This is a genomic window from Pseudomonas sp. Nvir (assembly GCF_963778085.1).
Classification (GTDB): Bacteria; Pseudomonadota; Gammaproteobacteria; order Pseudomonadales; family Pseudomonadaceae; genus Aquipseudomonas; species Aquipseudomonas juntendi.
The window spans coordinates 1,146,979-1,202,796 of record NZ_OY970405.1; the positions used below are offsets into that span (position 1 = coordinate 1,146,979).

Genomic DNA, 55,818 nt, shown 5'->3' on the forward strand with positions numbered 1-55,818 from the left:
CACTGTTCAGGGTGTGGAAGCAGGACCGCGGGGCGTGTCAGTGGGGCGGACTGGCCGTGAAACGCCGGGTGCGGGTAGCAGGCGTGGCGGCGGGGCTGGGTAAGCGTGGGGCGAGTATAGCTAGCGCGCCAGGGTCCACACCAGTACCTTGCTGGCACAATTGTCCTCGGTTTCGAGGATCTCCAGGCGATAGCGGCCGATCTTCAGGCAAACGGCACTTTCGGGAATGCTTTCCAGTGCTTCGGTCACCAGGCCGTTCAGGGTTTTCGGCCCGCCGTCGCAGGGCAGGTGCCAGCCCAGGCTGCGGTTGATTTCACGCAGGGAGGCAGTGCCATCGATGACGAATGTGCCATCGGGCTGCGGATGCACGTGCGGGTTTTCCAGGCTCTGTTCGTCTTCGAACTCGCCGACGATTTCTTCGAGAATGTCTTCCAGGGTAACGATACCCAGCACTTCGCCATACTCGTCCACCACCACACCCAGGCGCCGTTGCTGTTTGTGGAAGTTCAGCAGTTGCATTTGCAGCGGTGTGCTTTCGGGCACGAAATACGGCTCGTAGCAGGCCCCGTGCAGCGCCTCCAGGGTCAACTCGGCCTTGGGCAGCAAATGGCTGATCAGCTTGGTGTTGAGGATCGCCTCCACCTGGTTGATGTCGTTGTGGTACACCGGCAGGCGGGTGTGGCGGCTGACAATCAGCTGTTCGATGATGCGCTCGATCGGCTCGTCGAGGTTGATGCCGTCCACTTCGCTGCGCGGCACCAGGATGTCGTTGACGGTGACCTTGTCCAGCGCCTGCAGGCCGTCGAGCAGGCCGTGGCGGGGCGCTTCGTGGCGCTCGTCTTCATCCGGGTCGTCATCTTCCTGCGGGTGCAGGGGCACTGCCGCTGGTTGCGCGCGGAACGGGCGCAAGATCAGTTTGGCGCAACCGTCGAGCAGGCAGGCGAACGGCTGCAGCAGCGTGAGCGGCGCTTTCAGCAGGCTTACGCCCAGGCTGGCCAGTGCTTGCGGGTTGCGCCGCGCCAGGCGCCGCGGCAGGAACTCGGCAAACACCAACAAGGCCGCGGCAGCGGCCAGCCCGGCCAGCCAGAAGCCGTGTTCGCCGTCGTAGCGCTGCCCGACCAGGCACGCCAGGCCCAGGACCAGCAGTTTGCCGAGGCTGGCGCACAGCACCAGTGCCTGGGCGGGCAACGCTGGCTGGCCATCATCGCCACTGCGTAGCGCGCCAGCCAGTTGCAGGCGCGCAACGTCCACAGCAGTGAACAGCGCTGCCCAGAGCAGCGCCAATGCCAGCGTGACCAGTAGCGGTGCGTACGGCAGGGTGTCCATGGGTGGCCGTCAGATATGCAGAATGAATTCGCGAACCAGCTTGCTGCCGAAATAGGCCAGCATCAGCAGGCAGAAACCGGCCAGCGTCCAGCGAATGGCCTTGTGGCCGCGCCAACCCAGGCGGGTTCGCCCCCACAGCAGCACGCTGAATACGACCCAGGCAACGCAGGCCAGCAAGGTTTTGTGCACCAGGTGCTGGGCGAACAGGTTTTCGAGGAACAGCCAGCCGGAGATCAGCGACAGCGACAGCAGGCACCAGCCGGCCCAGAGGAAGCCGAACAACAGACTTTCCATGGTTTGCAGCGGCGGGAAGTTGCGGATCAGCCCGGACGGGTGCTTGTTCTTCAGCTGGCGGTCCTGCAGCAGCAGCAGCAGCGACTGGAACACGGCAATGGTGAACAGCCCATAGGCCAGGATCGACAACAGGATGTGCGCAAGAATGCCCGGCTCCTCGTCGATCAGTGGCACCGTGCCGGGTGGCGCGAACTGCGCCAGCAAGGCCGTTACCGCGCCCAGCGGGAACAGCAGCACCAGCAGGTTTTCCACCGGTATGCGCAGGCAGGCGAGCAGGGTCAGGGCAATCACTGCCACGGCGATCAGGCTGGCTGCGCTGAAGAAGTCCAGGCTCAGGCCCAGTGGGGTGATCAGTTGGAAGAACAGTGCGCCGGCCTGGGCCAGCACCGCAACGGCACCGAGCAGGCCGAGCAGGCGCTTGTCGGCCTTGCGGCCCTGGGCGAGGTAGGAGCCCTGGTAGATGGCCGCTGCTATATAAAGGCCGGCGGCGATCAGGTTGGGGATGAGGCTGGGTGAGGAGAACATAAGTCCTGATTGGCGAGCCTTAAAGAGACGGAGTTTGGCATAGTGAGCTGCAAGCTGGAAGCTGCAAGCCTGAAGCGGGGGGCTTTAAGCGGCAAGCTTCAAGCTTCAAGCGGCAAGCTTCAAGAAAAAGCAGCCATCCCGCGCATCGGCTCTTGCTTGTAGCTTGTAGCTTGTAGCTTGCCGCTCGGAAGCTAAGGTGGGCGCCGCCGCCGCACTTCGCTATAATCGCCGCCTTGCTGTGCCTGGCGGGTATGTTTTTCCCTGCAGGCGCCTGACAAACCTCGGCTTTTACTGGGCCTGAAAGGATCACCATGTTCGAAAACCTGACCGACCGCCTGTCACAGACGCTGCGCCACGTCACCGGCAAGGCCAAGCTGACTGAAGACAACATCAAGGACACGCTGCGCGAAGTGCGCATGGCCCTGCTCGAGGCCGACGTCGCCCTGCCGGTGGTCAAGGATTTCGTCAACAGCGTCAAGGACCGTGCGGTCGGCACCGAAGTGTCGCGCAGCCTCACCCCGGGCCAGGCGTTCGTCAAGATCGTGCAGGCCGAGCTGGAAAGCCTCATGGGCGCGGCCAACGAAGACCTGGCGCTCAATGCCGCCCCGCCTGCCGTGGTACTGATGGCCGGCTTGCAGGGCGCCGGCAAGACCACCACCGCTGGCAAGCTGGCGCGCTTCCTCAAGGAGCGCAAGAAAAAGAGCGTGATGGTGGTGTCCGCCGACGTCTATCGCCCGGCGGCGATCAAGCAGCTGGAAACCCTGGCCAACGACATCGGTGTCACCTTCTTCCCGTCCGACATCAGCCAGAAGCCGGTGGCCATTGCCGAAGCGGCCATCCGCGAAGCCAAGCTCAAGTTCATCGACGTGGTCATCGTCGACACCGCCGGCCGCCTGCACATCGATGCCGACATGATGGCCGAGATCAAGGCGCTGCACGCTGCGGTCAAGCCGATCGAAACCCTGTTCGTGGTCGACGCCATGACCGGCCAGGACGCCGCCAACACCGCCAAGGCCTTTGGCGAGGCGCTGCCGCTGACCGGCGTGGTATTGACCAAGGTCGACGGTGACGCCCGTGGCGGTGCTGCGCTGTCGGTGCGTGCCATTACCGGCAAGCCGATCAAGTTCATCGGTATGGGTGAAAAAACCGAGGCTCTCGAGCCGTTCCACCCCGACCGTGTGGCCTCGCGCATCCTGGGCATGGGCGATGTACTCAGCCTGATCGAGCAGGCCGAGCAGACCATCGACAAGGCCAAGGCCGACAAGCTCGCCAAGAAGCTGAAGAAGGGCAAGGGCTTCGACCTCGAAGACTTCCGCGACCAGCTGCAGCAAATGAAGAACATGGGCGGCCTGGGTGGCCTGATGGACAAGCTGCCGAGCATCGGCGGGGTCAACCTGTCGCAGATGGGCAACGCCCAGGGCGCGGCCGAGAAGCAGTTCAAGCAGATGGAAGCGATCATCAACTCCATGACCCCGGCCGAGCGCCGCGACCCTGACCTGATCAGCGGTTCGCGCAAGCGCCGTATCGCCCTGGGTTCCGGCACCCAGGTGCAAGACATCGGCCGGCTGATCAAGCAGCACAAGCAGATGCAGAAGATGATGAAGAAGTTCTCTGCCAAGGGCGGCATGGCCAAGATGATGCGCGGCCTGGGCGGTATGCTCCCGGGCGGCGGCATGCCCAAGCTGTAACACGTATTCCGGGTGCCTGCCTTTCGTCGGGCAGGCGCCCAGAACCCCCGCCATGGCGGGGCAACGGCCGCGAATTTCGCGGCGCAACCGGCAAATCTGGACGGCGGGGCGGTGCCTTGCCGAAAAAGTCATTTGCAAATGTCCGTGTATTCCCCGAGAATATGCGGCCTTTTGGGCACCCGTGTGCCTATTTGGCATTCAGATTTGCAGTAAAAACTGCAACACCGACTATAGGAACGATGTTCACATGGTAACCATTCGTCTGGCCCGTGGCGGCTCGAAAAAGCGCCCATTCTACCACCTGACCGTGACCAACTCGCGTAACGCCCGTGACGGCCGTTTCGTTGAGCGCGTTGGCTTCTTCAACCCGATCGCATCGGGCGCCGAAGTCAAGCTGTCGGTCAACCAAGAGCGCGTCACCTACTGGCTGAGCCAGGGCGCACAGCCGTCTGAGCGCGTTGCTCAGCTGCTGAAGGACGCTGCCAAGGCCGCTGCCTGAAACGTATGAACGCGACGCCAGAAAAGGCTGACGACCTCATCGTCGTTGGCAAGATTTTTTCGGTTCACGGCGTTCGCGGCGAGGTGAAGGTGTATTCCTTTACCGATCCGATTGAAAACCTGTTGGATTATCCGCGCTGGACGCTTCGGCACGAAGGCAAGGTAAAGCAGGTCGAGCTGGTCAGCGGTCGTGGCTCCCAAAAGGGCCTGGTCGTGAAACTGAAAGGCCTCGATGATCGTGATGAAGCCCGGCTTCTGAGCGGTTACGAAATCTGCATTGCGCGGAGCCTTTTGCCCAACCTGGCTGCCGACGAGTACTACTGGTACCAATTGGTGGGTCTGAAGGTCATCAACCAGGACGAACACCTGTTCGGCAAGGTCGATCACCTGTTGGAGACTGGCGCGAACGATGTAATGGTGGTCAAGCCCTGTGCGGGCAGCCTGGATGATCGCGAGCGGCTGTTGCCCTATACGGAGCAATGCGTGCTGGCAATCGACCTGGAAGCAGGCACGATGCGGGTTGAGTGGGACGCGGATTTCTAAACGATGGGTAACCTTCGCGTAGATGTGATCACGTTGTTCCCCGAGATGTTCTCGGCCATCACGGAGTACGGCATTACCAGCCGCGCGGTGAAACAAGGGTTGCTTCAGGTGACTTGCTGGAACCCGCGGGACTACACCACAGATCGTCACCACACGGTAGATGATCGGCCGTTTGGCGGTGGTCCGGGCATGGTGATGAAAATAAAGCCTCTGGAAGATGCACTGGTTAGCGCCAGGCAGGCAACCGGAGCTGCGGCGAAGGTGATCTACCTTTCGCCACAAGGCCGCAAGCTGACTCAGCAAGCGGTCAAAGGCCTGGCCGAACAGGAGTCGTTGATCCTGATCGCCGGTCGTTATGAGGGCATCGACGAGCGCTTTATCGAGGCTCATGTCGATGAGGAGTGGTCGATTGGTGACTATGTGCTTTCCGGTGGCGAGCTGCCGGCCATGGTACTGATCGATGCGGTTACGCGGCTGCTGCCCGGAGCTTTAGGGCATGTGGACTCGGCGGAAGAGGATTCCTTTACCGACGGTCTGCTTGATTGCCCGCACTACACCCGGCCTGAGGTGTATGCGGATCAGCGTGTTCCCGACGTGTTGCTAAGTGGCAACCATGCACACATCCGGCGTTGGAGGATGAAGCAGTCCCTTGGTAGGACCTTCGAACGACGCGCCGATCTTCTGGAAAGTCGCTCGCTTTCTGGAGAAGAGAAGAAGCTGCTCGAGGAATATCTCCGCGAGCGGGACGATAGTTAAACGTATCGATGGTGGATCGCGTATCCATCTTAGGAGCACAGCATGACCAACAAGATCATCCAGCAGCTCGAAGCCGAGCAGATGAGCAAGGAAATCCCGACCTTCGCACCAGGCGACACCATTGTCGTTCAGGTTAAAGTGAAGGAAGGTGAGCGTTCCCGTCTGCAGGCGTTCGAAGGCGTCGTTATCGCCAAGCGTAACCGCGGTCTGAACAGCGCCTTCACCGTGCGCAAGATCTCCAGCGGCGTTGGCGTAGAGCGTACCTTCCAGACCTACAGCCCGCAAATCGACAGCCTGGCCGTGAAACGTCGTGGTGACGTGCGTAAAGCCAAGCTGTACTACCTGCGCGACCTGTCCGGCAAAGCCGCTCGCATCAAGGAAAAACTGTCCTGAGTACAGTTTGCCCGGTGGCCGAGGCCGCCTAGCGAGAGAAAAGCAGCCTTCGGGCTGCTTTTTTGCTTTTTCAACCTTCAGAAGATCGAATTGCGATGACTACCCGAGACCAGGAAATTCAGCGCCGCACCGAACTGTCGGTTACCCGCGTGACCAAGGCGGTGTTCCCCAACACCACCAACCACCACAACACCCTGTTCGGCGGTACTGCGCTGGCCTGGATGGACGAGGTGTCGTTCATCGCTGCCACGCGCTTCTGCCGCCTGCCGCTGGTGACCGTGTCCACCGACCGCATCGACTTCAAGCACCCGATCCCGGCGGGCTCGATCGTCGAGTTGGTGGGCACGGTGATCAAGGTCGGCAACACCAGTTTGCAGGTGCAAGTGGATGTGTTCGTAGAAAACATGTACCTGGACGGCCGTGAGCGTGCGATCCACGGGGTGTTCAGCTTTGTCGCCATCGACGAGGACAAGCGCCCGGTGCCGGTTTTGCCCCAGGCCTGAGTTCTTCTGCACTGGCCCTTTCGCCGGCGCGCCCGCTTCTACAGCCATGCAAAGCATTCAAAGCCTGTGCAGGCCCTGTGGGAGCGGGCGTGCCCGCGAAGAGGCCGGTACAGACAACCCCCAGGCTGCTGTGAAACACTAGCCCCATCTCCAACACCCAGCAGCCCTGAATGCCCGCCCTAGACCACCCCCTGATCGACCAGTTCCTCGACGCCCTGTGGCTTGAGAAAGGTCTGTCCGACAACACCCGCGTGTCCTACCGCAGTGACCTGGCCCTGTTCAACGGCTGGCTGCATGAGCGCTCCGTGGCGCTGCCCGACGCTGGCCGCGACCTGATCCTCGACCACCTGGCCTGGCGCCTGGAGCAGGGCTACAAGCCGCGTTCCACGGCACGTTTCATCTCCGGCCTGCGCGGCTTCTTCCGTTACCTGTTGCGGGAAAAGCTGGTGGCCATCGACCCGACCTTGCAGGTCGACATGCCGCAACTGGGCAAGCCTTTACCCAAGTCGCTGTCCGAAGCGGACGTCGAGGCCCTGCTGCAGGCCCCGGACCTGGGCGAGGCCATCGGCCAGCGTGATCGCGCCATGCTCGAAGTGCTGTACGCCTGTGGTCTGCGCGTCACCGAACTGGTCAGCCTGGCCCTCGACCAGGTCAACCTGCGCCAGGGCGTGCTGCGGGTCATGGGCAAAGGCAGCAAAGAGCGCCTGGTTCCCATGGGCGAAGAAGCCGTGGTATGGCTGGAGCGCTACCTGCGCAGTGGCCGTGCCGAACTGCTCAATGGCCGCCCCAGTGATGTACTGTTCCCCAGCCTTCGCGGCGAGCAGATGACCCGCCAGACCTTCTGGCACCGCATCAAGCACCATGCCCGCGTGGCCGGTATCGACAAGCCGCTGTCCCCGCATACGCTGCGCCATGCCTTTGCCACCCATTTGCTCAACCATGGCGCCGACCTGCGCGTGGTGCAGATGCTGCTGGGCCACAGCGACCTGTCGACCACGCAGATCTACACCCATGTGGCCAAGGCTCGCCTGCAACAGTTGCACGCCCAGCACCACCCGCGTGGATGAATGTTTTTCATGTTCCGCCGACCGGTCCTTGCCAGGCCCTTCACCAGCAGCGTGATGTGGTAGGCTTGGGCGGTTTGCACCAAGGGCCGCACGCTCACCGCTCTTTTTCGCCGGTGGCGCCCTCCGGTCCCTGTCCGCCTTCAGGAGTTCCCATGCGCGTGACCCAGTTTTTCGCCGCCGCCGCGTTGGCGCTGGCCAGTACCTTTGCGTTTGCCGCGGCAACCGACAGCAATGCCGGTGCCGAGCAGGCCATCCGTAAATCACTGCAAAACCTCGAGCTGGAAGTACCCGTGGAAAGCGTGGCCAGCAGCCCGCTGAACGGCCTGTACGAAGTCAAGCTGCAGGGCGGCCGGGTGCTCTACGCCAGCGCCGATGGCCAGTTCGTGATGCAGGGGTATCTGTTCCAGATCCAGAACGGCAAGCCGGTCAACCTTACCGAAAAAACCGAACGCCAAGGCGTGGCCAAGCTCATCAACGGCATTCCAGCCGCCGAGATGGTGGTTTATCCTGCCAAGGGCGAAACCAAGTCGCATATCACCGTCTTTACCGACACCACCTGCCCGTACTGCCACAAGCTGCACGCCGAAGTGCCTGAACTGAACCGCCGCGGTATCGAAGTGCGCTATGTCGCCTTCCCGCGCCAGGGCCTCGGTTCGCCGGGTGACCAGCAATTGCAGGCGGTGTGGTGCTCCAGCGACCGCCGCGCGGCGATGGACAAAATGGTCGAAGGCGAGGAAATCAAGGCGGCCAAGTGCGCCAACCCGGTCGGCAAGCAGTTCCAGCTGGGCCAGTCGATCGGTGTCAACGGCACGCCGGCCATCGTGCTGGAAAGCGGCCAGGTCATTCCGGGCTACCAGCCGGCGCCACAGGTCGCCAAGCTGGCACTGGCCAAGTAATCCAATTCAGTACGCCGTCGTCATGGGGTGACGGCATGTTTCACGGTCGGCAAGGTGCCGGCCGTTCAATGGGGAGTTCACAGTGAAACCGGTCAAAGTAGGCATCTGTGGGTTGGGGACCGTCGGTGGCGGAACCTTCAATGTACTTCAGCGCAACGCCGAGGAGATTGCCCGTCGTGCCGGGCGCGGTATTGAAGTGGCACAGATCGCCATGCGCTCGCAGAACCCGAACTGCCAGATTACCGGTACCCCCATTACCGCTGATGTGTTCGACGTTGCGAGCAACCCCGAGATCGACATCGTCATCGAGCTGATCGGCGGCTACACCATCGCCCGCGACCTGGTGCTCAAGGCCATCGAGAACGGCAAGCACGTGGTCACCGCCAACAAGGCGCTGATCGCCGTGCACGGCAACGAAATCTTTGCCAAGGCCCGCGAAAAAGGCGTGATCGTCGCCTTCGAAGCGGCCGTGGCCGGCGGCATCCCGGTGATCAAGGCCATCCGTGAAGGCCTGTCAGCCAACCGCATCAACTGGCTGGCCGGCATCATCAACGGTACCGGCAACTTCATCCTCACCGAAATGCGCGAGAAGGGCCGGGCCTTCCCCGATGTGCTGGCCGAAGCCCAGGCGCTGGGCTACGCCGAAGCCGACCCTACCTTCGACGTCGAAGGCATCGATGCTGCGCACAAGCTGACCATCCTCGCCTCCATCGCGTTCGGCATTCCGCTGCAGTTCGACAAGGCCTACACCGAAGGCATCACCCAGCTGACCACCGCTGACGTGAACTACGCCGAGGCCCTCGGCTACCGCATCAAGCACCTGGGCGTGGCCCGGCGCACCGCTGAAGGCATCGAGTTGCGCGTGCACCCGACCTTGATCCCTGCCGACCGCCTGATCGCCAACGTCAACGGCGTGATGAACGCCGTGATGGTCAACGGTGACGCCGCCGGTTCGACCCTGTACTACGGTGCCGGTGCCGGCATGGAGCCAACCGCCTCGTCGGTGGTTGGCGACCTGGTCGACGTGGTCCGTGCCATGACCTCCGACCCGGAAAACCGCGTACCGCACCTGGCCTTCCAGCCCGATTCGCTGTCGGCCCACCCGATCCTGCCGATCGAAGCCTGCGAGAGCGCCTACTACCTGCGTATCCAGGCCAAGGATCACCCAGGCGTGCTGGCCCAGGTCGCCAGCATCCTTTCCGAGCGTGGTATCAACATCGAGTCGATCATGCAGAAGGAAGCCGAGGAACAGGACGGCCTGGTACCGATGATCCTGGTCACCCACGGCGTGGTCGAGCAGTGCATCAATGATGCCATCGTCGCCCTGGAAGCCCTGCAGGACGTGGTCGGCAAGGTTGTGCGCATTCGCGTCGAGCAGCTCAATTAAGCGGCAAGCCTCAAGCTGCAAGGTGCAAGTGAAGGCAGTGCAGTTTTGAGGCTTCGAACAGAGTAAATTCGCGGGAACAGCGAGATGCAGAGCACAAGAGCAAGGCCAGTCGGCTTTTCTTGTAGCTTGCCGCTCGCAGCTTGCCGCTCAAATCAAAGGTTTGCACCCATGCGCTATATCAGTACCCGCGGCCAGGCACCGGCCCTGAATTTCGAAGACGTGCTGCTGGCTGGCCTGGCCAGTGACGGCGGCCTGTATGTGCCGGAAAACCTGCCACGTTTCACCCAGGAAGAAATCGCTTCGTGGGCCGGCCTGCCGTACCACGAACTGGCCTTCCGGGTCATGCGCCCGTTCGTTGAAGGCAGCATCGCCGACGCCGACTTCAAGAAGATCCTCGAAGAAACCTACGGCGAGTTCGCCCACGCAGCGGTGGCCCCGCTGCGCCAGCTGAACAGCAACGAATGGGTACTCGAGCTGTTCCACGGCCCAACCCTGGCGTTCAAGGACTTTGCCTTGCAACTGCTCGGGCGCCTGCTCGACCACGTGCTGGCCAAGCGCAACGAGCGCGTGGTGATCATCGGCGCCACCAGTGGTGACACCGGCTCCGCGGCCATCGAAGGCTGCCGCCGTTGCGACAACGTCGACATCTTCATCCTGCACCCGCACCAGCGCGTGTCGGAGGTACAGCGCCGGCAGATGACCACCATTTTCGGTGACAACATCCACAACATCGCCATCGAAGGCAACTTCGACGATTGCCAGGAAATGGTCAAGGCCAGCTTCGCCGACCAGTCGTTCCTCAAGGGCACCCGCCTGGTGGCCGTGAACTCGATCAACTGGGCGCGCATCATGGCCCAGATCGTCTACTACTTCCATGCCGCCCTGCAGTTGGGTGGGCCGTCGCGTTCCGTGGCGTTCTCGGTGCCGACCGGCAACTTTGGCGACATTTTTGCCGGCTACCTGGCGCGCAACATGGGCCTGCCGGTCAGCCAGCTGATCGTGGCCACCAACCGCAACGACATCCTGCACCGCTTCATGAGCGGCAACCAGTACGTCAAGGAAACCCTGCACGCCACCTTGTCGCCGTCGATGGACATCATGGTGTCGTCCAACTTCGAGCGCCTGCTGTTCGACCTGCACGGCCGCAACGGTGGCGCAATTGCCGAACTGATGGCCAACTTCAAGCAGGGTGGCGGCTTCAGCGTGGAGCAGGACCGCTGGACCGAAGCCCGCAAGCTGTTCGATTCGTTGGCCGTCAGCGACGAGCAGACCTGCGAGACCATCGCCGAGGTGTTCGCTGCCACTGGCGAGGTCCTCGACCCGCACACCGCGATCGGCGTCAAGGCCGCCCGTGAGTGCCGTCGCAACCTGGACACGCCGATGGTGGTGCTGGGTACCGCGCACCCGGTCAAGTTCCCTGAAGCGGTAGAAAAGGCCGGTGTGGGCAAGGCACTCGAGCTGCCGGCGCACCTCAGCGACCTGTTCAGCCGTGAGGAGCGTTGCACGGTGCTGGCCAATGACCTGAAAGCGGTACAGGGCTTTGTCAGCCAGCATGGCAACCGCGGCAAGCCATTGTAACGGGTGTGCCTGGGGCTGCTGCGCAGCCCCGTCGCGATACAAGGCCGCTCCTGCAGGCAACCGCGTTGGCTTCAGCTGACGCGGTATAGCCAGTTCCCGCAGCTTAATCAGAATCATCCTATTCAGGCGGCATTCACCAGCGCCTAAATTAGCCGGTCCTCCCATCAGGAGCGGCTCATGCACCAGACCGTCGTGTTGATTCATCAGGCACGCCCATCGCACCAGATCCTGCTGCACCAGGCCCTCAACGCGCAAGGCGTGTTCGCTGTGCGCATCAGCGCGACCACCGCTGAACTGGATGCCCGCCTTGGCGCCGAACGCCGCCCAGACCTGCTGATTCTCGACCATGCCATGCCAACCAGGGCCGGCCGTGCCCTGCTCGCACGGCTGGCCCAGGCCCGTGCCCTGTTGTTCGTTGGCCAGCCTGCGCCGCAGCGTTTCGACCTGGCCCAAGAGGCGCGCAAGCAAGGCCTGTGGGTACTCGCCGAGCTGCCCTGGCCGTTGTCGATGCCGCGCCTGCAGCGCGCACTGCAGACGCTGCAGGCGCGGCATCGACAACGGCCATAGCAAGGCGAACTTTCCGCTGTGCCCGCGGGTCAGTTGCTCTATATCCCACCATGCAGCGAGTGAACCGGATGGAAAGAATCTGCAGCCTGCTCAACGATGCACTGAGCCCTTATCAGACCCACCTCGGCGTTGCCGATGCCAGCGGTAATCGCCAGCTCACGGTTCAAGGCGGCCTCACGGGGGTGACCTTGCAGCGCACTGTCAGTGAGCGCCAGTTACAGGAACACCGCCTGTTGATCGACCTGGTGGATGGTTTGCACCGTGACCTGCAGATAGCCGAGGGGCGGCTGCAGCCTTGCGTGATCGCTGCGCTGCAACAACGCCAGCAACCGCAGGGAACCTTTGCCTAAAGGATTCATCTGACACAGTAGGGGCAGCCAGCCAGCGCTTTGCTCCGGCGCTGGCAAAACTGCCACGGGAAGTCCTCAAGGGCTTTCGCTTGACCCCGGGCGTCCTTCCCCAGCGCCCGGGGTTTCTTTTTTCTGGGTTCTCTACCGGCCCTGTCGCGCCGCTGACTCAATTCGTAAGCGCGACGCGGCCTGTGTGGGAGCGGGCGTGCCCGCGAACACCGGCGTAGCCGGTGCCAGCCACCGCGCTGGATTTTTCGCGGGCATGCCCGCTCCCACACAGTCCCCGCTAAATCAATAAGTTATGCATTTTTCTCTGGGAGCTGGCTCGCCGGCGATAGCCGGTGTAGGCGTTTAATGGGCTTCGAAGAAACGCTGGCTTTCTTCCAGGTAGTTTCTGCGCGAGACCGGATCCAGCCAGTGGGCATACAGCGCAGGCAGCACGTCCCGTCGCAACGCAGGCAGCAACTGGTCGATATGCGCCACTGCAGCGCGCCCCAGTTCGCTGTCCGAGCACCCCACGTGCAGAAACTGGTAGCGCTCCACCCCCTGCACTGGATAAAACTGATAATCGGCCAGCGCGGCGCCTTGCTGCTGGATCAGGTAACGCACCTCAGGCCAGTAGCCGAGCACCAGGCGCAGGCGCCCCAACTGCTGCATCTGCAGCAGGTTGGCGGTGGCTTCGTTACCGTAATGGCGGCTGAGCACAGTGTCTGGCAGCTGGCGCAAAATGCTGTCGATCTGCAGGCCATAACTGCGTTCGGCAACCACCCCGAGTTTCAGTGCGGTTTTGCTCAGCAGGCCATGCAGGTCTACCTGCTGGCCCTGCAGATAGGGGGCCACCAGTGCCTGGCTTTCCTTGCGGCCCACCAGGCCGCCACTGAGCACGCCCAGGTAGGGCAGGGAGAACTGCACATATTCCTCACGTTGGGGTGTCCACAGCAGCGTCGGGTCGCAGGTGAAGGTGTTGCGGTCCTGCAGCATCTGGATTCCGCGGGCACGGTTGACGCGCTGGATGGTGTGGTCGTATTCGGGCATCTGCGCAATCAACAGGGGCAGCAGTTGGTCGATTACCCCTCGGCCTTGCTCCGGGCCGTCGAAAATGGTGAATGGCGGCAGGTCACGCACCAGCCAGAACAGGCGTTCCTTGGCACTGGCAGGGTGCAGCAGCAATGCGGCCATCAGCCCGCAAAGCAGGACCAGCGGGCGTAGGCGGCGGGCGGCGCGCATGCGGCCGGGCTGCGCCTGGTTCAGACCGTGCCTGCGGCGCGCAGGCTGGCGATCGCCGCCGCGTCATAGCCAAGGCTGGCCAGCAGTGCCTCGGTGTGCTCGCCAAGGGCCGGGCCCACCCATTCGCTGGAACCTGGGGTTTCCGACAGCTTGGGCACGATGCCAGGCATCTTGAATGGCTTGCCGTCGGGCAGCTTGGCCTGCAGGAACATTTCCCGAGCCAGGTACTGCGGGTCGCTGAACATGTCCTCGGCGGAGTAGATCCGGCTGGCCGGGACCTCGGCGGCGGTCAGCACCTGCATCAGCGTTTCCAGCGGCAGGCTGTTGGCCCAGCGGTCGATCACCCCGTACAGCTCATCCCGGCGAAGGTCGCGGCCATCGTTGCTGGCCAGGCTTGGGTCGTCAGCCAGGTCGGCACGCCCGATGGCCTGCATGAAGCGCTTGAAGATTGCATCGCCGTTGGCGCCGATCTGTACATGCTTGCCGTCGGCGCTGGTGTGGATGGAGGAGGGGGTAATGCCGGGCATGATGTTGCCGGTGCGTTCACGGATAAAACCGAATACATCGAATTCCGGGACCATGCTTTCCATCATGGCGAAGATAGCTTCGTACAGCGCTACGTCCACCACCTGGCCCTGGCCGCCGTTGACCTCCCTGTGGCGCAGCGCCATCAGCGCACCGATAACGCCCCACAAGGCGGCGATCGAGTCGCCGATCGAAATGCCGGTGCGCACCGGTGGCCGGTCGTCGAAGCCGGTGATGTAGCGCAGGCCGCCCATCGACTCGCCTACGGCACCAAAACCTGGTTGGTCCTTCATTGGCCCGGTCTGGCCAAAGCCCGACAGGCGCACCATGACCAGCCCAGGGTTGAGCGCATGCAGCACATCCCAGCCCAGGCCAAGCTTTTCGAGCACGCCCGGGCGGAAGTTCTCGATCAGGATGTCGGCGTCGGCCAGCAGCCTTTGCAATACCTCGCGGCCTTCGGGGTGCTTCAGGTTGAGGGTCAGCGACTGCTTGTTGCGCGCCTGCACGAACCACCACAGGGAGGTGCCTTCGTACAGCTTGCGCCACTTGCGCAGCGGGTCGCCGCCATCGGGCGACTCGACCTTGACCACCTCGGCACCGAATTCGGCGCAGATGCGCGAGGCGAATGGCCCGGCGATCAGTGTGCCGAGTTCGACAACCTTGAGGCCGGCGAGGGGTTTGCTGGGCGTCGACATGGGGCATCCGTGGCAGTTGGGCAGAGCGGTGGTTTTATCACACGGCGGTTGCGCCGGGTACTGCTGCGGCGCATGGCGAGTGCGGATGGGTTAGACTGTGCGACTTTTCTTTTGCACGAAGCCCGTCGACCATGGCCCAGCCGTCCACCACCTACAAGTTCGAACTGAATCTCACCGATCTTGACCGTAACGTCTACCAAAGCGTCAAGCAGACCATCGCGCGCCACCCTTCGGAAACCGAAGAGCGCATGGCGGTGCGGTTGTTGGCCTACGCGCTCTGGTACAACGAGAACCTGTCGTTCGGCCGTGGCCTGTCGGATGTAGATGAGCCGGCACTGTGGGAAAAGAGCCTGGACGACCGCGTGCTGCACTGGATCGAAGTGGGCCAACCCGATGCCGAGCGCCTGACCTGGTGCTCGCGGCGCACCGAACGCACCAGCCTGCTGGCCTATGGCAGCCTGCGCGTGTGGGAAGGCAAGGTGGTCAGCGCGGTCAAGAACCTCAAGAACCTGAACATCGCCGCAGTGCCGCAGGAGGTGCTGGAAACCCTGGCCGCCGACATGCCGCGCGCCATCAAGTGGGATGTGATGATCAGCGAAGGTACGGTCTTCGTTACCGACGACCGTGGCCAGCACGAAGTGCAACTGCAGTGGCTACTGGGTGAGCGTGGCTGAAGCAACCCATGCGTATCGAACCTCGCCCCCTGCCTGCGACCCTGCCTTTTCTGGGTAACCTGCCACCCTTGCTCACCCGTTTGTATGCCGCACGCGGCGTGCAAAGCGAGGCCGAACTGGACAAAAGCCTTGCGCGGCTGTTGCCCTACCAGCAGCTCAAGGGCATCGAGGCCGGCGTCGACCTGCTGGTCGCTGCCATAGACCAGCGCCAGCGCATTCTCATTGTCGGCGACTTCGACGCCGACGGTGCCACCGCAAGTACGGTTGGGGTGCTGGGCTTGCGTTTGTTGGGGGCAGCCCATGTCGATTACCTGGTGCCCAACCGTTTTGAATACGGTTACGGCCTGACCCCGGAAATCGTCGAAGTTGCCCTGCAGCGCCAGCCGCAGTTGCTGATTACCGTAGACAACGGCATTTCCAGCGTCGACGGGGTGGCCGCTGCCAAGGCCGCTGGGCTGAAAGTGCTGGTGACCGACCATCACTTGCCAGGCGAACAACTGCCCGATGCCGACGCCATCATCAACCCCAACCAGCCGGGTTGCAGCTTCCCGAGCAAGGCGCTGGCCGGGGTCGGTGTCATCTTCTATGTGCTGATGGCCCTGCGCGCGCGGTTGCGCAGCCTGGGCCGCTACGCGACACAACCCCAGCCGAACATCGGTGAACTGCTCGACCTGGTCGCCCTGGGCAGCGTGGCCGATGTGGTGCCGCTGGATGCCAACAACCGCATCCTGGTGCACCAGGGCCTGGAGCGCATCCGTGCCGGCCGTGCCCGCCCGGGCTTGAAGGCCATTCTTGAGGTGGCCCGCCGCGATCACCGGCGCATCACCTCCACCGACCTGGGTTTCATTCTTGGCCCACGCCTGAATGCAGCCGGGCGCCTGGACGACATGAGCCTGGGCATCGAATGCCTGCTGTGCGAAGACCCGGCGCTGGCCCAGGACATGGCGCAGCAGCTGGATGACCTGAACCAGGACCGCAAGTCCATCGAGCAGGGCATGCAGCGCGAGGCACTTGCGCAGCTCAAGGACCTGCCGGTCGAGTCGATGCCTTACGGCTTGTGCCTGTTCGATGCCGACTGGCACCAGGGCGTGATCGGTATTCTGGCGTCGCGGCTGAAGGAGCGTTACCACCGGCCGACCATTGCCTTCGCCGATGCAGGCGCTGGCATGCTGAAGGGCTCGGCGCGTTCTGTGCCAGGGTTCCATATTCGCGATGCGCTGGATGCCGTGGCGGCGCGCCACCCGCAATTGATCAGCAAGTTCGGCGGCCACGCCATGGCCGCTGGCTTGTCGTTGCCAGAGGCAAATTTCCCGGCCTTTGCCGAGGCCTTCGACGAAGAGGTACGGCGCCAGCTGCGTGAAGACGACCTGACCGGGCGCCTGCTGTCCGACGGCAGCCTGGCGGTGGAAGAATTCCACCTCGATCTGGCCAAGGCGCTACGCAATGCCGGGCCATGGGGCCAGCATTTCCCTGAGCCGCTGTTTCATGGCGTGTTCCAGTTGGTGGAGCAGCGCGTGGTGGGCGAACGGCACTTGAAAGTGGTGCTGAAGAGCGAGTGTGGCTCGGTGCGGCTGGATGGCATTGCCTTCGGCATCGACCGCGACGTATGGCCGAACCCGACGGTGCGCTGGGTCGAGTTGGCGTACAAGCTGGATGTGAACGAGTTTCGGGGCAATGAAAGTGTGCAGTTGATGATTGCCCACATGGAGCCGCGTTGACTGCAACCCTGTAGGAGCGGCCTTGTGTCGCGATGGGCTGCAAAGCAGCCCCAGGTTGTCGGCACATATGCACAAGTCCAGGCTTTCAGCACAGCTGCACAAATTGCCGGGGCTGCCTTGCAGCCCTTCGCGACACAAGGCCGCTCCTACAAGGCCCAAGCGGCCAGCCACAGGCGTCTGTAAACAACTTGCCCAAAATCCCATGGAACCTTCCCCCCAGGCATTCTGGTCTAGTCTGAAGTATGACCGGACCCAGGCCAGGGACGTGCTATTGAGTGTCCGGGCCGGATCACCATTGGAGTTCTTGGGAGGTGCCCTCATGAGCCTGCTGCTCGAGCCTTACACCCTGCGTCAACTGACGTTGCCCAACCGCATCGCCGTTTCGCCGATGTGCCAGTATTCTGCAGCCGATGGCCTGGCCAACGACTGGCACCTCGTTCACCTGGGCAGCCGCGCAGTGGGTGGCGCGGGCCTGGTGATCACCGAGGCCGTGGCGGTTACCGCCGATGGCCGCATCACCGCCGAAGACCTTGGGTTGTGGGAGGACGCACAGATCGCCCCGCTGCAACGCATCACCCGCTTTATCACCGCCCAGGGCGCCGTGCCCGGCATCCAGCTGGCGCACGCCGGGCGCAAGGCCAGTACCTACCGCCCCTGGCTGGGCAAGCACGGTAGCGTCAAACCCGAGGAGGGTGGCTGGCAGCCGTTGGGGCCCTCGAAGATTGCCTTCGACCCGCAACATACAACGCCACGCGAGCTGACCTTGGGCGACATCCAGGAGGTGGTCGGTGCCTTCGTTGCCTCGGCCCAGCGCGCGTTGCAGGCCGGCTTCAAAGTGCTCGAGGTTCACGCCGCCCATGGCTACCTGCTGCACCAGTTCCTGTCACCGCTGAGCAACCAGCGGCGTGACGAATACGGCAGTTGCTTCGAAAACCGCATCCGCCTGACCCTGCAGGTGGTGGAAGCGGTGCGCAAGGTATGGCCTGCCGAATTGCCCCTGTTCGTGCGGGTATCGGCAACCGATTGGGTAGAAGACGGCTGGAACCCGGATGAAACCGTCGAACTGGCCCGGCGCCTGCGTAACCTGGGCGTCGATTTGATCGACGTGTCCTCTGGCGGCACTTCGGTCAACGCCGAAATACCCACCGGCCCCGGCTACCAGACCCGTTTCGCCGAGCGCGTGCGCAAAGAGTCTGAAATTGCCACCGGCACCGTGGGCATGATCACCGAACCTGCGCAGGCCGAGCATATCCTGCGTACCGGCCAGGCCGACCTCATCTTCCTTGCCCGCGAACTGCTGCGCGACCCTTACTGGCCGCTGCATGCCGACGACGACCTGGGCGGTAACAAGGCCACCTGGCCGGCGCAGTACCAGCGCGCTACCAGCCGGGCCAACCCGATTCATGAGTCGGATCTGCGCGACTGATTCTGAAGGCGCGGCCTTGTGTGGCCACAGGGCCGCAGTCTAACCACGAAAATACCTGGGGCACTGCGCGACCCATCGCGACACAAGGCCGCTTGTGTCTTGAGAGAGGATTAGAATCTGGAGCACGAGTAGCAGCAGAAGCTGTCATTCACCGTTTCACTTGTGGGAGCGGGCGTGCCCGCGAACACCGGCGCAGCCGGTGCCAGACACCGCGTCGCCTGCTTGCGAGCAAGCCCGCTCCCACAATGAATCGCGCAGGCTTTTCAAATTTTGGGAAAGACAGTTGCTCCTACCTTGAACGCGGTTGAGCGGACCCAGCGTGACCGAGCATGATAATCAATGCTTGATCATCACATGCCGCACACAGGTGTAGTCCTCCAGCCCATACATCGACATGTCCTTGCCATACCCCGAGTGTTTCTGCCCGCCATGGGGCATTTCACTGACCAGCATGAAATGGGTATTCACCCAGGTGCAGCCATATTGCAGGCGTGCGGCCAGGCGGTGGGCGCGGCCGGTGTCGCGGGTCCAGACCGAGGAGGCCAGGCCGTAGTTGGAGTCGTTGGCCCATTCCAGCGCCTGCGCTTCGTCGCTGAAACGGGTTACCGACACCACCGGGCCGAACACTTCGTTGCGCACGATCTCATCATCCTGCAGGGCGTCGGCCAGCACCGTCGGCTCGAAAAAGTACCCATCGCCCTCGATTGCCTTGCCACCGGTCACCAGGCGAATGTGCGGCTGGGCGACGGCACGCTGTACCAGGCCGGCGACCTTGTCGCGGTGCTGGGCGCTGATCAGCGGCCCCAGCTCGGTGCCCTCGGCCTCCTGCAGGCCGGGCTTGATGCTGGCTACCGCTTCCCCCAGGCGCTCGACGAAGCGCTCATAGATACCGGCCTGCACATACAGGCGGCAAGCCGCCGTGCAGTCCTGGCCGGCGTTGTAGAAACCGAAGGTGCGAATACCCTCGATCGCGGCATCGATGTCGGCATCATCGAACACCAGGACTGGCGCCTTGCCGCCCAGCTCCATGTGCATGCGCTTCACGCTGTCGGCGGTGGCGCTGATGATATGGGCGCCGGTGGGGATCGAGCCTGTCAGCGACACCATGCGGACCTTGGGGTGCGTAACCAGTGGGTTGCCGACCGTCTGGCCACGGCCAAACAAAATGTTGAGCACCCCGGCCGGCAGCAGGTCCTTGGCCAGTTCCCCCAGGCGCAAGGCGGTCAACGGGGTCAGCTCGGAGGGTTTGATCACCACCGTGTTGCCGGCCGCCAGGGCCGGGGCGATCTTCCAGGCCAGCATCATCAGCGGGTAGTTCCACGGTGCAATCGAGGCCACCACGCCCAAGGGGTCGCGACGGATCATCGACGTGTGGCCCGGCAGGTATTCACCTGCCGCCGAGCCGCCCAGGCAGCGCGCCGCACCGGCGAAAAAACGAAACACGTCGGCAATCGCCGGAATTTCGTCGTTGCGCGCGGCACTCAAGGGTTTGCCGCAGTTCTGCGATTCCAGCCGAGCCAGTTCATCGCCATGCGCCTCAATGGCGTCTGCCAGGTTCAACAACGCCTGGGCGCGGTCCTTGGGGCTGGTTTGCGACCAGCTGTCGAACGCATGGTCAGCGGCACGCACGGCGCTGTCCACCTGGGCTTCGCTGGCTTCGTTGATCTGCGCCAGGGCGGTGCCCAGCGCCGGGTCGAGCACGGTCCAGGTCGGGCCTTGGCCGGCGACCAGTTGGCCATTGATCAGCATCTGCGTTTGCATCGGGTACTCCTCCAGGGTCATTTGCCACTGCCCGCAACGCTGTCGCCGCCACGGGTCAGGTAATAGGCGCCAAGGATCGGCAGCATGGTCACCAACATCACCAGCATGGCTACCACATTGGTCACCGGCACGTCGCGCGGCCGGCTGAGCTGGTTGAGCAGCCAGATCGGCAGGGTGCGTTCGTGGCCGGCGGTGAAGGTCGTGACAATGATCTCATCGAACGACAGGGCAAAGGCCAGCATACCGCCGGCCAGCAGTGCCGAGCCGAGGTTGGGCAGGATGATGTAGCGAAAGGTCTGCCAGCCATCGGCACCCAGGTCCATGGAGGCCTCGATCAGGCTGTGCGAGGTGCGCCGCAGGCGGGCGATCACATTGTTGTAGACGATCACCACGCAGAATGTGGCATGGCCGACCACGATGGTGAACACCCCGGGCTCCACGCCCAAGGTCTTGAACGCCGAGAGCAGGGCGATGCCGGTGATGATGCCGGGCAGGGCGATGGGCAGGATCAGCATCAGCGATATGGCCTCTTTGCCGAAAAAGCTGCGCCGGTACAGTGCGGCCGATGCCAGTGTGCCTAGCACCAGGGCGATCAGGGTCGCCAGGCAGGCGACCTGCAACGACAGCTTGATCGCGTCCAGCACGTCGGTGCGGGCGAAGGCCACGGCAAACCACTTCAGGGTAAACCCCGTGGGCGGGAAACTGAATGCTGCGTCTTCGGTGTTGAAGGCGTACAGGAAGATGATCAGGATCGGGAAATGCAGGAACAACAGCCCGCCCCAGGCCGCCAGGCGCAACCCTACAGAGGCTTGTTCAGAGTGCATCGAAGGCCCCCAGGCGCTTGACGATCGACAGGTACAGCGCAATCAGAACGATCGGCACCAAGGTAAATGCCGCCGCCATCGGCATGTTGCCGATCGCCCCTTGCTGGGCATAGACCATGCTGCCGATGAAGTAGCCGGGTGGGCCCACCAGCTGCGGCACGATGAAGTCGCCGAGGGTAAGCGAGAAGGTGAAGATCGAGCCAGCGGCGATACCGGGAATCGACAGCGGCAGTATCACCTGCATGAAGGTTTGCCCGGGGCGTGCGCCAAGGTCTGCCGAGGCCTGCAACAGCGACGGCGGCAAGCGCTCCAGCGAGGCCTGGATCGGCAGGATCATGAATGGCAGCCAGATGTACACGAACACCATGAAGCGCCCCAGGTGCGAGGTCGACAGCGTGCTGCCGCCCACGCCCGGGACCGTCAGCACGGCTTGCAGCAGGGCGTCCAGGTGCAGCTGGTGGACGAACCACTGGGCCACCCCACCCTTGGCCAGCAGCAGGGTCCAGGCGTAGGTCTTGACGATGTAGCTGGCCCACATGGGCATCATCACGGCGATATAGAAAAATGCCTTGGTCTTGCCGCGTGTGTAGCGCGCCATGTAGTAGGCGATGGGAAACGCCAGTACCGCGCTGGCCAGTGACACCGCCACCGCCATGCCCAAGGTCCGCAGGATGATGTCGAAGTTCGACGGGTTGAACAGCGCGGCGAAGTTGCCCAGGGTCAGGTCCGGGGTGACCGCCATGGTGAAGTCGTCGAAGGTGTAGAAACCCTGCCACAACAGGTTCAGCAACGAGCCCAGGTAGATGGCGCCGAACCAGGTCAGTGGCGGGATCAGCAGCAGGGCCAGGTACAGGTTGGGGCGCCGGTACAGCACATCGGCCAGGCCTCGGAGCGCGCTCATGGCAATGGCCCAGCGCTTTCCTGCAGCACGGTCATCGCCTCGCGCGGCCAGTGCGCCTGCACCCGCTGCCCGGGCTGCCAGGCCTGGGGCTGTGCCTGCCAGCGGTCGTTGGCCTGGGTTACCGCCAACAGTTGGCCATTGTCCAGTTGCAACTCGTAACGGGTGGCGCTGCCCTGGTACTGCACATCGCGCAGCAGGCCGCTGACCTGGACCTCGTGGCTGGTGACCACCGGGTCGCCCAGGCGGATGTGCTCAGGGCGGATGGAAAACGGCGCCGGGTGGCCGTTGAGCGCCCTCGCCAATTCGCCACGCACCACGTTGGACGTGCCGACGAATTCGGCGACGAAGGTGGTGGCGGGTTTCATGTAGAGGTTGCGCGGGGTGTCGACCTGTTCGATGCGGCCGCGGTTGAACACCGCGACCCGGTCCGACATCGACAGCGCCTCGGTCTGGTCATGGGTGACGAAGATGAAGGTGATGCCTAGCTGGCGTTGCAGCTTCTTCAGCTCGCCCTGCATCTGTTCGCGCAGCTTGAGGTCCAACGCGCCCAGCGGCTCGTCCAGCAGCAGCACGCGGGGCCGGTTGACCAGTGCCCGCGCCAGGGCCACACGCTGGCGCTGGCCACCCGAAAGCTGCGCCGGCTTGCGCGCGCCGTAGCCGGCCAGGGCCACCATGGCCAGGGCTTGTTCGGCACGGCTGTGGCGCTCGGCCTTGGCCACGCCTTTCACTTTCAAGCCATAGGCGATGTTGTCGAGCACGTTCATGTGCGGGAACAACGCGTAGTCCTGGAACACGGTATTGACGTCACGCTGGTAGGGCGGCACGCCGGCAGCTTCCAGGCCGTGGATACGGATCGAGCCGCTGCTTGGCTGCTCGAAGCCGGCGATCAGGCGCAGGCAGGTGGTCTTGCCGGAGCCGGACGGGCCGAGCATGGAGAAGAACTCCCCATCGCTGATGTCGATGCTGACCTGGTCTACGGCCTTGACCTCGCCGAAGCTACGGGAAACCTGGGTGAACTGGACGGCTAGGGGCATACGCGGTTCTCTGTTGTTCTTGTCTTGCCTGTATCGGCCCTGTCCCCGGCAAGCCGGCCCCACAGGGATCACACCACAGGGCCGGAACAGGCGGAGAAACCCTCAGCGCCCACCCATGATGGCAATGTAATCTTGAGTCCAGCGGCTGTAGGGCACGAACTTGCCACCCTGGGCCTGCGGGGTTTTCCAGAAGGCGATCTTGTCGAAGTTGTCGAAGCCGTTGGTCTTGCAACCCTCGGCGCCGAGCAACTCGCTGCCACTGCAGGCTGCCGGCACCGCCGGCAACGAGCCGAACCAGGCGGCCACGTCACCCTGCACTTTTGGCTGCAGCGACCAGTCCATCCATTGGTAGGCGCAGTTGGGGTGCTTGGCATCGGTGTGCAGCATGGTGGTATCGGCCCAGCCGGTAGCGCCCTCCTTGGGGATGGTCGACGCCACGGGCTGGTGCTCGGCCTTCAGGCCATTGACCATGTAGCCCCACGAACTGGAGGCGACCACGCCTTCGTTCTTCACGTCGCTCATCTGCACTGTGGCGTCGTGCCAGTAGCGATGGATCAGCGGTTGCTGCTGGCGCAGCAGTTCGAGCACCGCCTGGTATTGCGTTTCGGTCAGTTCATACGGGTCCTGGATGCCCAATTCGGGCTTGGCCGACTTCAGGTACAGCGCCGCGTCCGCGATGTAGATCGGCCCGTCATACGCCTGTACGCGGCCTTTGTTCGGCTTGCCATCGGGCAGGTCCTGCGGCACGAACACCACGCCCCAGCTGGTCGGTGCCTGCTTGAACGTGTTGGTGTTGTACAGCAGCACGTTCGGCCCCCACTGGTACGGGGTGCCATAGACCTGTTTATCGACCACATACCAGCCACCGTTCTGCAGGCGCGGGTCGATGTTTTTCCAGTTGGGGATCAAGGCGGTGTTGATCGGTTGCACCCGTTTGCCGGCGATCAGCCGTAACGAGGCATCGCCCGAGGCGGTAACCAGGTCGTAGCCCCCCTTGGCCATCAGGCTGACCATTTCGTCCGAGGTGGCAGCGGTTTTCACGCTGACCTTGCAGCCGGTTTGCTGTTCGAAGCCGGTCACCCAGTCATACGCCTTGTCGCTTTCACCGCGCTCGATGTAGCCAGGCCAGGCGACGATGTCCAGGCGCCCTTCGCCAGGCCCCAGGGCCTTGGGCGGTTCGGCGGCCAGCAGGCCGGTACTGGCCAGCACGGCACAGGTGGTGGCGCCGAGCAATGCGGTCTTGTGCACGGGCATGGGTGTTCCCTCTTGTTGGAGATTGTGGTCGCGGCAGTGGTCGAGTCTAGTTGGCTTTTTGCCAGTCAATGCAACATCCAGAAGCAAATCCGCGCATGGTCCTTTACCGGGCAGGCCTTAATCTGGCGGATGACTTCCCATGCCTGGAGACTTGCACATGAACACCCGTGGCTTGCTGGACCAACTGCTCAAATCTGGCCAGGAGTTGCTGAACAAATCGTCTGATTCCGGCAAACCCGGCGCTGGCGCCAGCGGGCTTGGCGGCCTGTTGTCCGGGGCCGGTGGTGGCTTGCTGGGCGGTGGCGCACTGGGCGTGCTGCTGGGCAACAAGAAGGCGCGCAAATATGGGGGCAAGGCCCTGACCTATGGTGGCCTCGCGGCACTCGGGGTGCTGGCCTACAAGGCCTACGGCAACTGGCAGGCGCGCCAGCAGGTGGCTGCCAGCGAGCCGCAGACGGTCGACCGCTTGCCGCCGGCCCAGGTCGAGCAGCACAGCCAGGCGGTGTTGCGGGCGCTGGTGGCTGCGGCCAAGTCCGACGGCCATATCGACGAACGCGAACGGGCGCTGATCGAAGGTGAGTTCACCCGCCTGGACAGCGACCGCGAGTTGCAGCATTGGCTGCACGCCGAACTGAACAAGCCGCTGGACCCGGCTGAAGTCGCCCGCGCCGCACAGACGCCCGAGATGGCTGCCGAGATGTACTTGGCCAGCACGATGATGGTCGACCAGGAAAACTTCATGGAGCGCGCCTACCTCGATGAGCTGGCCCGCCAGTTGCGTCTGGACCCGGGTTTGCGCCAGGAGTTGGAGAGCCAGGTGCGGTTAGCCGCAGGCCAGTAAGCGACGCGGTCCTTGTGGGAGCGGCCTTGTGTCGCGAAAGGGCTGCGCAGCAGCCCCAAAGATTTTAGCTTCGCCGCATGAAATGCCGGGGCCGCTGCGCGGCCCTTTCGCGACACAAGGCCGCTCCCACAAACGAAGCGACTTTTCCATGATGGGCTCCGTCCATTAGCGGGGATGCCAGGTTACCCCACATTTCACCCGCAAAAGCGTAAGGCCTCTAGGCTATACTTCGGCGATTTTCCCCGCTCGTTGTGAATTCCTGAGGGCTGAATGTGAAGAACTGGACGTTGCGCCAACGGATCCTGGCAAGTTTCGCCGTGATCATCGCCATCATGCTGCTGATGATCGTGGCCGCCTACTCGCGGTTGGCCGCCATCGAAACCGCCGAAGCCGCCGTAGGTACAGACAGCATTCCCGGGGTCTACTACAGCTCGATGATCCGCAGCGCCTGGGTCGACAGCTACGTCACCAGCCAACAGTTGGTCGGGCTGTCCAACCACCGGGAAATCACCTCGGCCGACATAGAACTGTTCAAGAGTTTCGAAGACCGGCTGAAGCAATTCATGGCCAGTTACCAGAGCACCATCCAGGACAATGACGACCAGGCCCGCTTCGACAGCTTCGTGCAGCTTGAAGAAAACTACATGAAGATTGTCGGCCAGGTGCTGGATGCCTACCGTCAGCGCAACTACGCCGAAGCCCAGCGCCTGATCAACGACGTACTCACACCCGCCTGGGTCGACGGTCGCAAGCACCTGAACGATGTCATCGAGAACAACCGCGCCTCCGCTGATGCCGCCACCCGCGATATCGTCAGTGCCGTGACCACCGCCAAGGGCAGCATGATCGTCTCGCTGTTGCTGGCCATTGTCGCGGCCGGGGTGTGCGGCCTGTTGCTGATGCGCGCCATCACCGCGCCCATGCAGCGTATCGTCCAAGCCCTCGACAAGCTGCGTTCGGGTGACCTGAGCGTGCGCCTGAGCCTGGAACGCAAGGATGAGTTCGGCGCCATCGAGAGCGGCTTCAACGAAATGGCCGAAGCGCTGGCGAACCTGGTGGCCCAGGCCCAGCGCTCGTCGGTGCAGGTCACCACGTCGGTTACCGAGATCGCCGCCACGTCCAAGCAGCAGCAGGCCACTGCCACCGAAACCGCAGCCACCACCACGGAAATCGGCGCCACCTCGCGGGAAATTGCCGCCACTTCGCGTGACCTGGTGCGTACCATGACTGAAGTCACTTCGGCCGCCGACCAGGCCTCCAGCCTGGCCGGCTCCGGCCAGCAGGGCCTGGCCCGCATGGAAGAGACCATGCACCAGGTGATGGGCGCCGCCGACCTGGTCAACGCCAAGCTGGGCATCCTCAACGAGAAGGCCAGCAACATTACCCAGATGGTCGTGACGATCGTCAAGGTGGCCGACCAGACCAACCTGTTGTCGCTCAACGCCGCCATCGAGGCGGAAAAGGCTGGTGAGTATGGCCGTGGCTTTGCCGTGGTGGCCACCGAGGTGCGGCGCCTGGCCGACCAGACCGCCGTGGCCACTTACGATATCGAGCAGATGGTGCGCGAGATCCAGTCGGCGGTGTCGGCCGGGGTCATGGGCATGGACAAGTTTTCCGAAGAAGTGCGCCGGGGCATGTTCGAAGTGCAGCAGGTCGGCGAGCAACTGAGCCAGATCATTCACCAGGTACAGGCCTTGGCACCGCGCGTGCTGATGGTCAACGAAGGCATGCAGGCCCAGGCCACCGGTGCCGAGCAGATCAACCAGGCCTTGGCCCAGCTCAGTGATGCCAGCACCCAGACCGTCGAGTCGCTGCGCCAGGCCAGCTTTGCCATCGATGAGCTTAGCCAGGTGGCCGCAGGCTTGCGTGGCGGCGTGTCGCGTTTCAAAGTCTGACCGCGATGACCGACACGCAAGCGCCGGCCGCACAGCCGGGCAACGCCAAGGGGGCGCTGTACCTGCAGTTCCGTATCAGGGAACAACGCTTTGCCCTGAGCGTGCACGAGGTGATCGAAGTGCTGCCACTTCGGCCACTCAAGCCGATTGCCCGGGCGCCAGCCTGGGTGGCGGGTATTCTGGCCCACCGTGGCCTGCTCATACCCGTCATCGACCTGGCCGCGCTCAGCTTCGGCCAGCCGGCGGCGCAGCGCACCAGCACCCGGCTGGTACTGGTGCACTACCGGGCTGGGCTGCAGTTGGGGCTGGTGCTGGAGCAGGCAACCGAGACCCTGCGCTGCCAGCCCGATGAGTTCCAGCCCTACGGTGTAGACACTAGCGAAGCCCCTTACCTGGGGCCGGTGCGTCAGGATGCCCTTGGCATGCTGCAGCGCATCGAAGTCAATCACCTGCTGCCCGACGCCGTGCACGCATTACTGTACACGCAGGGCCCGACCGGGGGGCGGACATGACCGAACAGCGTTTTTTCCGTTTCTTGCGTGAGCGTATTGGCCTGGATGTGGAGTCTGTCGGCACGCCGATGGTCGAGCGTGCACTGCGCCAGCGTAGCGTAGCGGTGGGCGCTGCCGATCTGGACGACTACTGGCTGCGCCTGCAGCAGTCCGGTGAAGAGCAGCAGGCACTGATCGAAGCGGTGATCGTGCCAGAGACCTGGTTTTTCCGGTACCCCGAGTCCTTCACCGCGCTGGCGGCCCTGGCGCACAAGCGCCGTGCCGAACTGGACGGCGCGCGGCCGCTGCGGTTGCTCAGCCTGCCGTGCTCGACGGGCGAGGAGCCCTATTCGCTGGCCATGGCCTTGTTTGATGCCGGTATGGCGCCGGGGGCGTTTCTGGTCGATGGCATGGACATCAGCCCCAGCTCGGTGGCCAGGGCCGGGCAGGCCGTGTATGGCCGCAATGCCTTTCGCGGCAGCGAGCTGGGTTTTCGCGAGCGTTACTTCGATGTGGTCGACGAAGGCCACCGCCTGCACGAGCGGGTACGCCAGCAAGTCAGCCTGCAGGTAGGCAATGTGCTCGACCCGCTGCTGGCCAGCCGCGATGGCCTGTATGACTTCGTGTTCTGTCGCAACCTGTTGATCTACTTCGACGTGCCGACCCAGCAACGCGTATTCGAAGTGCTCAAGCGCCTGCTGCACCCACAGGGGGTGCTGTTCATCGGTCCGGCCGAGGGCAGCCTGTTGGCGCGCCTGGGCATGCGCCCGCTGGGGATCGCCCAGTCGTTTGCCTACGTACGAGACCCAGGCAGCAGCACGCCTGCGCCGGCGGCAGCGGCAGCACCTGCCAGGCGCAGTTGGCCGGGGCCCGGGCCTGCCGGGTATTCGCAGCCGGCCTTGCCGGTGCCGCGGCCGCAGCGTGCGCTGCCGGTGGTGGCCCGGCCAGCGCCGGCCCGCGAGGCTGCGGGTGAGGGCCCCAGCGAACTGCTGGCCGGCATCGCCCGGCTGGCCAATGCCGGCGCCAGCGCACAGGCTCGCCACGAATGCCAGCGCTACCTGGGCCAGTACCCGCCGGCGGCGCAGGTGTATTACTGGCTGGGGCTGCTCAGCGATACCGAGGGCGACGCACAGCAAGCGCTGACCCACTACCGCAAAGCGCTGTATCTGGAGCCACAACACCCCGAGGCGTTGCTGCACCTGGCGGCCCTGCTTGCGGCCCAGGGTGACCTGGCCGGGGCCCGGCGCCTGCAGGAGCGGGCGGCGCGGGCTGGGCGGGAGTCTGAACGGTGAACGGTGAATCCGCGATGCAACTGCTGGCCGATGACGATGCGCTCATCGACGACTGCTGGAACCGCATTGGTGTACATGGCAACAAGCAATGCCCGCTACTGGAGCGGCACGTGCATTGCCGCAACTGCGAAGTCTACGCCGCTGCGGCTACCCGCCTGCTTGACCGCTATGCATTGGCGCAGGAGCACTCGGCGGCCGAGCGTGAGCCGCTGCAAGAGCACACCGGTCGCTCCATGTTGCTGTTCCGTCTGGGTGAAGAATGGCTGGCGCTGGCGACCGCCTGCCTGGCCGAAATCGCCCCGTTGCAGGCCGTGCATTCGTTGCCGCACCAGCGCTCGCGGGTGTTGCAGGGGGTCGCCAACGTACGTGGGGCGCTGGTGCCATGCCTGTCATTGGCCGACTTGCTGGGGGTTCAGGCGGGTGCTGCCGAGCAGCGCAGCAGCCGGGCGATGCCACGCATGTTGATCCTGGCCAGCGAGGGCGGCCCGGTGGTGGTGGCGGTCGAGGAAATCGACGGCATTCACCGGCTCGACCCGCTGCTGCTGGGCAGTGGCCAGGACGCCACACGCTATACCGCGGCGGTGCTGCAATGGCGCGGGCGCAGCGTGCGGGTACTGGACGATCAACACTTACTGGCTGCCGTGCAGCGGAGCTTGTCATGACCCCAGAGCAAATGCGCGACGCCTCGTTGCTCGAGCTGTTCAGCCTGGAGGCCGAAGCGCAGACGCAGGTGCTCAGCGCCGGTCTGATGGCACTCGAGCGCAACCCTACCCAGGCTGACCAGCTCGAGGCGTGCATGCGCGCGGCCCACTCGCTCAAGGGCGCCGCCCGTATCGTTGGCGTGGACGCGGGCGTCAGCGTCGCGCATGTCATGGAGGATTGCCTGGTAGCCGCCCAGGAGGGGCGCCTGCGGTTGAATGCCGAGCATATCGATGCGCTGTTGCAGGGGACCGACTTGCTGATGCGCATTGCCACACCGGGCGACAGTGCGGCGCAGGCGACCCTGCCGGTGTTTCTTGCGCAGATGGCCAGCCTGCTCGACCCAGGCGGCGCCGGCGTGCCGCCGCTGCCCGTGGCGGCAGGGGCCGTATCGCCGTCGTCGCCGTCGGTCAGCCCACCGCCGGCACCGTTGGTGCTGCCCAGTGAGCTGTCAGAGCCCGACGCCGAGCCTGAGCCCGAGCCCGAGCCCGAGCCCGAGCCAGCGCTGCGGCGCAAGGTGGGCAAGCGCGTCGGCGATGCAGGCGAACGAGTGTTACGGGTCACTGCCGACCGCCTGAACAGCCTGCTCGACCTGTCCAGCAAGTCGCTGGTGGAGACCCAGCGCCTGAAGCCTTACCTGGCCACCCTGCAGCGCCTCAAACGCATGCACGGCCAAGGGATGCAGGCGCTCGACGGCGTGCGCATGCAGCTGGAAGACAGCGGCCACAACAGTGAAGTGCTCGAAGCCTTGGCGCAAACCCAGCGCCTGCTGGTGGAGACCCAGCAGATCCTGCAACAGCAGGCCGCCGACCTCGATGAGTTCGGCTGGCAGGCCAGTCAGCGTGCACAGTTGCTGTACGACACGGCGCTGGCCTGCCGCATGCGGCCATTCGCCGATGTACTGGCCGGGCAGAGTCGCATGGTCCGAGACCTCGGCCGCTCGCTGGGCAAGCCGGTACGGCTGGTGGTGGAGGGGGAAAAGACCCAGGTCGACCGCGATGTACTGGAAAAGCTTGAAGCGCCATTGACCCACCTGCTGCGCAATGCCGTGGACCACGGCATCGAACTTCCGGAACGGCGCCTGCTGGCGGGCAAGCCAGCGGAAGGGCTGGTGCGCCTGCGTGCCTCGCACCAGGCTGGCATGCTCAGCCTGGAGCTGATCGACGATGGCGCCGGTATCGACCTGGAGCGCCTGCGCGGCAGTATCGTCGAGCGCGCCCTGTCGCCGGCCGACACCGTGGCGCGCATGAGCGAAGCGGAACTGCTGACATTCCTGTTCCTGCCCGGCTTCAGCCTGCGCGACAAGGTGACCGAAGTGTCCGGGCGCGGCGTCGGGCTGGATGCGGTGCAACACATGATTCGCGAACTGCGCGGCTCGATCGAGCTGAGCCAGCAGCCAGGGCAGGGCTGCCGCTTCCATCTGCAGGTGCCGTTGACCCTGTCCGTGGTGCGTAGCCTGGTCGTCGAGGTCGGTGGCGAGGCTTACGCTTTTCCGCTGGCGCATATCGAGCGCACCCTGGACGTCACCGCCGAGCAGATCGTGCAGATCGAAGGCCGCCAGCACTTCTGGCACGAGGGCCGGCACATCGGCCTGGTGGCGGCCAGCCAGTTGCTCAACCGCCCGCTGGGGCAAAGCGACGGCAGCAGCCTGCGGGTCGTGGTGATCCGTGAGCGCGAGCAACTGTACGGTGTGGCCGTGGAGCGCCTGGTAGGCGAACGCGTGCTGGTGGTGATGCCGCTCGACCCACGGCTGGGCAAGGTGCAGGACATTTCTTCGGGTGCCTTGCTCGATGATGGTTCAGTGGTGCTGATCGTCGATGTCGAAGACCTGCTGCGCTCGGTGGATAAACTGCTGAGCACCGGCAGCCTGGAGCGTATCGAACGCGGCAGCGGCGGCACCCGTGGGGTGGCGCACAAACGCATCCTGGTGGTCGACGATTCACTGACCGTGCGCGAGCTGCAGCGCAAGCTGCTCAGCCACCGTGGCTACGACGTGGCGGTAGCGGTAGACGGCATGGACGGCTGGAACGCCTTGCGCAGTGAAGACTTCGATTTGCTGATCACCGATATCGACATGCCACGTATGGACGGTATCGAACTGGTCACCCTGGTGCGGCGCGACCAGCGCCTGCAAGGCTTGCCAGTGATGGTGGTGTCCTACAAAGACCGTGAGGAAGACCGGCGGCGTGGCCTGGACGCCGGCGCCGACTACTATTTGGCAAAGGCCAGTTTCCACGACGACGCGTTGCTGGATGCTGTGGTGGAACTGATCGGGGGGGCTCAGGGATGAAGATCGCCATCGTCAATGACATGCCCATGGCGGTCGAGGCCCTACGCCGTGCAGTCGCCCTTGAGCCCGCGCACGAGCTGGTGTGGGTGGCCAGCAATGGCGCCGAGGCAGTGCAGCGTTGTACCGAGCAGCTTCCGGACCTGATCCTCATGGACCTGATCATGCCGGTGATGGACGGCGTGGAGGCGACCCGGCGGATCATGGCCGAAACCCCATGTGCCATCGTCATCGTCACGGTCGACCGCAAGCAGAATGTGCACCGGGTGTTCGAGGCCATGGGCCATGGCGCGCTCGATGTGGTGGACACCCCAGCGCTGGGCGCGGGTGATCCCCGCGAAGCGGCGGCCCCGCTGCTGCGCAAGATCCTCAATATCGGCTGGCTGATTGGCCAGCAGCGTGCACCGGTTGCGCGCCCGGTTGAGCTGCCGCTGCGCGAAGCTTCACAGCGTCGCGGCCTGGTGGCGATTGGTTCGTCGGCCGGTGGCCCGGCAGCCCTGGAGGTGTTGCTCAAGGGCTTGCCGCCGGCGTTTCCGGCGGCCATCGTGCTGGTCCAGCATGTGGACCAGGTATTTGCCGCAGGCATGGCCGAGTGGCTCGGCAATGCCGCCAACCGGCAGGTGCGGCTGGCCCGTGAAGGCGAGCCGCCGCAGCCGGGCGTGGTGTTGCTGGCCGGCACCAATCACCATATCCGCCTGCTACAGAACGGCCAACTGGCCTACACTGCCGAGCCGGTGAATGAAATCTACCGGCCGTCGATCAATGTGTTTTTCGAGAGCGTGGCCCAACACTGGCACGGCGATGCGGTGGGCGTATTGCTCACCGGCATGGGCCGCGACGGTGCCCAAGGCCTGAAGCTGATGCGTCAGCAGGGTTTCCTGACCATTGCCCAGGACCAGGCCAGCAGCGCGGTGTACGGCATGCCCAAGGCCGCCGCAGCCATTGATGCTGCCGTGGAAATTCGCCCGCTGGACCGCATCGCCGGGCGCTTGACGGAAATTTTTGGAAAATGACGACACGTATTGAATCACGCCGCCACGCCGGTAGTGATCGGGTGACCATGTATGGATGATTTACCGATCGAAGGTTTCGCGACCACCAACGAAAACTCGGCGATGGTACTGCTGGTCGACGATCAGGCCATGATCGGCGAGGCCGTGAGGCGAGGGTTGGCCAACCAGGACAACATCGACTTCCACTTCTGTGCCGACCCCCACCAGGCGGTGGCCCAGGCCATGCGCATCAAGCCCACGGTCATCCTTCAGGACCTGATCATGCCGGGCCTGGATGGCTTGACCCTGGTGCGTGAGTACCGCAACAACCCGGTGACCCAGGACATTCCGATCATCGTGCTCTCCACCAAGGAAGACCCTCTGGTCAAGAGCGCGGCGTTTGCGGCCGGGGCCAATGATTACCTGGTCAAGCTGCCGGACACCATCGAACTGGTGGCGCGTATTCGCTACCACTCGCGCTCCTACCTGACCCTGTTGCAGCGCGACGAGGCCTACCGCGCCCTGCGCGTCAGCCAGCAGCAGTTGCTGGATTCCAACCTGATGCTGCAGCGGCTGATGAACTCCGATGGCCTGACCGGGCTGTCCAACCGCCGGCACTTCGACGAATACCTGGAACTGGAGTGGCGCCGGGCCATGCGCGAGCAGCAACAACTGTCGCTGCTGATGATCGACGTGGACTACTTCAAAGCCTTCAATGACAGCTTCGGCCACCTGGCCGGTGACGAGGCGCTGCGCCAGGTGGCCGAGTCGATCCGCGGCTCGTGCTCGCGGCCCAGTGACCTGCCCGCGCGTTACGGCGGCGAGGAATTCGCCCTGGTGCTGCCCAACACCTCACCTGGCGGGGCACGGCTGGTGGCCGAAAAGCTGCGCCAGACCGTGCATGGCCTGGGTATCCCGCACACTGCACCGGCGGCTGATGCGTTCCTGACCGTGAGCATCGGCCTGGCCACCCAGACTCCGAGTATCGGCAGCCATTGCCGGCAACTGATCTCGGCGGCCGACAAGGGCCTGTACCTGGCCAAGAATGGCGGGCGCAACCAGGTCGGTATTGCCTGACGCGCCGATAACAGCACCGGCCCTCGTGGTAGCTCATGTACAGGCTACCGCCCGGCGGGTCTGCCGCCATGCGGCGGACTCGGTTATACTCGCAGGCTTTTCACCGAATTCGTGCGAGTAGCCAGCCCATGGAAATCCAACCGATCCTGAACACCATCAAGGACCTCACCGAGCGTTCCCAGTCAATTCGGGGGTATCTTTGACTACGATCACAAGCATGACCGCCTGATCGAAGTCAACCGCGAGCTGGAAGACCCCAACGTCTGGAACAAGCCCGAGTACGCGCAGGCCCTGGGCCGCGAGCGTGCCATGCTGGCACAGGTGGTCGAGACCCTGGACAAGCTGTCCAACGGCCTGGGCGACTGCCAGGACTTGCTCGACATGGCTGTCGAGGAAAATGACGAAGGCGCCGTCGGCGACGTCGTGACCGAGCTGGAAGGCCTGGAAGAAAACCTGGCTCAGCTTGAGTTCCGTCGCATGTTCAGCGGCGAAATGGACATGAACAACGCCTACCTGGATATCCAGGCCGGCTCTGGCGGTACCGAGGCGCAGGACTGGGCCAACATCCTGCTGCGCATGTACCTGCGCTGGGCCGACAAGCGTGGTTTCGACGCCACCATCATCGAACTGTCCGAAGGTGAAGTAGCCGGTATCAAGGGCGCCACCGTGCACATCAAGGGCGAGTACGCCTTTGGCTGGCTGCGCACCGAAATCGGCGTGCACCGCCTGGTGCGCAAGAGCCCGTTCGACTCCGGCGCCCGTCGCCACACCTCGTTCTCGGCGGTGTTCGTTTCGCCAGAAATCGACGACAAGGTCGAAATCGAGATCAACCCGTCCGACCTGCGCATCGACACCTACCGTTCCTCCGGTGCCGGTGGCCAGCACGTCAACACCACCGACTCGGCCGTACGTATCACCCACGTACCGACCAACACCGTGGTGGCGTGCCAGAACGAACGTTCGCAGCACGCCAACAAGGACACCGCCATGAAAATGCTGCGGGCCAAGTTGTACGAGCTGGAAATGCAAAAGCGCAACGCCGCCTCGCAGGCGTTGGAAGACAGCAAGTCGGACATCGGCTGGGGCCACCAGATCCGCTCCTACGTGCTGGATGACTCGCGTATCAAGGACCTGCGTACCGGCGTGGAACGCAGCGATTGCCAGAAGGTGCTGGACGGCGACCTCGACCAGTACCTGGAAGCAAGCCTGAAGCAGGGCCTGTAAGCCGTACTCCACCGCCGCGCCATCGGCGAACCGCCGCTGGCGCGTGCCCTGCCCGAAAAGGGCAACGAATACCTGATGGAAAAAATGACCAGATGAGCGACCTCAAGACCGAATCGCAAGACCTGCAACAGGAAGAGAATGCCCTGATCGCCCTGCGCAAGGAAAAACTTGCCGCCGAGCGTGCCAAGGGCAATGCCTTCCCCAATGACTTCCGTCGCGACAGCTACTGCAACGACCTGCAGAAGCAGTACGCGGACAAGACCAAGGAAGAGCTGGAAGCAGCCGCGATTCCGGTCAAGGTGGCGGGCCGCATCATGCTCAACCGTGGCTCGTTCATGGTGATCCAGGACATGACCGGCCGCATTCAGGTCTACGTCAACCGCAAGACCCTGCCGGAAGAAACCCTGGCCGCAGTCAAAACCTGGGACCTGGGCGACATCATCAGCGCCGAAGGTACCCTGGCCCGCTCTGGCAAAGGCGACCTGTACGTCGAAATGACCAACGTGCGCCTGCTGACCAAGTCGCTGCGCCCGCTGCCCGACAAGCACCACGGCCTGACCGATACCGAGCAGCGCTACCGCCAGCGCTACGTCGACCTGATGGTCAACGAAGAAACCCGCCACACCTTCCGTGTGCGCTCGCAGGTGATCTCGCACATTCGCAAGTTCCTCATCGAGCGTGACTTCCTCGAAGTCGAAACGCCCATGCTGCAAACCATCCCGGGTGGTGCTGCGGCCAAGCCGTTCGAAACCCACCACAACGCCCTGGACATGGCCATGTTCCTGCGCATTGCACCGGAGCTGTACCTCAAGCGGCTTGTCGTGGGCGGGTTCGAGAAGGTGTTCGAGATCAACCGCAACTTCCGTAACGAAGGTGTTTCGACCCGGCACAACCCGGAATTCACCATGCTCGAGTTCTACCAGGCCTACGCCGACTACCGCGACAACATGGACCTCACCGAGGAACTGTTCCGCGAGCTGGCGCAGCTGGTTCTGGGCAGCACCGACGTGCCGTACGGCGACAAGGTGTTCCACTTCGGCGAGCCGTTCGCCCGCCTGTCGGTGTTCGACTCGATCCTCAAGTACAACCCGGAGCTGACCGCTGCCGACCTGCAGGACGTCGACCGCGCCCGTGACATCGCCAAGAAGGCCGGTGCCAAGGTGCTGGGCCACGAAGGCCTGGGCAAGCTGCAGGTGATGATTTTCGAAGAGCTGGTCGAGCACAAGCTGGAGCAGCCACACTTCATCACCGAGTACCCGTTCGAGGTGTCGCCGCTGGCCCGTCGCAACGACGACAACCCGGCCGTGACCGACCGTTTCGAGCTGTTCATCGGTGGCCGCGAAATCGCCAACGCCTACTCCGAGCTCAACGATGCCGAAGACCAGGCCGAGCGCTTCCTGGCCCAGGTAGCCGAGAAAGACGCCGGTGACGACGAAGCCATGCACTACGACGCCGACTTCGTTCGCGCGCTGGAGTACGGCATGCCGCCGACCGCGGGTGAAGGCATTGGTATCGACCGCCTGGTGATGCTACTGACCAACTCGCCGTCGATCCGCGATGTGATCCTGTTCCCGCACATGCGCCCGCAGGCCTGAGTGAGCTGAACGAGCCGCCTTTTCAGGCGGCTTTTCTTTGCGAGCGGCAAGCCATAAGCGGCAAGCTACAAGAAACGGCAGTCCGCGTGCATTCCGCTTTTTCTGGTGGCTTGCCGCTTGTAGCTTGCCGCTTCTTCCGTGAGGTCCCCTATGACACCCGCCACCCCTCACCAGGGCGCCGCCGGCATCGCCACCGCCGTCGCCGAAAGCGTGCAATACCAAGGCCGCAAAGCTGCCCGCCAAGGCAGCGAACAGCGTCGCCAGCAGATTCTCGATGCTGCCATGCGCATCGTCGTGCGCGATGGCGTTCGCGGTGTGCGCCACCGGGCGGTGGCTGCCGAGGCCGGTGTGCCTTTGTCGGCCACCACCTACTATTTCAAGGACATCGAGGACCTGCTCACCGATACCTTCGCCCAGTACGTCGAACGCAGCGCCGCCTACATGGCCAAACTGTGGGCCAACACCGAAGTTGTGCTGCGCCAGCTGCTGGCCCAAGGGGATGGCAGCCCGCAGGCGCGGGCACGGCTGGCTGACGAAGTGGCACGCATGACCGCCGACTACGTGCAGCGCCAACTGCTGAACCGCCGCGACTTCCTGATGGCCGAACAGGCGTTCCGCCAAGAGGCGCTGCTGTGCCCGCGCCTGGCCGAACTGGTCTGTGCGCACGAGCAGATCCTGCTGCACGGCACCCGCCAATTGCTGCAGGTGGTCGGTTCGCGGCAGCCGGAACAGGACGCCCAAATGTTGACGGCGATTATCGAGCAGATGGAATATCAGGGCCTGCTCAAGGATGCCAGCGCGCAAGCCGATGGGCAGATGCTCGCTATGCTTACCCGATACCTGCAACTGGTGCTGGCATCGGCCTGAGCGAGACCGACTTTTCAAGGAGAACCTGATGAAAGCCTGGCGTGTGGTGTTGTTGACTTTGTCATTCCTGCTGCTGGGCGGTTGTCTGGTGACCTTCCATGAGCCATTGCCCAGCAATCAGGCCGCGCCCAAGGCCTTGCTCGGCAAGTGGAGCAGCAAGGACGCCTGGGGTGAGCCGTTGAAGCTCACCATCACCCGCAGCAGTGGCAATGCCTACAAGGCGGTCGCCACGGCCAAAGGCAAGGCACCGGAAGCCTACATGTTCACGGTGTCGCGCCACGGTAACCGCTGGTACCTGTCGGCCGGTGTGCCCAAGCGCCTGGGCGGCAATTTCCTGATTGGCGGCTTCGATATCGTCGATGGCAAGGAACTGGTGCTGTACAACCTGGATGTCGAGCAAGTGCAGCAGGCAGTGGACAAACAGGAACTGACCGGGCGCAGTACCGAGGTGCCGGAAGGCAACGGCGATGGTGTGTTGATCGACAGCCCGTCGGCGCGGGTGCTGGCGTACCTGGACGACCCGGCCAACTCGGACCTGTTCGTTGAAGTGGCCCGGTTCCAGCGGTCCGGCAAATGACCGTGCTGGCTTCATCGCCGGCAAGCCAGCTCCCACGGGTACAGCACAGGGCTCCAAGGCAGTGATGAACCTGTGGGAGCTGGCTTGTCGGCGATGAGGCCGGTACAGGTTTTCTGTACTAGAAAGGAGTCCCCGGTGGACGAATACCAGCAGACCATCCGCGCCCTGTCCGACCGCATCGTCGCGGCGCAAACACCGATTCGGGTGCTGGATGCGGTGAAGTGGGACGACAGCATTCGGCAGGGCTTCCTGCAGGGCAAGGGCAAGGAGCCGCCAGCGGTCGACCGCGCCTATTACCAGTCGCGGCCCCTGTCGTTCGACTCCAGCGCCGTCAAGGCCGAGTTTCAGGGGATCGAGCGCGACATCATTCGCCAGCTAGGCCAGTTCAACCCCGTTGGGCAGATCATGAAGCGCATGTGCCGCGAGTACCGCATGGTAGTGCGCATGCTCGAAGCCCGTGGCACCGAGGAGTTCGGCCTGATCTCCCAGGAGTTGTATGGCGCCGCTTCCGACGCCTTTCATGCCGGTGACCCGACCTTGGCCGACCTCGGCCTGATGCTGTCGGACTACCTGAACAACATCGATGGCCGCGGCGACCTGAAGGACGAACCGAAGAACCTGACCGCCAAAGAGGCTGTCGATACCCTACAGCGGCGCCTGAACACGGTGTTCGGTGAAGCCGAAGGCACCATCCGTGTATTCGAGTCCGACGGCATTGTCGCTGACGCCGCCGCCGGTGCCGACTATATCAAGGTGCGCGCCGATGCCATGTTCAATGCCCGTGACGTGCGGGCGCTGGAAGTGCACGAAGGGCTGGTGCACGTCGGCACCACGCTCAATGGCCTGAACCAGCCGATCTGCACCTTCCTGGCCAAGGGCCCGCCCTCGTCGACGGTGACCCAGGAAGGCCTGGCCATCCTCATGGAGGTGATTGCCTTTGCCTCCTACCCCAGCCGCCTGCGCAAGCTCACCAACCGCACCCGTGCCATCCACATGGTCGAGGAGGGCGCCGACTTCATGCAGGTGTACGGCTTCTTCCGCGAGCAGGGCTTCGAGATGGGGCAAAGCTACAGCAACGCCAGCCGGGTATTCCGCGGCTCGGTGCCCAACGGCCTGCCATTTACCAAGGACTTGTCCTACCTCAAGGGCTTCATCATGGTTTACAACTACATTCAGTTGGCTGTGAAGAAGGGCAAGCTCGAACAGATACCGCTGCTGTTCTGTGGCAAGACCACCCTGGAAGACATGCGCACTTTGCGTCAACTGGTCGAGGAGGGGCTGGTCGAACCGCCCAAGTACTTGCCCGAACAGTTCCGTGACCTCAACGCGCTGTCGGCCTGGATGTGCTTCTCCAACTTCCTCAACCACCTGAGCCTGGATCGCATTGAAGCCGACTACGCGAATATTCTCTAAGTCCTGCCGCCCGCTGCTGCTGGGGCTGGTGCTGCTGGCCCTGGGCGGCTGCAGCAGCCTGCTGTTCTACCCCGAGCGCGGGCAGGCGTTCACCCCTGAACGGGCCAAGCTGGCGTACCGTGATGTCACCCTGACCACTGCCGATGGCGTTCGCCTGCACGGCTGGTGGCTGCCGGCCAAGCCGGGTGTCGAGGTCAAGGGTACGGTGTTGCACCTGCACGGCAACGGCGGCAACCTGCCTGGGCACCTGGGTGGCAGCTACTGGCTGCCGGAGCAGGGTTACCAGGTGCTGATGGTCGACTACCGCGGCTATGGCCTGTCTGAGGGCAAACCGAGCCTGCCAGAGGTATACCAGGACATCGCCGCGGCCATGACCTGGCTGGACCAGGCGCCCGAGGCCAAGGGCAAGCCGCTGGTGTTGCTGGGGCAGAGCCTGGGCGGCGCCATGGCGATTCATTACCTGGCAGGCCACCCGGAGCAGCGCCAGCGCTTCGCTGCCCTGGTTTTCGACGGGGTGCCGGCCAGCTACCGGGCGGTGGGGCGCTATGCCCTCAGCACCTCGTGGATGACCTGGCCATTGCAGGTGCCACTGTCGTGGCTGGTGCCCGACGGCGACAGCGCGATCCGCTCGATCGAGCAACTGCGCAGCCCGCCCAAGCTGTTCTTCCAGAGCATCGATGACGACCTGGTGCCGCTGGAAAACGGTATCCGCCTGTATCAGCACGCGCCACCGCCACGGGTGCTGCAACTGACCCGAGGTGGCCATGTGCAGACCTTCGCCGACCCTACATGGCGCCAGGTGATGTTGCGCTTCCTCGATGACCCTAGCCATTTCAACGGCCTGCGGCGGCTCGCCGAAGTGCCTGATTACCCTGACGAGAAGAACAGCCAATGAGTGAAGAACGCAACGCCATCCCGCTGATCCTGACGGGTGTGGGCAGCATCATCGTGACGGTGGGCGCCTTGTGGTACTACGGCTACCTGCATTTCGCCAAACCCGAGGATGCCCTGTTGTTGCAGGATTACACCATGCTCAAGACCGTCCCCGGCGAGGATTACAAGGTTTCGCTGGACCCGGCACCGCAAGTGGCGCAGTGCGTGGACGGTGTATTGGTGCTGTTCGATACCCAGCAGAAAGGCCTGACGGGTGTGCTGGTGGACAACCGCAAGCGTGCAGTGCGCTGCATGGGTGAGGAAACGCCGCAGCAGGTACAGTGAGCGGCAGCGAAGCAAAAAAAAGCCCCGCGTCGATCGCGGGGCTTTCTCTGTCAGCTGGCCAGTATTACTGCTGGGCCTGGCTCATGGAGCGTGGCTGCACCGGCTGGTTGTCGTTGGAGATGGTCACCTCCACACGACGGTTCTGTGCACGCCCGGAGTTGCTGGAGTTGTCCGCAACCGGGTACTCCTTGCCGTAGCCTTGGGCCACGATGCGCGCTGGGTCTACGCCGGCGCGCACCAGGGCCATGCGTACGCTGTTGGCGCGGCGCTCGGACAGGCTCTGGTTGTAGCTGGCCGAGCCGACGCTGTCGGTGTAGCCCTCTACGATCACCTTGCGCTCAGGGTTTTCCTGAAGGAACTGGGCCAGTTTGGTGATGTTCGGGTAGGCGTTGCTTTTCAGCTCGGCTTTGTTGAAGTCGAACAGCACGTCACCGAAGGTCACCAGCGTACCGCGGTCGGTCTGCTTGGCGTTCAGGCTGTTCTGCAGCTTGGCGATCTGGGCATCGCGGGCATCCAGCTTGGCCTGGGCACGCTGGGCGGCTGCGTTCTTCAGCTCACCCTCGGCAGTGCGCAGGGCAATGGTCTGCTTGGCCACTTCGACGCGCTGGTTGGTCAGGTAGGCCAGCTGGTCGACTTTCTTCTCGTCTTCACGGTCCATGTAGGCCTTGTCGGCCTTGTTCAGCCAATCCTGGGCATCCTTGGTTTCCAGCGCGGCGACTTTGCTCGCCTGTGGATCGCTCTGCAGGGCCGAGAAGTTGGTGCGGGCGGCTTCCAGGTTGGCGTTAGGGTCGTGCGAGCACGCAGCAAGACCGACGCTCAGGGCCAGCAGGGCGGGAATCATGACGTAATTGCGCATAGTGTTCATCCTTTGATCGTGTGCGAAGGCTAAGGTTGGCGGGGCAGGGCTCACTGAGCGCTGCGCAGGCCTTCCTCACGTACGTCCTGAACGCCCTGGCGGGCATCCTGCACGGCCTTCTGAGCCTTGGCCGCCTGGGCCTTGCGTTCGGCCAGGCGTGCGTCCCATTCGGCCTGTTCGGCCAGGCGCTTGGCTTCGTCGTACTTCTTGTCGTGCATGGCGATTTCAGCCTGCTTGAACTTGTCTTGCGCGGCTTTCATTTCCACGGCGGCGAACTCGGTGCCGCCAGCGCTGACAGCGGAATTCACGGCGGACTGGGTAACCGCATATTGCTCGGTAGGCGGGTTACCCGCACAGCCGGCCAGGACCAGGCTACTGCCCAGGGCCAGCGCGGCCAGCTTGAACCCGCGCACATGAGTGGATGACGGTTTGCTAGTGCGGGTTTTCATGGTGGTCAGCTCCATTGGATCACTCCTGATAACGATGTCCGTAGCAGTCCATCGCTCATTCCCTGACAAGTCCGCGCGCTTGGGATCAACGGTGCACAACGGCAGGTGTGCAGGGTTTTAGCGTGATGGCTATTAGCTGTGACTCAGCGTTTTTTTGGATAGTTCCGAAAAATTTCTGACCCGGCGGAGGGTTTTTGCAGAGTGCCCGAGGCAATTGAAGCGGGTGGCGGACGGCGCGGCCAATGTTCTTCTCGGCGCGTTTGCTGCCCGAGGTCAGGCGCCGCGCGGGCGGCGCCAGATCGCTCAAGGCTGCGCAAGGCCTACGCCCCTGGCTCTTCACTGCCCTCGGTGGTAAGGCTGTGCAGATGCTGCTTCGACAGCGACAAAAACCGCGGTGTCGGCCCCACATCCTCATACATCGGGTCACCTTCTTCATCGGTGGCGATGACCTGGCGACCGGGCACATAGGGAAAACTGGCTTCCACTTCTTCAAGCGCGGCCGCGACCAGTTCGCCGAGCAGTTCCTCGGCGGTGCGTTTGGGGTACATGTCGATCAGCGCGGCCAGGCGCGCTTCGGACTCCAGGTCCAGATGCAGGACATGGCCGGTACGGCTCAAGGTGCCGGCGGCATTCTGTTCCCAGTGCTGGGCGAGTTCACGGATTTTCATGATGACCTCTGGTTACGCCTCGAAGGCTGCATGGCATGTGAGTGCTCAACCTTCACTTTAGTTTGCTTTGGCCGATCCCTGCTTGCCATCGCTGCTTGGCTGGGGGCACTCTTGGGTGAATGTCACCGCCCCAATGTGGGAGCGGGCATGCCCGCAAACACCGGCGAAGCCGGTGCCAGCCACCGGGTTGGATTTTTCGCGGGCATGCCCGCCCCCCAGGAAGGGCGTGTAGCCTGGAAGGGATGCAACGGAGAGAGGGGCCAATGACCGATATCGATGTGCGCTTGCGTGAAGATGTGCATGTGTTGGGTGAACTGCTGGGCGAAACCATCCGCCAACAGCATGGCGATGCATTCCTGCAGAAGATCGAAGCCATTCGCCACAGCGCCAAGGCCGACCGTCGCGGCCCCGGGGAGCAACTGAGTTCGACCCTGGCAGACCTTGCCGAAGAAGACCTGCTACCCGTGGCCAGGGCCTTCAACCAGTTTCTCAACCTGGCCAACATGGCCGAGCAGTACCAGTTGATCCGCCGCCGCGATGCCGACCAGCCCGAGCCGTTCGAAGCGCGGGTGCTGCCCGAGTTGCTGGCGCGGCTGAAGCAGGCCGGGCACAGCAATGATGCCCTGGCCCGGCAGTTGGCGAAGCTGGATATCCAACTGGTGCTCACGGCACACCCCACCGAAGTGGCGCGGCGCACGCTGATTCAAAAGTACGATGCCATTGCCGGCCAGCTGGCTGCCCAGGACCACCGCGACCTGACCCCGGCAGAACGCGAGCACGTGCGCGAACGCCTGCGCCGGTTGATCGCCGAGGCCTGGCACACCGAGGAAATCCGGCGCACCCGGCCAACCCCGGTCGACGAGGCCAAGTGGGGCTTCGCCGTGATCGAGCATTCGTTATGGCACGCCATCCCCAGCCACCTGCGCAAGGTCGACAAGGCCTTGTTGGACGCCACCGGGCTGCGCCTGCCGCTGGAGGCCGCCCCTATCCGCTTTGCCTCGTGGATGGGCGGGGACCGCGACGGCAACCCCAACGTGACCGCCGTGGTGACCCGCGAGGTGCTGCTGCTGGCCCGCTGGATGGCTGCCGACCTGTTCCTGCGCGACATCGATGCGTTGGCCGCCGAGTTGTCCATGCAGCAGGCCAACGCCGCCCTGCGCCAGCAGGCCGGCGACAGCGCTGAACCCTACCGGGCGGTGCTCAAGCAGTTGCGCGACCGCTTGCGCGCAACGCGTGCCTGGGCGCACTCGGCGTTGAACAGCAGCCAGCCGCCCAGCGCCGAGGTGCTGGTCGACAATCGTGACCTGATTGCCCCACTGGAACTGTGCTACCAGTCCCTGCATGAGTGCGGCATGGGCGTTATCGCCGAGGGGCCGCTGCTGGACTGCTTGCGCCGCGCGGTCACATTCGGCCTGTTCCTTGGCCGGCTCGACGTGCGCCAGGACGCGGCCCGGCACCGTGACGCCCTGACCGAAATCACCGATTACCTGGGCCTGGGCCGCTACGCCGACTGGGATGAAGAGCAGCGCATCGAATTCCTCCAGGCCGAGCTGAAAAACCGCCGGCCGCTGCTGCCGGCACACTTCAAGCCGCAGGCGGATACGGCCGAGGTGCTGGCCACCTGCCGCGTAGTGGCGGGTGCACCTGCTGCCTCGTTGGGCTCTTACGTCATCTCCATGGCCGGGGCTGCCTCGGATGTGTTGGCGGTACAACTGCTGCTCAAGGAAGCTGGCCTGACCCGGCCGATGCGCGTGGTGCCACTGTTCGAAACCCTCGCCGACCTGGACAACGCCGGGCCGGTGATGCAGCGCCTGCTAGGCCTGCCAGGTTACCGTGCAGGGCTGCGCGGCCCGCAGGAGGTCATGATCGGCTACTCCGACTCCGCCAAGGACGCCGGGACCACCGCAGCGGCCTGGGCGCAGTACCGTGCCCAGGAAAACCTGGTGCGTATCTGTGCCGAGCATCAGGTCGAACTGCTGCTGTTCCATGGCCGCGGCGGCACTGTGGGCCGTGGCGGTGGGCCTGCCCATGCGGCGATCCTGTCGCAGCCACCGGGCTCGGTGGCCGGGCGTTTCCGTACCACCGAGCAGGGCGAGATGATCCGCTTCAAGTTCGGTTTGCCGGGCATTGCCGAGCAAAACCTCAACCTGTACCTGGCTGCCGTACTCGAAGCCACGCTGTTGCCACCGCCGCCGCCGCAGCCGGCCTGGCGCGAAGTCATGGACCAGCTGGCCGCCGATGGCGTCAAGGCGTACCGCAGTGTGGTGCGGGACAACCCGGACTTCGTCGAGTATTTCCGCCAGTCGACGCCGGAACAGGAACTGGGGCGCCTGCCACTGGGCAGCCGCCCGGCGAAACGCCGCGCCGGTGGCATCGAAAGCCTGCGGGCCATCCCGTGGATCTTCGGCTGGACCCAGACGCGGCTGATGCTGCCGGCCTGGTTGGGCTGGGAAACCGCGCTGAGCAATGCCCTGGCGCGTGGCCAAGGCGAACTGCTGGCGCAGATGCGCGAACACTGGCCGTTCTTCCGCACCCGTATCGACATGCTGGAAATGGTACTGGCCAAGGCGGATGCGCAAATTGCCGAGGCCTACGACGAACGTCTGGTGCAACCGCAGTTGCTGCCTTTGGGGGCGCACCTGCGCGACCTATTGTCGCAGTCTTGCCAGATAGTGCTTGGCCTGACCGGGCAGCCGGTGCTACTCGCGCACAGCCCCGAGACACTGGAATTCATCAGCTTGCGTAACACCTACCTGGACCCGCTGCACCGCCTGCAGGCCGAATTGCTGGCGCGCTCGCGCAGCCGCGAAGCCGCTCTGGACAGCCCATTGGAGCAGGCCTTGCTGGTAACGGTGGCGGGCATTGCCGCCGGCTTGCGCAACACCGGTTGAGCGCAGGGCCGGGTGCGGCAGTCGGCATGCCGTAACGGCTGTAGGGCAGCAGCGAAAGGGTGGTTGCGCCGGGCGCAACCACCTGCCTGCTTGGTCGCAAGTGGCGCATTCCTGCAACTTTGGGACGCTTGTCTGGCTGCCGGGCGCTGTGTATCTTGAGCAGCCCTCTGACCGAATTATGGTCATACCCGATTTTCCGGACTTGGCCCTGGTCGCCGAATCCATTGAAGTTCATAAAAAAATTTGAGGAGCACAAGATGCGCGTTATTCTGCTGGGAGCTCCCGGGGCCGGTAAAGGTACTCAGGCAAAGTTCATCACCGAAAAGTTCGGTATCCCCCAAATTTCCACCGGTGACATGCTGCGTGCTGCCGTCAAGGCCGGCACCCCGCTGGGCCTGGAACTGAAGAAAGTCATGGATGCCGGCCAGCTGGTGTCCGACGAGCTGATCATCAGCCTGGTCAAGGAGCGCATCGCCCAGCCGGATTGCGCCAACGGCTGCCTGTTCGACGGCTTCCCACGGACCATTCCACAGGCCGAAGCCATGGTTGCGGCCGGTGTCGATATCGACGCCGTGGTTGAAATTGCCGTGGACGATGAAGAAATCGTGGGTCGCATGGCAGGTCGCCGTGTGCACCTGGCCTCGGGCCGTACCTACCACATTCAGTACAACCCGCCGAAAGTGGAAGGCAAGGACGACGTCACTGGCGAAGACCTGATCCAGCGCGACGACGACAAGGAAGAGACCGTTCGCCATCGCCTGTCGGTCTACCACAGCCAGACCAAGCCGCTGGTGGACTTCTACCAGAAGCTGTCGGCGGCCAATGCTGGCAAGCCGAAGTACAGCCACATCGAAGGCGTAGGCTCGGTTGAAGCCATCACTGCCAAGGTCCTGGCAGCCCTGAGCTGATCCGATACAGCATGCACCGTCAACGGCCCGCTTGCGGGCCGTTGTTTTTTCTGGCTTTAGCTATGCGGTCCCAGTAGGAGCGGCCTTGTGTCGCGATGGGGCGCGCAGCGGCCCCGGCGATTTCTGCGGCGAAGCTCACTCTGCGGCGAAGCTGAAATTGTGGGGCCGCTGCGCGCCCCATCGCGACACAAGGCCGCTCCTACTGGGACCGTGTCAAGTGGCCATACAGCGGCCCCGTGGGGACACAACGGCGCAGCTGCTCTATAATGCCGCTCTTTTTCTTCGCACCTGGATACCCGTTCGATGACCACCCTGTTGGCCCTGGATACCGCCACCGAAGCCTGTTCCGTTGCGCTGCTGCATGACGGCAAGGTAACCAGCCATTACGAGGTGATCCCGCGCATGCATGCCCAGAAGCTGCTGCCGATGATCAAGCAGTTGCTGGCCGATTCCGGCGTGGCACTGAACGCGCTCGATGCCATCGCCTTTGGCCGGGGCCCGGGTGCGTTCACCGGTGTGCGTATCGCCATCGGTGTGGTCCAGGGGCTGGCGTTCGCCCTCGAGCGCCCGGTGCTGCCGGTCTCCAACCTTGCCGCGCTGGCCCAGGGCGCGTTGCGCGAACAGGGCGTGCAGCAGGTCGCCGCGGCCATCGATGCGCGTATGGACGAGGTGTACTGGGGGTGCTACCAGGCCACGGCGGGGGAAATGCGCCTGGTCGGCAGGGAGGCCGTGTTGCCACCCGAGCAGGTGGCGCTGCCGTTAGAGAGCACCGGTGCCTGGTTCGGTGCCGGCACGGGTTGGGGTTATGGCGAACGCCTGGCAGTGAAAGTCGCGGCCAGCGATGCCCAGGCCCTGCCCAGCGCTGTGGACGTACTGGCCCTAGCCGGTTTTGCCTGGGCGCGTGGCGAGGCAGTTACCGCCGAACAGGCGCAGCCGGTGTATCTGCGCGACAATGTAGCTACCCCAAAGAAGCAATAGCTGCTGTCCGTCGGTTATTGCCGATCACACTAAAACCTTTTTCGCATTCTGTGGTCGAGTTATCAATGAAGCATTAGCGACGGAGCTCTGATGCTGCTAAATTGCCATCATTGATCCCGAGTGCTCATGCCATGCGTATCGACGGTTTCTCATCGCAGTACCCGATCAAGCGCACGCCGCGCAAGGCCGCGGTGCGCGAGGATGCAGTCGATGATGCTGAGGTCGTCGATGACCTTGAAGCCGCGCCACCCGAGCCTGCCGCTCGCCGCCTTGGCGCTGGGCTGCCAGCCCGCCAGCAGGACATGGTATTCCCTCGCGCCCGTGACCGGCGTACCGCCAATGCCTTGGCCAGTTACCTGAGCACCGCCGGTTTTACCGACTGGGACATGGAAGTACTAGGGCTCGACCTGTACATTTGATGGATGAGTCCATCAGCACTGCCTTACTTTCTCGGTTGCCCGTCATGGAGTGAAAACGCCTGGCGCGACTACCTGTACCCCGCCGACGCCAGCAGCGGCCAGATGCTGGGGTTCTATAGCCAGGTGTTCAACGCGGTCGAGGGCAACACCACCTTCTACGCCCGGCCCGCCCCTGGCACCCTTGCCCGCTGGGCACAGGTAATGCCCGAGCATTTCCGGTTCACCGCCAAGTTCCCCCGCGACATCAGCCACGCCGGTGACCTGCGCGACCAGCTGGAGCCTGTCTTCGATTTCACCCGGTTGATGGCGCCATTGGGCAGGCGAGTGTCCCCCTACTGGTTGCAATTGCCGGCCCAGTTCGGCCCTGCGCGTCTGGGCGAGCTGTGCCATTTTCTGGATGAGCTGGCGGTGCCCGTGGCAGTTGAAGTGCGTAACCAGGCGTTTTTCGCCAAGGGTGAAGAAGAGCGCATGCTCAACCGGGTGCTGCACGAGCGGGGCGTCGAGCGTATCTGCCTGGACCCGCGCGCGCTGTTCAGCTGCACTTCGCGTGACCCTGCCGTGCTGCATGCGCAGTCGAAAAAGCCCAAGGTGCCGCCGCGCCCGGCCGCCTTTACCCAACACCCGCAGGTACGCTTCATCGGCCACCCGGAACTGCAAGCCAACGACGTGTTTCTCACCCCGTGGGTAGACAAGGTGGCCAGCTGGATCGAAGAAGGCCGCAGCCCCTATATCTTCCTGCATACCTCGGACAACCGCCTGGCGGCGGCACTTGCCCGGCATTTTCACCAGCGCCTGATGCTGCGTTTGCCGGGCCTTGCCGCGCTGCCGGAATTGCCGCGCGCACCCGAGGTCGAACAACTGGGGCTACTGTGACCCTTCCCTGACTGCCGGAGGTTCTACCATGGATGTGCAAACCCTGCGAGCCGAAGCCTTCAAGGCCTTGCACCAGCGTGACGGTGCATTCGTCATCCCCAACCCGTGGGATGCCGGGTCGGCCAGGCTGTTGGCGAGCATGGGCTTCGAAGCGCTGGCCACTACCAGCGCCGGCCTGGCCTTCAGCCTGGGCCGCCCGGATGCCGAAGGGGCCTTGAGCCTGGACGACACATTGGACAACGCCGGTGAAATCGTCGACGCCACCGCGTTGCCGGTGGCTGCCGACCTGGAAAACGGCTTCGGCGACCTGCCCGAGGACTGCGCGCAGACCATTCTGCGTGCCGCCGAGGTTGGCCTGGTGGGTGGGTCTATCGAAGACGCCAGCGGCCGCCATGATGCGCCCATTTATGATATCGGCCTGGCGGTGGAGCGTGTACGCGCCGCAGTGCAGGCTGCCCGGAGCCTGCCGTTCCCGTTCACCTTGTGCGCCCGTGCAGAAAACCTGCTGCACGGGCGCATGGACCTGGACGACACCATCCTGCGCCTTCAGGCCTACGCCGAAGCGGGGGCCGATGTGTTGTATGCGCCTGGCCTGCGAACGGTGGAAGAAGTGCGCGCGGTGGTGCAGGCCGTGGCCCCGCGGCCGGTCAACGTGCTGATGGGCATGGCCGGCGTGGCGTTGAGCGTCAACCAGTTGCAGGACCTTGGCGTGCGCCGCATCAGCCTTGGCTCGTCGCTGGCCCGCGCGGCCCTGGGTGCGTTGCAGCGGGCCGCGCTGGAAGTCCATGACCAGGGCACCTTCGGCTACGCAGACCAGGCTTTGCCGTTCGCTCAGCTCAACGACCTGTTCCGTCGTTAATGAGGGCCCTGATGCTGCTGGCCGGCGTGCTGTTGTTGGCCGTGCTTGCCTGGCAACTGGGCTGGCGCCTGCCCGCGCCTTGGAACCCCTGGGCGCCGTTGGATGTGCGCCAACCGCCCAATTGGCTGACCCCCTACAAGCTGTCGCGGCTGCGGGATGACCCCGCGCTGTGCCGCCAGGCACTGGCCACCAGCCAACTGCGCTACCGGGCACAGGCCGACAGCCCGGCCTCGGCCAACTGCCCGCTGGAAAATGTGTGGCGTATCGAAGCCGGCAAGGCGCGCCTGAGCAGCAGCTTTCTGGCCAGCTGCCCACTGGCGGTGGCGTATGCACTGTTCGAAAACCACGCGTTGCAGCCTGTCGCGCAGCGGGTGTTGGGCCAGCCGGTGGCCCAGGTCGACCATTTGGGCAGCTTTGCCTGCCGCAACGTCTACCACCGCAAGCAGGGCCGCCTGAGCCAGCACGCGACGGCCAATGCCCTGGACATCAGCGGCTTTCGCCTGCAGGACGGTCAGCGCATCGTCCTGGCACGTGACTGGCAGGCGGGTGGGGCCAAGGCGCAATTCCTGCGCGAGGTGCAGCAGGCTGCCTGCCAAAGCTTCAGCACTGTGTTGGGGCCCGACTACAATGCCGCGCACCACAACCACTTCCACCTGGACATGGGCCGCTGGCAGGTCTGCCGCTAAGGTCAGGCGTAGGCGCGCACGTTGTTCAGCACCACCGGGCGCGCCCAGTGGAGGTCGAACGCCAGGTCGGTCTGCTGCTTGCTCAGCGTGGCATCGTCGAACGGTTCGGCGGCGGGTGGCAACAAGTCGCTTTCCAGTTCGGCGATGGGCAGGAACAGCGGGCGCGGGCTAGGGCCCGGTCCGGGCTCGGGCAGCGGCTGACCCTGGCTCATCACCACCGGGCGCAGCCAGCTGTTGTTGATGTCGAGCTGGCGCTGCTGCTCGATCAGTTCCATGGCACTGAAAGGCTCGGGGGCCGGCGGCAAGAGGCTGGCTTCCAGCTCGGCCTTGGGCAGAAACAGCGGCTCGGGTGGTACTACGCGGGTATCCTGCACCGGGCAGGCGCGCTGGGCGTCGATCATGGCCAGCGCGCGGGCGCCGCCGATCGGTTCGCCGCTGTCCTGGTCGTACTGCACGAACGACTGGCTGATGCTGTCTACCGGCTCTTCCTGGCGCTCGGCCATGGCCCGGGCGAAAAAATCCTGCCACAGGTGGCTGACGCCCCCGAGTGCCTGGGTGTTGTGCTGACTGTAGTTGCCGACAGGCGACAAATAGGTCAAGCCGATGGGAAGAGTATCTGACATGGCAGTCGCGCGCGTTGTGCTCTGGCAGAATAGCGGGATATTGCCTGTATCGGCCGTGGCGGCCGATACCTTAACGGCTGGGTTCAATTTCTAGGTGTTGAAGATGGAAGAGCAGGGCGCAGGTATCCGGGTCGAGGCGCTAACGGCCGAATTCGCAGCGCAGGCCGCTGCATGGGCCGAGCGCCTGGCGCTGCCGTTGCAGGACGATGAGGCCGGGTTTGCCGTGCAGGTGGGCGTTGATGGTTTGCAGATCCAGCAATTGGGCCCGCAGGCACCGGGGCCGGTGCGGGTGGACTTTGTCGAAGGCCAGGCCGCGCACCGGCGCCAGTTTGGCGGTGGCAACGGGCAGATGATCGCCAAGGCCGTGGGCATCGCCCAAGGCGTTCGACCGCAGGTGCTGGATGCCACGGCGGGGCTTGGCAAAGATGCGTTTGTGCTGGCCAGCCTGGGCTGCCAGATGACCCTGATCGAACGCCAGCCGCTGATAGCCGCGCTGCTGGAAGATGGCCTGGCGCGCGCCCGGCTGGATGAAGAAGTGGGGCCGATTGTCGGGCGCATGCGCCTGCTGACCGGTAATGCCATCGAGCGCATGCGCAGTTGGGAAGGCGAGGCGCCGCAGGTGATCTACCTCGACCCAATGTTCCCGCACCGCGACAAGAGCGCCCTGGTGAAAAAGGAGATGCGCGTGTTCCGGCCCTTGGTCGGCGATGACCTGGATGCCCCGGCCCTGCTTGAAGCCGCCCTGGCGCTGGCCAGCCACCGGGTGGTGGTGAAGCGGCCGCGCAAGGCGCCGATCATCGACGGGCCGAAGCCGAGCCATAGCCTGGAGGGTAAGTCGAGCCGGTATGACATATATCCGAAGAAGGCGTTGAAGGCCTAATCCTCACGCAGGCGTCTCAGACGTTCTAGCAGCTCTTCGTGTACCATATCTTCCGGAATGGAAGGGTCAATGGTTGTATGGCTGCTTAGTATTTCTTCAGCGAGTGTACGGGGAGGATCGGCATGGACTGCACTGTGTGCATGCGTTTTTTGCGTTGGTCGGGTAGTGTCAAAATTAAAACGCCCGTTTTTGTCTGCGGGCAAAAGGCCCAGTATTGTCTGTTGGTTATTAAGAATGTTTATTTCTTCCAGTGCATACCCTGTTGTATAGGGAAGTCCATGAGTAATTCCGCGTTCTAGCTTACTCTGAGCTCGGAGTTGGCGTTTATTAATAGACTTTGACAGCGCGTTGTATTCATTTCTAGATAGGTTAGGACTCGATTCATCCAGGCGTGGAGCCAGGTTATTGTACCGATAGCGCTGGTTAAGCTTTTTGAACAGCCTTCCGAAAAATCTGCCGGTAGGGTCCACCCTGTTGATGGGGTCGTTGCCGCAGTAAGCATACGTGTTAAGGCCACCTCTAGCGAATGGCGAGAAACTGTCCGCACTGTGAAAGCGCATCAGCGCAGGATTGAACAGGCGGTGACCATTACCCAGCAAGTAGCCTATGGCAGAGGGTAGCCAAGTTTGCCCGGTAAAGCGGGACAGTATCGGGTGAGCGGCCGGTAAACTATCACCGCCATAAGGGCTGTAGGCAATGGCCGTTTGGCTTCCTGCATGGGAGGTAACGGTTGACGCTTGGGCATCGGTGGCCAAAAGCTGTGTTTGCGTGGTTTGGCTGTTTGTTTCGCACAGGTTCTGGTTATTCGCGCTGACAACTGAACAATGAGCACTGCCTGAGTGCACTGTCGAGAGTTTGCTGCCCTTATAAAAGAGCTTAAGTGTTTGAGTGGACATGGTGGTGCGCTCATGTGGGGCTTCATGAGAGTATGTCCAGAGTGTACCCGGGCGGATACTGGCAAAAATGTCAGGTAGTACGCCGGTTGGGGGGCACAGGCACTGGCATCCGCGCTCCTACAGACCGCGTATGCCAGAAGATGCTTTCAGGGTCGGTACGCTCGCAAGAACACCCCCACCACCTCGCGCACATGCGCCTCGGCCTCGTCGCCCTGCAACGGCCCCGCGCACCCCAGCAGCAAGCGGTAATCCGGTGCCCCCTTGACCAGGCAGAAGAAGTGCTCCGCCGCACGCAGCGGGTTGTCGATGCGCAACAGCCCGCGCTCATCCGCCCCGCGCAGCAGCGCTTCCATCCCGGCCAGCACGCGCTTGGGCCCAGCTTCGTAGAAGTACTGGCCAAAGCTCGGGTCCAGGCTGCCTTGGGCCATGATCAGGCGGCTGAGCTTGACCGCTTCGTCACTGCTGATCAGCGCCTGGAAACCACGGGCGATATTCAGCAGCACGTCTTCGACCTGCGCACCGACGGGGTACTCGAACAACAGGTCCGGCAGCTGGATCTGGCACGTGGCCATGACCGCTGAACAGAACAGCGTCTGCTTGTCGGTGAAGTGGCTGTACACGGTGAGCTTAGAAACACCTGCCGCCGCAGCGACCGCATCCATGCTGGTGTTGGCGTAGCCGAGGCTTAAGAACAGCGACTTGGCAGCTTCGAGAATCGCCTCGCGCTTGGCCAGGTCCTTGGGCCGGCCTGGGCCGATGGGTGCGTCATTGGACATTGTGGTCTGCATCTGGTTGAAGAGTCGCCCATCTTAGCGGGTCAGGCGCCATCCGGCTAAAGCCTGCCTGCATTACCTGCTGTCTGCCAGCGGACAGTTGATCGACAGTGATGTCCTCATGCAGGCACCCGCGGTGTCGATAAGTAGATGTAGATTGCTAATTTATAACGATTATTTTTTGGTGTGGATCGTGTTGATAAAGCCTCAAGGGCACCTGGCGAGGGTGTCAAGCCTATCGAACAGCAGTATCCATGCCACGTGAAATTCGTTTGAACGCCTTCGAGATGAACTGTGTCGGCCACCAGTCGCCCGGCCTATGGCGGCCCCCAGGGATCGCGCCTGGCAGCACAAGGACCTGGACTACTGGCCACACAAGTACCGCACATGGCTTGAGGCCGCTGCGGTCGAGGTGGGAGCGGCCTTGTGTCGCGATGGGGCGCGCAGCGGCCCCACGATTTCAGCTTCGCCGCAGATTCCGCCGGGGCCGCTTTGCGGCCCATCGCGACACAAGGCCGCTCCCACAGTTGACTGCGGTTTCCCAGGACTGCTTGGCACCCCCACCAATCTGCCACACATACGGCGGCTCGATCTCACAGGCGCCAAAAGGCCCAAGCCATACCCTGCAAAAACCCACACTCATACCCTTCCCGGCACCGGTTCGCTGATTTAATATACTTGCCAGTATAAATATTCGAAGTGCCCCTCGGGAAAGGATTCATCATGTTGCGCCATGCCTTGTCCATCGTTCTGCCCGCAGCCGCTGCCCTGCTTCTTGCAGCGTGCGGCCAGGAAGCTGCCCCACCTGCCGCGCCGCGCCCAGCATTGGTGGTGCAGCCGCAGCCGGCCGAAGCCGCTGCCGACAGCTACCCCGGCGAAGTGCGCGCGCGCTTCGAGCCGGAGCTGGCCTTCCGCATCGGCGGCAAGGTCAGCAAGCGCCTGGTCGAAGAGGGGCAGCGGGTCAAGGCCGACCAGCCGCTGGCCGAACTGGACCCGCAGGACGTACGCCTGCAACTGGAAGCCAACCGCGCCCAGCTGGCGGCTGCCGAGGCCAACCTGTCGCTGGTGCGCGCCGAGCGCGACCGCTACCAGAAGCTGCTGGACCGGCAGATGGTCAGCCATTCCCAGTACGACAATGCCGAAAACCTCTACCGTGCCGGCCTGGCCCGCCTGAAGCAGGCCAAGGCGCAGTTCGACGTGGCCGGGAACCAGGCAGCCTATGCCGTATTGCGTGCGCCCCAGGCCGGGGTGATTGCCAAGCGCCAGGTGGAAGTGGGCCAGGTGGTTGCCGCTGGGCAAACCGCCTTCACCCTCGCCGCCGATGGTGAGCGCGAGGTGGCCATCGCCCTGCCAGAACAGCAGTTCGCCCGGGTCGCCATCGGCCAACCGGTGAGTGTGGAGCTGTGGTCGCACCCGCAGGCGCGCTTCCCAGGGCGCATCCGCGAGCTGTCACCCGCGGCCGATCCGCGCTCGCGCACCTTCGCCGCCCGCATCGCCTTCACCACGTCGGCTGCCCCGGCCGAACTGGGCCAGAGCGCCCGGGTATTCATTGCTACCGAAGGCCTGATCCCCTTGTCTGTACCGCTGTCGGCGGTCACCGCCGAAGACGGCCAGGCCTATGTCTGGCGGGTGAACAAGGACAGCCGCCTGGAGCGGGCCGTGGTGCGCCTGGGTGCGTACGGCAACGATAGCGTGCCCGTGCTCGAAGGGCTGGCCGCCGATGACTGGGTGGTGGCCGCCGGTGGTCATGTATTGCGTGAGGGGCAGCAGGTACGCCCCGTCGACCGCAGCAACCGCGTAGTGAACCTGACGGCCAAGGAGTAAGTCCCGATGGGTTTCAACCTTTCTGCCTGGGCGCTGCGCAACCGCCAGATCGTCCTGTTCCTGATGATCCTGGTGGCGGCCATTGGCGCCATGTCCTACACCAAGCTGGGCCAAAGCGAAGACCCGCCGTTCACCTTCAAGGCCATGGTCATTCGTACCCTGTGGCCCGGTGCCACGGCCGAGGAAGTGGCGCGCCAGGTAACCGAGCGCATCGAGAAAAAGCTGATGGAAACCGGTGAGTACGAGCGGATTGTCTCGTTTTCCCGGCCTGGCGAATCGCAGGTCACGTTCATGGCCCGCGACTCGCTGCACTCCAAGGACATTCCCGAGCTGTGGTATCAGATCCGCAAGAAGGTC

At 63.7% G+C, this 55,818-nt stretch carries 55 protein-coding genes and 1 pseudogene (1 of these 56 only partly in view); 41 read left to right on the forward strand and 15 right to left on the reverse strand.

Annotated features, from left to right (window positions below):
- Positions 1–120: 120 nt before the first annotated feature.
- Positions 121–1,326, reverse strand: a complete 1,206-nt coding sequence (locus AACG97_RS05565; protein ID WP_009683439.1) for a transporter associated domain-containing protein — start codon at positions 1,324–1,326, stop codon at positions 121–123.
- A gap of 9 nt (positions 1,327–1,335) precedes the next feature.
- Positions 1,336–2,145: a cytochrome C assembly family protein gene (locus tag AACG97_RS05570; protein WP_009683440.1), complete on the reverse strand. Its 810-nt coding sequence runs from the start codon at positions 2,143–2,145 to the stop codon at positions 1,336–1,338.
- A gap of 311 nt (positions 2,146–2,456) precedes the next feature.
- Between AACG97_RS05570 and ffh the strand changes: the two genes are divergently transcribed.
- From ffh to AACG97_RS05630, 12 genes are all read left to right on the forward strand, one after another.
- Positions 2,457–3,833, forward strand: coding sequence for a signal recognition particle protein (gene ffh / locus AACG97_RS05575; RefSeq protein WP_009683441.1), 1,377 nt, complete (start codon positions 2,457–2,459; stop codon positions 3,831–3,833).
- A gap of 247 nt (positions 3,834–4,080) precedes the next feature.
- Entirely contained in the window at positions 4,081–4,332 is a 252-nt protein-coding gene (gene rpsP, locus AACG97_RS05580) for a 30S ribosomal protein S16 (RefSeq protein ID WP_008094480.1), read from the forward strand.
- Positions 4,333–4,337: 5 nt separating this feature from the next.
- Positions 4,338–4,874: a ribosome maturation factor RimM gene (gene rimM / locus AACG97_RS05585; protein WP_009683442.1), complete on the forward strand. Its 537-nt coding sequence runs from the start codon at positions 4,338–4,340 to the stop codon at positions 4,872–4,874.
- 3 nt (positions 4,875–4,877) lie between these two features.
- Complete coding sequence (gene trmD, locus AACG97_RS05590; RefSeq protein ID WP_003252146.1) at positions 4,878–5,630, forward strand: tRNA (guanosine(37)-N1)-methyltransferase TrmD; 753 nt, start codon at positions 4,878–4,880, stop codon at positions 5,628–5,630.
- Between the two features lie 42 nt (positions 5,631–5,672).
- Complete coding sequence (gene rplS, locus AACG97_RS05595; RefSeq protein WP_008094487.1) at positions 5,673–6,023, forward strand: 50S ribosomal protein L19; 351 nt, start codon at positions 5,673–5,675, stop codon at positions 6,021–6,023.
- A 95-nt stretch (positions 6,024–6,118) separates the two neighbouring features.
- Positions 6,119–6,526 carry an acyl-CoA thioesterase gene (locus AACG97_RS05600; RefSeq protein WP_009683444.1) on the forward strand — a complete coding sequence of 136 codons (408 nt, stop codon included), beginning with the start codon at positions 6,119–6,121 and terminating at the stop codon, positions 6,524–6,526.
- 170 nt (positions 6,527–6,696) lie between these two features.
- Positions 6,697–7,593 carry a site-specific tyrosine recombinase XerD gene (gene xerD / locus AACG97_RS05605; RefSeq protein ID WP_009683445.1) on the forward strand — a complete coding sequence of 299 codons (897 nt, stop codon included), beginning with the start codon at positions 6,697–6,699 and terminating at the stop codon, positions 7,591–7,593.
- Positions 7,594–7,745: 152 nt separating this feature from the next.
- Positions 7,746–8,489: a DsbC family protein gene (locus tag AACG97_RS05610; RefSeq protein ID WP_197886363.1), complete on the forward strand. Its 744-nt coding sequence runs from the start codon at positions 7,746–7,748 to the stop codon at positions 8,487–8,489.
- Positions 8,490–8,571: 82 nt separating this feature from the next.
- A complete protein-coding gene (locus AACG97_RS05615; RefSeq protein ID WP_197886362.1) occupies positions 8,572–9,876 on the forward strand; it encodes a homoserine dehydrogenase in 1,305 nt (434 codons plus the stop codon).
- Between the two features lie 168 nt (positions 9,877–10,044).
- The gene (gene thrC, locus AACG97_RS05620; RefSeq protein WP_009683448.1) at positions 10,045–11,454 is read left to right on the forward strand and encodes a threonine synthase; all 1,410 of its coding nucleotides are present in this window, start codon (positions 10,045–10,047) and stop codon (positions 11,452–11,454) included.
- Between the two features lie 177 nt (positions 11,455–11,631).
- Positions 11,632–12,021, forward strand: coding sequence for a response regulator (locus AACG97_RS05625; protein ID WP_115293456.1), 390 nt, complete (start codon positions 11,632–11,634; stop codon positions 12,019–12,021).
- Between the two features lie 68 nt (positions 12,022–12,089).
- A complete protein-coding gene (locus AACG97_RS05630) occupies positions 12,090–12,371 on the forward strand; it encodes a DUF3509 domain-containing protein (RefSeq protein WP_144187639.1) in 282 nt (93 codons plus the stop codon).
- 351 nt (positions 12,372–12,722) lie between these two features.
- On the opposite strand, the gene AACG97_RS05635 is transcribed toward AACG97_RS05630, so the two are convergent.
- Complete coding sequence (locus AACG97_RS05635; RefSeq protein WP_115293458.1) at positions 12,723–13,598, reverse strand: TIGR02285 family protein; 876 nt, start codon at positions 13,596–13,598, stop codon at positions 12,723–12,725.
- Between the two features lie 20 nt (positions 13,599–13,618).
- Positions 13,619–14,818, reverse strand: coding sequence for a CaiB/BaiF CoA transferase family protein (locus AACG97_RS05640; protein WP_009683452.1), 1,200 nt, complete (start codon positions 14,816–14,818; stop codon positions 13,619–13,621).
- Positions 14,819–14,949: 131 nt separating this feature from the next.
- Here AACG97_RS05640 and AACG97_RS05645 point away from each other — a divergent pair, with 131 nt between their 5' ends.
- The 3 genes from AACG97_RS05645 (at position 14,950) to AACG97_RS05655 (ending at position 18,636) form a co-directional block, all read left to right on the forward strand.
- Positions 14,950–15,492 (forward strand): YaeQ family protein, encoded by a 543-nt coding sequence (locus tag AACG97_RS05645; protein ID WP_009683453.1) that lies wholly within the window; start codon positions 14,950–14,952, stop codon positions 15,490–15,492.
- A gap of 8 nt (positions 15,493–15,500) precedes the next feature.
- Complete coding sequence (gene recJ, locus AACG97_RS05650) at positions 15,501–17,210, forward strand: single-stranded-DNA-specific exonuclease RecJ (protein WP_029886738.1); 1,710 nt, start codon at positions 15,501–15,503, stop codon at positions 17,208–17,210.
- A 319-nt stretch (positions 17,211–17,529) separates the two neighbouring features.
- Positions 17,530–18,636: an NADH:flavin oxidoreductase/NADH oxidase gene (locus AACG97_RS05655; protein ID WP_197886443.1), complete on the forward strand. Its 1,107-nt coding sequence runs from the start codon at positions 17,530–17,532 to the stop codon at positions 18,634–18,636.
- 336 nt (positions 18,637–18,972) lie between these two features.
- Here AACG97_RS05655 and AACG97_RS05660 read toward each other — a convergent pair whose 3' ends face one another.
- The 5 genes from AACG97_RS05660 to ydcS all read right to left on the reverse strand — a co-directional run bounded on the left by AACG97_RS05660 (position 18,973) and on the right by ydcS (position 24,410).
- On the reverse strand, positions 18,973–20,397 hold the full coding sequence (locus tag AACG97_RS05660; protein ID WP_009683458.1) for a gamma-aminobutyraldehyde dehydrogenase: 1,425 nt from the start codon (positions 20,395–20,397) through the stop codon (positions 18,973–18,975).
- Positions 20,398–20,414: 17 nt separating this feature from the next.
- Positions 20,415–21,221 (reverse strand): ABC transporter permease, encoded by an 807-nt coding sequence (locus tag AACG97_RS05665; protein WP_009683459.1) that lies wholly within the window; start codon positions 21,219–21,221, stop codon positions 20,415–20,417.
- A complete protein-coding gene (locus AACG97_RS05670) occupies positions 21,211–22,122 on the reverse strand; it encodes an ABC transporter permease (protein ID WP_009683460.1) in 912 nt (303 codons plus the stop codon). The genes AACG97_RS05665 and AACG97_RS05670 overlap by 11 nt, the downstream gene beginning before the upstream one ends.
- A complete protein-coding gene (locus tag AACG97_RS05675) occupies positions 22,119–23,156 on the reverse strand; it encodes an ABC transporter ATP-binding protein (RefSeq protein WP_009683461.1) in 1,038 nt (345 codons plus the stop codon). Before AACG97_RS05675 ends, AACG97_RS05670 begins: the two co-directional genes overlap by 4 nt.
- Before the next feature lie 102 nt (positions 23,157–23,258).
- Positions 23,259–24,410 (reverse strand): putative ABC transporter substrate-binding protein YdcS, encoded by a 1,152-nt coding sequence (ydcS, locus tag AACG97_RS05680; protein ID WP_009683462.1) that lies wholly within the window; start codon positions 24,408–24,410, stop codon positions 23,259–23,261.
- 157 nt (positions 24,411–24,567) lie between these two features.
- Between ydcS and AACG97_RS05685 the strand changes: the two genes are divergently transcribed.
- The 15 genes from AACG97_RS05685 (at position 24,568) to AACG97_RS05755 (ending at position 40,878) form a co-directional block, all read left to right on the forward strand.
- The gene (locus AACG97_RS05685; RefSeq protein WP_115293462.1) at positions 24,568–25,251 is read left to right on the forward strand and encodes a tellurite resistance TerB family protein; all 684 of its coding nucleotides are present in this window, start codon (positions 24,568–24,570) and stop codon (positions 25,249–25,251) included.
- A gap of 332 nt (positions 25,252–25,583) precedes the next feature.
- Complete coding sequence (locus tag AACG97_RS05690) at positions 25,584–27,146, forward strand: methyl-accepting chemotaxis protein (protein WP_413247404.1); 1,563 nt, start codon at positions 25,584–25,586, stop codon at positions 27,144–27,146.
- Between the two features lie 5 nt (positions 27,147–27,151).
- The gene (locus AACG97_RS05695) at positions 27,152–27,658 is read left to right on the forward strand and encodes a chemotaxis protein CheW (RefSeq protein ID WP_197885398.1); all 507 of its coding nucleotides are present in this window, start codon (positions 27,152–27,154) and stop codon (positions 27,656–27,658) included.
- Entirely contained in the window at positions 27,655–28,929 is a 1,275-nt protein-coding gene (locus tag AACG97_RS05700; protein WP_225785862.1) for a CheR family methyltransferase, read from the forward strand. The genes AACG97_RS05695 and AACG97_RS05700 overlap by 4 nt, the downstream gene beginning before the upstream one ends.
- Positions 28,926–29,591 carry a chemotaxis protein CheW gene (locus tag AACG97_RS05705; RefSeq protein WP_197885400.1) on the forward strand — a complete coding sequence of 222 codons (666 nt, stop codon included), beginning with the start codon at positions 28,926–28,928 and terminating at the stop codon, positions 29,589–29,591. Before AACG97_RS05700 ends, AACG97_RS05705 begins: the two co-directional genes overlap by 4 nt.
- The gene (locus tag AACG97_RS05710; RefSeq protein WP_125855570.1) at positions 29,588–31,918 is read left to right on the forward strand and encodes a hybrid sensor histidine kinase/response regulator; all 2,331 of its coding nucleotides are present in this window, start codon (positions 29,588–29,590) and stop codon (positions 31,916–31,918) included. Before AACG97_RS05705 ends, AACG97_RS05710 begins: the two co-directional genes overlap by 4 nt.
- The gene (locus AACG97_RS05715) at positions 31,915–32,928 is read left to right on the forward strand and encodes a chemotaxis response regulator protein-glutamate methylesterase (protein WP_125855569.1); all 1,014 of its coding nucleotides are present in this window, start codon (positions 31,915–31,917) and stop codon (positions 32,926–32,928) included. Before AACG97_RS05710 ends, AACG97_RS05715 begins: the two co-directional genes overlap by 4 nt.
- A 51-nt stretch (positions 32,929–32,979) precedes the next feature.
- Positions 32,980–33,984 carry a Wsp signal transduction system regulator diguanylate cyclase WspR gene (gene wspR / locus AACG97_RS05720; protein ID WP_054890349.1) on the forward strand — a complete coding sequence of 335 codons (1,005 nt, stop codon included), beginning with the start codon at positions 32,980–32,982 and terminating at the stop codon, positions 33,982–33,984.
- Positions 33,985–34,112: 128 nt separating this feature from the next.
- A protein-coding gene (gene prfB / locus AACG97_RS05725) for a peptide chain release factor 2 (protein ID WP_110678858.1) occupies positions 34,113–35,208 on the forward strand; the annotation gives its coding sequence in 2 pieces (ribosomal slippage) (positions 34,113–34,184 and positions 34,186–35,208; 1,095 coding nt in all).
- A 92-nt stretch (positions 35,209–35,300) separates the two neighbouring features.
- Positions 35,301–36,803, forward strand: a complete 1,503-nt coding sequence (gene lysS, locus AACG97_RS05730; RefSeq protein ID WP_009686998.1) for a lysine--tRNA ligase — start codon at positions 35,301–35,303, stop codon at positions 36,801–36,803.
- 150 nt (positions 36,804–36,953) lie between these two features.
- Positions 36,954–37,670: a TetR/AcrR family transcriptional regulator gene (locus AACG97_RS05735; protein WP_009686997.1), complete on the forward strand. Its 717-nt coding sequence runs from the start codon at positions 36,954–36,956 to the stop codon at positions 37,668–37,670.
- A gap of 28 nt (positions 37,671–37,698) precedes the next feature.
- Positions 37,699–38,247 (forward strand): hypothetical protein, encoded by a 549-nt coding sequence (locus AACG97_RS05740; RefSeq protein ID WP_029888050.1) that lies wholly within the window; start codon positions 37,699–37,701, stop codon positions 38,245–38,247.
- 93 nt (positions 38,248–38,340) lie between these two features.
- Positions 38,341–39,660 carry a flavohemoglobin expression-modulating QEGLA motif protein gene (locus AACG97_RS05745; RefSeq protein WP_154211460.1) on the forward strand — a complete coding sequence of 440 codons (1,320 nt, stop codon included), beginning with the start codon at positions 38,341–38,343 and terminating at the stop codon, positions 39,658–39,660.
- The gene (locus tag AACG97_RS05750; RefSeq protein ID WP_197885402.1) at positions 39,632–40,555 is read left to right on the forward strand and encodes an alpha/beta hydrolase; all 924 of its coding nucleotides are present in this window, start codon (positions 39,632–39,634) and stop codon (positions 40,553–40,555) included. Before AACG97_RS05745 ends, AACG97_RS05750 begins: the two co-directional genes overlap by 29 nt.
- Entirely contained in the window at positions 40,552–40,878 is a 327-nt protein-coding gene (locus AACG97_RS05755; protein ID WP_009686993.1) for a hypothetical protein, read from the forward strand. The genes AACG97_RS05750 and AACG97_RS05755 overlap by 4 nt, the downstream gene beginning before the upstream one ends.
- Before the next feature lie 64 nt (positions 40,879–40,942).
- Here the strand turns inward: AACG97_RS05755 and AACG97_RS05760 are convergent, their stop codons facing one another.
- The 3 genes from AACG97_RS05760 to AACG97_RS05770 all read right to left on the reverse strand — a co-directional run bounded on the left by AACG97_RS05760 (position 40,943) and on the right by AACG97_RS05770 (position 42,851).
- Positions 40,943–41,734 (reverse strand): OmpA family protein, encoded by a 792-nt coding sequence (locus AACG97_RS05760; protein WP_054890346.1) that lies wholly within the window; start codon positions 41,732–41,734, stop codon positions 40,943–40,945.
- Positions 41,735–41,784: 50 nt separating this feature from the next.
- Complete coding sequence (locus AACG97_RS05765; protein WP_009686991.1) at positions 41,785–42,198, reverse strand: DUF4398 domain-containing protein; 414 nt, start codon at positions 42,196–42,198, stop codon at positions 41,785–41,787.
- Positions 42,199–42,503: 305 nt separating this feature from the next.
- Positions 42,504–42,851, reverse strand: a complete 348-nt coding sequence (locus tag AACG97_RS05770; protein WP_009686990.1) for a hypothetical protein — start codon at positions 42,849–42,851, stop codon at positions 42,504–42,506.
- Positions 42,852–43,114: 263 nt separating this feature from the next.
- Between AACG97_RS05770 and ppc the strand changes: the two genes are divergently transcribed.
- From ppc to AACG97_RS05805, 7 genes are all read left to right on the forward strand, one after another.
- Positions 43,115–45,742, forward strand: a complete 2,628-nt coding sequence (gene ppc, locus AACG97_RS05775; RefSeq protein WP_054890345.1) for a phosphoenolpyruvate carboxylase — start codon at positions 43,115–43,117, stop codon at positions 45,740–45,742.
- Between the two features lie 257 nt (positions 45,743–45,999).
- Positions 46,000–46,650 carry an adenylate kinase gene (gene adk, locus AACG97_RS05780; RefSeq protein WP_029885102.1) on the forward strand — a complete coding sequence of 217 codons (651 nt, stop codon included), beginning with the start codon at positions 46,000–46,002 and terminating at the stop codon, positions 46,648–46,650.
- A gap of 303 nt (positions 46,651–46,953) precedes the next feature.
- A complete protein-coding gene (gene tsaB / locus AACG97_RS05785; RefSeq protein ID WP_197885404.1) occupies positions 46,954–47,628 on the forward strand; it encodes a tRNA (adenosine(37)-N6)-threonylcarbamoyltransferase complex dimerization subunit type 1 TsaB in 675 nt (224 codons plus the stop codon).
- Between the two features lie 131 nt (positions 47,629–47,759).
- Entirely contained in the window at positions 47,760–48,047 is a 288-nt protein-coding gene (locus AACG97_RS05790) for a hypothetical protein (RefSeq protein ID WP_009686986.1), read from the forward strand.
- A 3-nt stretch (positions 48,048–48,050) separates the two neighbouring features.
- Positions 48,051–48,920 carry a DUF72 domain-containing protein gene (locus tag AACG97_RS05795; protein ID WP_197885405.1) on the forward strand — a complete coding sequence of 290 codons (870 nt, stop codon included), beginning with the start codon at positions 48,051–48,053 and terminating at the stop codon, positions 48,918–48,920.
- Between the two features lie 28 nt (positions 48,921–48,948).
- On the forward strand, positions 48,949–49,779 hold the full coding sequence (locus AACG97_RS05800; protein ID WP_054890088.1) for an isocitrate lyase/PEP mutase family protein: 831 nt from the start codon (positions 48,949–48,951) through the stop codon (positions 49,777–49,779).
- Complete coding sequence (locus AACG97_RS05805) at positions 49,779–50,465, forward strand: extensin-like domain-containing protein (RefSeq protein ID WP_054890087.1); 687 nt, start codon at positions 49,779–49,781, stop codon at positions 50,463–50,465. The genes AACG97_RS05800 and AACG97_RS05805 overlap by 1 nt, the downstream gene beginning before the upstream one ends.
- A 2-nt stretch (positions 50,466–50,467) precedes the next feature.
- Here the strand turns inward: AACG97_RS05805 and AACG97_RS05810 are convergent, their stop codons facing one another.
- Positions 50,468–51,088, reverse strand: coding sequence for an energy transducer TonB (locus AACG97_RS05810; RefSeq protein ID WP_115293474.1), 621 nt, complete (start codon positions 51,086–51,088; stop codon positions 50,468–50,470).
- Between the two features lie 103 nt (positions 51,089–51,191).
- On the opposite strand from AACG97_RS05810, the gene AACG97_RS05815 reads away from it, so the two are divergent.
- Positions 51,192–51,968, forward strand: coding sequence for a class I SAM-dependent methyltransferase (locus AACG97_RS05815; protein WP_197885406.1), 777 nt, complete (start codon positions 51,192–51,194; stop codon positions 51,966–51,968).
- Here AACG97_RS05815 and AACG97_RS05820 read toward each other — a convergent pair.
- A complete protein-coding gene (locus AACG97_RS05820; RefSeq protein ID WP_084728225.1) occupies positions 51,965–52,864 on the reverse strand; it encodes an RHS repeat-associated core domain-containing protein in 900 nt (299 codons plus the stop codon). The two genes, AACG97_RS05815 and AACG97_RS05820, sit on opposite strands and share 4 nt — an antisense overlap.
- 146 nt (positions 52,865–53,010) lie before the next feature.
- A complete protein-coding gene (locus AACG97_RS05825) occupies positions 53,011–53,652 on the reverse strand; it encodes a TetR/AcrR family transcriptional regulator (protein ID WP_197885407.1) in 642 nt (213 codons plus the stop codon).
- Between the two features lie 239 nt (positions 53,653–53,891).
- Here AACG97_RS05825 and AACG97_RS05830 point away from each other — a divergent pair.
- The 3 genes and pseudogenes from AACG97_RS05830 to AACG97_RS05840 all read left to right on the forward strand — a co-directional run.
- Positions 53,892–54,007: pseudogene (locus tag AACG97_RS05830) on the forward strand (hypothetical protein); the annotation flags it as partial.
- A gap of 353 nt (positions 54,008–54,360) precedes the next feature.
- Complete coding sequence (locus tag AACG97_RS05835; RefSeq protein ID WP_197885408.1) at positions 54,361–55,461, forward strand: efflux RND transporter periplasmic adaptor subunit; 1,101 nt, start codon at positions 54,361–54,363, stop codon at positions 55,459–55,461.
- 6 nt (positions 55,462–55,467) lie between these two features.
- Positions 55,468–55,818, forward strand: the 5' portion of a protein-coding gene (locus AACG97_RS05840) for an efflux RND transporter permease subunit (RefSeq protein ID WP_225785860.1). 2,706 nt of this gene lie beyond the right edge of the window; only the first 351 of its 3,057 coding nucleotides appear in the window; it begins with the start codon at positions 55,468–55,470; the stop codon falls past the right edge of the window.

Excerpts from the sequence above, each read along its gene's own strand:
- AACG97_RS05565 (WP_009683439.1), bottom strand. The coding sequence starts at position 1,326 with ATGGACACCCTGCCGTACGCACCGCTACTGGTCACGCTGGCATTGGCG.
- AACG97_RS05570 (WP_009683440.1), bottom strand. The coding sequence starts at position 2,145 with ATGTTCTCCTCACCCAGCCTCATCCCCAACCTGATCGCCGCCGGCCTT.
- ffh (WP_009683441.1), top strand. The coding sequence starts at position 2,457 with ATGTTCGAAAACCTGACCGACCGCCTGTCACAGACGCTGCGCCACGTC.
- rpsP (WP_008094480.1), top strand. The coding sequence starts at position 4,081 with ATGGTAACCATTCGTCTGGCCCGTGGCGGCTCGAAAAAGCGCCCATTC.
- rimM (WP_009683442.1), top strand. The coding sequence starts at position 4,338 with ATGAACGCGACGCCAGAAAAGGCTGACGACCTCATCGTCGTTGGCAAG.
- trmD (WP_003252146.1), top strand. The coding sequence starts at position 4,878 with ATGGGTAACCTTCGCGTAGATGTGATCACGTTGTTCCCCGAGATGTTC.
- rplS (WP_008094487.1), top strand. The coding sequence starts at position 5,673 with ATGACCAACAAGATCATCCAGCAGCTCGAAGCCGAGCAGATGAGCAAG.
- AACG97_RS05600 (WP_009683444.1), top strand. The coding sequence starts at position 6,119 with ATGACTACCCGAGACCAGGAAATTCAGCGCCGCACCGAACTGTCGGTT.
- xerD (WP_009683445.1), top strand. The coding sequence starts at position 6,697 with ATGCCCGCCCTAGACCACCCCCTGATCGACCAGTTCCTCGACGCCCTG.
- AACG97_RS05610 (WP_197886363.1), top strand. The coding sequence starts at position 7,746 with ATGCGCGTGACCCAGTTTTTCGCCGCCGCCGCGTTGGCGCTGGCCAGT.
- thrC (WP_009683448.1), top strand. The coding sequence starts at position 10,045 with ATGCGCTATATCAGTACCCGCGGCCAGGCACCGGCCCTGAATTTCGAA.
- AACG97_RS05625 (WP_115293456.1), top strand. The coding sequence starts at position 11,632 with ATGCACCAGACCGTCGTGTTGATTCATCAGGCACGCCCATCGCACCAG.
- AACG97_RS05630 (WP_144187639.1), top strand. The coding sequence starts at position 12,090 with ATGGAAAGAATCTGCAGCCTGCTCAACGATGCACTGAGCCCTTATCAG.
- AACG97_RS05635 (WP_115293458.1), bottom strand. The coding sequence starts at position 13,598 with ATGCGCGCCGCCCGCCGCCTACGCCCGCTGGTCCTGCTTTGCGGGCTG.
- AACG97_RS05640 (WP_009683452.1), bottom strand. The coding sequence starts at position 14,818 with ATGTCGACGCCCAGCAAACCCCTCGCCGGCCTCAAGGTTGTCGAACTC.
- AACG97_RS05645 (WP_009683453.1), top strand. The coding sequence starts at position 14,950 with ATGGCCCAGCCGTCCACCACCTACAAGTTCGAACTGAATCTCACCGAT.
- recJ (WP_029886738.1), top strand. The coding sequence starts at position 15,501 with ATGCGTATCGAACCTCGCCCCCTGCCTGCGACCCTGCCTTTTCTGGGT.
- AACG97_RS05655 (WP_197886443.1), top strand. The coding sequence starts at position 17,530 with ATGAGCCTGCTGCTCGAGCCTTACACCCTGCGTCAACTGACGTTGCCC.
- AACG97_RS05660 (WP_009683458.1), bottom strand. The coding sequence starts at position 20,397 with ATGCAAACGCAGATGCTGATCAATGGCCAACTGGTCGCCGGCCAAGGC.
- AACG97_RS05665 (WP_009683459.1), bottom strand. The coding sequence starts at position 21,221 with ATGCACTCTGAACAAGCCTCTGTAGGGTTGCGCCTGGCGGCCTGGGGC.
- AACG97_RS05670 (WP_009683460.1), bottom strand. The coding sequence starts at position 22,122 with ATGAGCGCGCTCCGAGGCCTGGCCGATGTGCTGTACCGGCGCCCCAAC.
- AACG97_RS05675 (WP_009683461.1), bottom strand. The coding sequence starts at position 23,156 with ATGCCCCTAGCCGTCCAGTTCACCCAGGTTTCCCGTAGCTTCGGCGAG.
- ydcS (WP_009683462.1), bottom strand. The coding sequence starts at position 24,410 with ATGCCCGTGCACAAGACCGCATTGCTCGGCGCCACCACCTGTGCCGTG.
- AACG97_RS05685 (WP_115293462.1), top strand. The coding sequence starts at position 24,568 with ATGAACACCCGTGGCTTGCTGGACCAACTGCTCAAATCTGGCCAGGAG.
- AACG97_RS05690 (WP_413247404.1), top strand. The coding sequence starts at position 25,584 with ATGCTGCTGATGATCGTGGCCGCCTACTCGCGGTTGGCCGCCATCGAA.
- AACG97_RS05695 (WP_197885398.1), top strand. The coding sequence starts at position 27,152 with ATGACCGACACGCAAGCGCCGGCCGCACAGCCGGGCAACGCCAAGGGG.
- AACG97_RS05700 (WP_225785862.1), top strand. The coding sequence starts at position 27,655 with ATGACCGAACAGCGTTTTTTCCGTTTCTTGCGTGAGCGTATTGGCCTG.
- AACG97_RS05710 (WP_125855570.1), top strand. The coding sequence starts at position 29,588 with ATGACCCCAGAGCAAATGCGCGACGCCTCGTTGCTCGAGCTGTTCAGC.
- AACG97_RS05715 (WP_125855569.1), top strand. The coding sequence starts at position 31,915 with ATGAAGATCGCCATCGTCAATGACATGCCCATGGCGGTCGAGGCCCTA.
- wspR (WP_054890349.1), top strand. The coding sequence starts at position 32,980 with ATGGATGATTTACCGATCGAAGGTTTCGCGACCACCAACGAAAACTCG.
- lysS (WP_009686998.1), top strand. The coding sequence starts at position 35,301 with ATGAGCGACCTCAAGACCGAATCGCAAGACCTGCAACAGGAAGAGAAT.
- AACG97_RS05735 (WP_009686997.1), top strand. The coding sequence starts at position 36,954 with ATGACACCCGCCACCCCTCACCAGGGCGCCGCCGGCATCGCCACCGCC.
- AACG97_RS05740 (WP_029888050.1), top strand. The coding sequence starts at position 37,699 with ATGAAAGCCTGGCGTGTGGTGTTGTTGACTTTGTCATTCCTGCTGCTG.
- AACG97_RS05745 (WP_154211460.1), top strand. The coding sequence starts at position 38,341 with ATGAGGCCGGTACAGGTTTTCTGTACTAGAAAGGAGTCCCCGGTGGAC.
- AACG97_RS05755 (WP_009686993.1), top strand. The coding sequence starts at position 40,552 with ATGAGTGAAGAACGCAACGCCATCCCGCTGATCCTGACGGGTGTGGGC.
- AACG97_RS05760 (WP_054890346.1), bottom strand. The coding sequence starts at position 41,734 with ATGCGCAATTACGTCATGATTCCCGCCCTGCTGGCCCTGAGCGTCGGT.
- AACG97_RS05765 (WP_009686991.1), bottom strand. The coding sequence starts at position 42,198 with ATGGAGCTGACCACCATGAAAACCCGCACTAGCAAACCGTCATCCACT.
- AACG97_RS05770 (WP_009686990.1), bottom strand. The coding sequence starts at position 42,851 with ATGAAAATCCGTGAACTCGCCCAGCACTGGGAACAGAATGCCGCCGGC.
- ppc (WP_054890345.1), top strand. The coding sequence starts at position 43,115 with ATGACCGATATCGATGTGCGCTTGCGTGAAGATGTGCATGTGTTGGGT.
- adk (WP_029885102.1), top strand. The coding sequence starts at position 46,000 with ATGCGCGTTATTCTGCTGGGAGCTCCCGGGGCCGGTAAAGGTACTCAG.
- tsaB (WP_197885404.1), top strand. The coding sequence starts at position 46,954 with ATGACCACCCTGTTGGCCCTGGATACCGCCACCGAAGCCTGTTCCGTT.
- AACG97_RS05790 (WP_009686986.1), top strand. The coding sequence starts at position 47,760 with ATGCGTATCGACGGTTTCTCATCGCAGTACCCGATCAAGCGCACGCCG.
- AACG97_RS05795 (WP_197885405.1), top strand. The coding sequence starts at position 48,051 with ATGAGTCCATCAGCACTGCCTTACTTTCTCGGTTGCCCGTCATGGAGT.
- AACG97_RS05800 (WP_054890088.1), top strand. The coding sequence starts at position 48,949 with ATGGATGTGCAAACCCTGCGAGCCGAAGCCTTCAAGGCCTTGCACCAG.
- AACG97_RS05805 (WP_054890087.1), top strand. The coding sequence starts at position 49,779 with ATGAGGGCCCTGATGCTGCTGGCCGGCGTGCTGTTGTTGGCCGTGCTT.
- AACG97_RS05810 (WP_115293474.1), bottom strand. The coding sequence starts at position 51,088 with ATGTCAGATACTCTTCCCATCGGCTTGACCTATTTGTCGCCTGTCGGC.
- AACG97_RS05815 (WP_197885406.1), top strand. The coding sequence starts at position 51,192 with ATGGAAGAGCAGGGCGCAGGTATCCGGGTCGAGGCGCTAACGGCCGAA.
- AACG97_RS05820 (WP_084728225.1), bottom strand. The coding sequence starts at position 52,864 with ATGTCCACTCAAACACTTAAGCTCTTTTATAAGGGCAGCAAACTCTCG.
- AACG97_RS05825 (WP_197885407.1), bottom strand. The coding sequence starts at position 53,652 with ATGCAGACCACAATGTCCAATGACGCACCCATCGGCCCAGGCCGGCCC.
- AACG97_RS05835 (WP_197885408.1), top strand. The coding sequence starts at position 54,361 with ATGTTGCGCCATGCCTTGTCCATCGTTCTGCCCGCAGCCGCTGCCCTG.